The sequence below is a fragment of the Thiocapsa roseopersicina genome, from assembly GCF_900106925.1.
Lineage (GTDB): Bacteria > Pseudomonadota > Gammaproteobacteria > Chromatiales > Chromatiaceae > Thiocapsa > Thiocapsa roseopersicina.
In genome coordinates, this window is sequence record NZ_FNNZ01000018.1 from 1 (window position 1) to 54,282 (window position 54,282).

The 54,282-nt window shown below is 64.2% G+C and carries 62 protein-coding genes and 2 tRNA genes (1 of these 64 only partly in view); 39 read left to right on the forward strand and 25 right to left on the reverse strand.

The features are described 5' to 3' along the window. Positions 1–221: hypothetical protein (locus BLV04_RS25300; RefSeq protein WP_217633719.1), on the reverse strand; the 221-nt coding region annotated here is incomplete at its 3' end. Between the two features lie 159 nt (positions 222–380). Here BLV04_RS25300 and BLV04_RS17075 point away from each other — a divergent pair. Together BLV04_RS17075 and BLV04_RS17080 are read left to right on the forward strand one after the other, a co-directional pair. Beyond that, positions 381–980 carry a hypothetical protein gene (locus tag BLV04_RS17075; protein WP_093034957.1) on the forward strand — a complete coding sequence of 200 codons (600 nt, stop codon included), beginning with the start codon at positions 381–383 and terminating at the stop codon, positions 978–980. Positions 981–1,188: 208 nt separating this feature from the next. After that, positions 1,189–1,605: a hypothetical protein gene (locus BLV04_RS17080; protein ID WP_093034960.1), complete on the forward strand. Its 417-nt coding sequence runs from the start codon at positions 1,189–1,191 to the stop codon at positions 1,603–1,605. Positions 1,606–1,796: 191 nt separating this feature from the next. Here BLV04_RS17080 and BLV04_RS17085 read toward each other — a convergent pair. The 5 genes from BLV04_RS17085 to rpsU all read right to left on the reverse strand — a co-directional run bounded on the left by BLV04_RS17085 (position 1,797) and on the right by rpsU (position 6,390). Next, positions 1,797–1,872: transfer RNA gene (locus BLV04_RS17085), tRNA-Ile, on the reverse strand. A 66-nt stretch (positions 1,873–1,938) separates the two neighbouring features. Continuing rightward, positions 1,939–3,777: an RNA polymerase sigma factor RpoD gene (gene rpoD, locus BLV04_RS17090; protein ID WP_093034963.1), complete on the reverse strand. Its 1,839-nt coding sequence runs from the start codon at positions 3,775–3,777 to the stop codon at positions 1,939–1,941. A gap of 79 nt (positions 3,778–3,856) precedes the next feature. Next, positions 3,857–5,590 carry a DNA primase gene (dnaG, locus tag BLV04_RS17095; protein WP_093034966.1) on the reverse strand — a complete coding sequence of 578 codons (1,734 nt, stop codon included), beginning with the start codon at positions 5,588–5,590 and terminating at the stop codon, positions 3,857–3,859. A 35-nt stretch (positions 5,591–5,625) separates the two neighbouring features. Continuing rightward, positions 5,626–6,069, reverse strand: a complete 444-nt coding sequence (locus BLV04_RS17100) for a GatB/YqeY domain-containing protein (protein WP_093035209.1) — start codon at positions 6,067–6,069, stop codon at positions 5,626–5,628. Positions 6,070–6,174: 105 nt separating this feature from the next. After that, complete coding sequence (rpsU, locus tag BLV04_RS17105) at positions 6,175–6,390, reverse strand: 30S ribosomal protein S21 (RefSeq protein ID WP_007041206.1); 216 nt, start codon at positions 6,388–6,390, stop codon at positions 6,175–6,177. Between the two features lie 166 nt (positions 6,391–6,556). On the opposite strand from rpsU, the gene BLV04_RS17110 reads away from it, so the two are divergent. The 6 genes from BLV04_RS17110 (at position 6,557) to BLV04_RS17135 (ending at position 11,389) form a co-directional block, all read left to right on the forward strand. Beyond that, positions 6,557–6,632 (forward strand) — tRNA-Thr (locus BLV04_RS17110). A 255-nt stretch (positions 6,633–6,887) separates the two neighbouring features. Next, positions 6,888–8,003: a hypothetical protein gene (locus BLV04_RS17115; RefSeq protein ID WP_093034969.1), complete on the forward strand. Its 1,116-nt coding sequence runs from the start codon at positions 6,888–6,890 to the stop codon at positions 8,001–8,003. A 147-nt stretch (positions 8,004–8,150) separates the two neighbouring features. Then, a complete protein-coding gene (locus BLV04_RS17120; RefSeq protein WP_093034972.1) occupies positions 8,151–8,834 on the forward strand; it encodes a hypothetical protein in 684 nt (227 codons plus the stop codon). 317 nt (positions 8,835–9,151) lie between these two features. Further along, positions 9,152–10,603: a TrkH family potassium uptake protein gene (locus tag BLV04_RS17125; RefSeq protein WP_093034975.1), complete on the forward strand. Its 1,452-nt coding sequence runs from the start codon at positions 9,152–9,154 to the stop codon at positions 10,601–10,603. Positions 10,604–10,706: 103 nt separating this feature from the next. Beyond that, complete coding sequence (locus tag BLV04_RS17130) at positions 10,707–11,036, forward strand: tetratricopeptide repeat protein (protein ID WP_093034978.1); 330 nt, start codon at positions 10,707–10,709, stop codon at positions 11,034–11,036. A 95-nt stretch (positions 11,037–11,131) separates the two neighbouring features. Next, complete coding sequence (locus BLV04_RS17135; protein WP_093034980.1) at positions 11,132–11,389, forward strand: FmdB family zinc ribbon protein; 258 nt, start codon at positions 11,132–11,134, stop codon at positions 11,387–11,389. A gap of 170 nt (positions 11,390–11,559) precedes the next feature. On the opposite strand, the gene BLV04_RS17140 is transcribed toward BLV04_RS17135, so the two are convergent. The 4 genes from BLV04_RS17140 to BLV04_RS17155 all read right to left on the reverse strand — a co-directional run bounded on the left by BLV04_RS17140 (position 11,560) and on the right by BLV04_RS17155 (position 15,212). After that, positions 11,560–12,666, reverse strand: a complete 1,107-nt coding sequence (locus BLV04_RS17140; RefSeq protein WP_093034983.1) for a S1C family serine protease — start codon at positions 12,664–12,666, stop codon at positions 11,560–11,562. A gap of 72 nt (positions 12,667–12,738) precedes the next feature. Then, positions 12,739–13,809, reverse strand: a complete 1,071-nt coding sequence (locus tag BLV04_RS17145; protein ID WP_093034986.1) for an AI-2E family transporter — start codon at positions 13,807–13,809, stop codon at positions 12,739–12,741. Between the two features lie 10 nt (positions 13,810–13,819). Continuing rightward, the gene (locus BLV04_RS17150) at positions 13,820–14,200 is read right to left on the reverse strand and encodes a hypothetical protein (RefSeq protein ID WP_093034989.1); all 381 of its coding nucleotides are present in this window, start codon (positions 14,198–14,200) and stop codon (positions 13,820–13,822) included. Between the two features lie 109 nt (positions 14,201–14,309). Continuing rightward, positions 14,310–15,212 carry a LysR family transcriptional regulator gene (locus BLV04_RS17155; protein WP_093034992.1) on the reverse strand — a complete coding sequence of 301 codons (903 nt, stop codon included), beginning with the start codon at positions 15,210–15,212 and terminating at the stop codon, positions 14,310–14,312. Between the two features lie 240 nt (positions 15,213–15,452). Here BLV04_RS17155 and BLV04_RS17160 point away from each other — a divergent pair, with 240 nt between their 5' ends. Next, on the forward strand, positions 15,453–16,742 hold the full coding sequence (locus BLV04_RS17160; protein WP_093034995.1) for an OmpP1/FadL family transporter: 1,290 nt from the start codon (positions 15,453–15,455) through the stop codon (positions 16,740–16,742). A gap of 371 nt (positions 16,743–17,113) precedes the next feature. On the opposite strand, the gene dsrE2 is transcribed toward BLV04_RS17160, so the two are convergent. From dsrE2 to BLV04_RS17175, 3 genes are all read right to left on the reverse strand, one after another. Beyond that, complete coding sequence (dsrE2, locus tag BLV04_RS17165) at positions 17,114–17,593, reverse strand: sulfur carrier protein DsrE2 (protein ID WP_093034998.1); 480 nt, start codon at positions 17,591–17,593, stop codon at positions 17,114–17,116. A 63-nt stretch (positions 17,594–17,656) separates the two neighbouring features. Continuing rightward, positions 17,657–17,887 carry a sulfurtransferase TusA family protein gene (locus BLV04_RS17170; protein ID WP_007192878.1) on the reverse strand — a complete coding sequence of 77 codons (231 nt, stop codon included), beginning with the start codon at positions 17,885–17,887 and terminating at the stop codon, positions 17,657–17,659. A 164-nt stretch (positions 17,888–18,051) separates the two neighbouring features. After that, on the reverse strand, positions 18,052–18,363 hold the full coding sequence (locus BLV04_RS17175) for a rhd_2599 family sulfurtransferase (protein WP_093035001.1): 312 nt from the start codon (positions 18,361–18,363) through the stop codon (positions 18,052–18,054). A 96-nt stretch (positions 18,364–18,459) separates the two neighbouring features. On the opposite strand from BLV04_RS17175, the gene cysG reads away from it, so the two are divergent. Beyond that, entirely contained in the window at positions 18,460–19,884 is a 1,425-nt protein-coding gene (gene cysG, locus BLV04_RS17180; RefSeq protein WP_093035004.1) for a siroheme synthase CysG, read from the forward strand. A 198-nt stretch (positions 19,885–20,082) separates the two neighbouring features. On the opposite strand, the gene plsY is transcribed toward cysG, so the two are convergent. Continuing rightward, the gene (plsY, locus tag BLV04_RS17185) at positions 20,083–20,670 is read right to left on the reverse strand and encodes a glycerol-3-phosphate 1-O-acyltransferase PlsY (RefSeq protein WP_093035007.1); all 588 of its coding nucleotides are present in this window, start codon (positions 20,668–20,670) and stop codon (positions 20,083–20,085) included. A gap of 265 nt (positions 20,671–20,935) precedes the next feature. Between plsY and folB the strand changes: the two genes are divergently transcribed. After that, positions 20,936–21,292, forward strand: a complete 357-nt coding sequence (folB, locus tag BLV04_RS17190) for a dihydroneopterin aldolase (RefSeq protein ID WP_093035010.1) — start codon at positions 20,936–20,938, stop codon at positions 21,290–21,292. A 242-nt stretch (positions 21,293–21,534) separates the two neighbouring features. Here folB and BLV04_RS17195 read toward each other — a convergent pair whose 3' ends face one another. Both BLV04_RS17195 and BLV04_RS17200 read right to left on the reverse strand, forming a co-directional pair. Beyond that, on the reverse strand, positions 21,535–22,185 hold the full coding sequence (locus tag BLV04_RS17195; RefSeq protein ID WP_093035013.1) for an SOUL family heme-binding protein: 651 nt from the start codon (positions 22,183–22,185) through the stop codon (positions 21,535–21,537). Then, on the reverse strand, positions 22,182–22,679 hold the full coding sequence (locus BLV04_RS17200; RefSeq protein WP_093035016.1) for a DUF2452 domain-containing protein: 498 nt from the start codon (positions 22,677–22,679) through the stop codon (positions 22,182–22,184). The genes BLV04_RS17195 and BLV04_RS17200 overlap by 4 nt, the downstream gene beginning before the upstream one ends. Before the next feature lie 96 nt (positions 22,680–22,775). On the opposite strand from BLV04_RS17200, the gene BLV04_RS17205 reads away from it, so the two are divergent. The 7 genes from BLV04_RS17205 to tsaD all read left to right on the forward strand — a co-directional run bounded on the left by BLV04_RS17205 (position 22,776) and on the right by tsaD (position 29,014). Further along, on the forward strand, positions 22,776–23,948 hold the full coding sequence (locus tag BLV04_RS17205) for a class I SAM-dependent methyltransferase (protein WP_093035019.1): 1,173 nt from the start codon (positions 22,776–22,778) through the stop codon (positions 23,946–23,948). Positions 23,949–24,260: 312 nt separating this feature from the next. Next, a complete protein-coding gene (locus tag BLV04_RS25000; protein ID WP_175534674.1) occupies positions 24,261–24,398 on the forward strand; it encodes a hypothetical protein in 138 nt (45 codons plus the stop codon). A gap of 85 nt (positions 24,399–24,483) precedes the next feature. After that, a complete protein-coding gene (locus tag BLV04_RS17210) occupies positions 24,484–25,245 on the forward strand; it encodes a hypothetical protein (protein ID WP_093035022.1) in 762 nt (253 codons plus the stop codon). Beyond that, positions 25,242–25,805, forward strand: coding sequence for an FKBP-type peptidyl-prolyl cis-trans isomerase (locus BLV04_RS17215; RefSeq protein ID WP_093035025.1), 564 nt, complete (start codon positions 25,242–25,244; stop codon positions 25,803–25,805). Before BLV04_RS17210 ends, BLV04_RS17215 begins: the two co-directional genes overlap by 4 nt. Before the next feature lie 33 nt (positions 25,806–25,838). After that, a complete protein-coding gene (ispH, locus tag BLV04_RS17220; protein ID WP_093035029.1) occupies positions 25,839–26,783 on the forward strand; it encodes a 4-hydroxy-3-methylbut-2-enyl diphosphate reductase in 945 nt (314 codons plus the stop codon). Beyond that, positions 26,780–27,865, forward strand: coding sequence for a glycine oxidase ThiO (gene thiO / locus BLV04_RS17225; RefSeq protein WP_093035033.1), 1,086 nt, complete (start codon positions 26,780–26,782; stop codon positions 27,863–27,865). Before ispH ends, thiO begins: the two co-directional genes overlap by 4 nt. Positions 27,866–27,982: 117 nt before the next feature. Further along, positions 27,983–29,014: a tRNA (adenosine(37)-N6)-threonylcarbamoyltransferase complex transferase subunit TsaD gene (gene tsaD, locus BLV04_RS17230; protein ID WP_093035211.1), complete on the forward strand. Its 1,032-nt coding sequence runs from the start codon at positions 27,983–27,985 to the stop codon at positions 29,012–29,014. A 121-nt stretch (positions 29,015–29,135) separates the two neighbouring features. On the opposite strand, the gene BLV04_RS17235 is transcribed toward tsaD, so the two are convergent. Next, the gene (locus BLV04_RS17235; protein WP_093035036.1) at positions 29,136–30,467 is read right to left on the reverse strand and encodes an alpha/beta hydrolase; all 1,332 of its coding nucleotides are present in this window, start codon (positions 30,465–30,467) and stop codon (positions 29,136–29,138) included. Positions 30,468–30,690: 223 nt separating this feature from the next. On the opposite strand from BLV04_RS17235, the gene aqpZ reads away from it, so the two are divergent. Then, positions 30,691–31,428 carry an aquaporin Z gene (gene aqpZ / locus BLV04_RS17240; RefSeq protein ID WP_093035039.1) on the forward strand — a complete coding sequence of 246 codons (738 nt, stop codon included), beginning with the start codon at positions 30,691–30,693 and terminating at the stop codon, positions 31,426–31,428. Positions 31,429–31,606: 178 nt separating this feature from the next. Continuing rightward, positions 31,607–31,963, forward strand: coding sequence for a hypothetical protein (locus BLV04_RS17245; protein WP_093035042.1), 357 nt, complete (start codon positions 31,607–31,609; stop codon positions 31,961–31,963). Between the two features lie 264 nt (positions 31,964–32,227). Here the strand turns inward: BLV04_RS17245 and serS are convergent, their stop codons facing one another. From serS to BLV04_RS17265, 4 genes are read right to left on the reverse strand one after another with little or no spacing between them, the layout of a single operon-like run. Further along, positions 32,228–33,502, reverse strand: a complete 1,275-nt coding sequence (serS, locus tag BLV04_RS17250; protein ID WP_093035045.1) for a serine--tRNA ligase — start codon at positions 33,500–33,502, stop codon at positions 32,228–32,230. Then, the gene (locus BLV04_RS17255) at positions 33,496–33,816 is read right to left on the reverse strand and encodes a DUF190 domain-containing protein (RefSeq protein ID WP_093035048.1); all 321 of its coding nucleotides are present in this window, start codon (positions 33,814–33,816) and stop codon (positions 33,496–33,498) included. The genes serS and BLV04_RS17255 overlap by 7 nt, the downstream gene beginning before the upstream one ends. Then, complete coding sequence (crcB, locus tag BLV04_RS17260; RefSeq protein ID WP_175534675.1) at positions 33,813–34,187, reverse strand: fluoride efflux transporter CrcB; 375 nt, start codon at positions 34,185–34,187, stop codon at positions 33,813–33,815. Before crcB ends, BLV04_RS17255 begins: the two co-directional genes overlap by 4 nt. Positions 34,188–34,194: 7 nt before the next feature. Then, the gene (locus BLV04_RS17265; protein WP_093035051.1) at positions 34,195–34,773 is read right to left on the reverse strand and encodes a class I SAM-dependent methyltransferase; all 579 of its coding nucleotides are present in this window, start codon (positions 34,771–34,773) and stop codon (positions 34,195–34,197) included. Positions 34,774–34,850: 77 nt separating this feature from the next. On the opposite strand from BLV04_RS17265, the gene BLV04_RS17270 reads away from it, so the two are divergent. The 9 genes from BLV04_RS17270 to msrA all read left to right on the forward strand — a co-directional run bounded on the left by BLV04_RS17270 (position 34,851) and on the right by msrA (position 41,825). Then, positions 34,851–35,009 carry an HAD family hydrolase gene (locus tag BLV04_RS17270; protein ID WP_093035054.1) on the forward strand — a complete coding sequence of 53 codons (159 nt, stop codon included), beginning with the start codon at positions 34,851–34,853 and terminating at the stop codon, positions 35,007–35,009. A 210-nt stretch (positions 35,010–35,219) separates the two neighbouring features. Beyond that, a complete protein-coding gene (locus BLV04_RS17275) occupies positions 35,220–35,636 on the forward strand; it encodes a hypothetical protein (RefSeq protein ID WP_093035218.1) in 417 nt (138 codons plus the stop codon). Between the two features lie 232 nt (positions 35,637–35,868). Continuing rightward, positions 35,869–36,273 carry a hypothetical protein gene (locus BLV04_RS17280; RefSeq protein WP_093035057.1) on the forward strand — a complete coding sequence of 135 codons (405 nt, stop codon included), beginning with the start codon at positions 35,869–35,871 and terminating at the stop codon, positions 36,271–36,273. A 156-nt stretch (positions 36,274–36,429) separates the two neighbouring features. Continuing rightward, a complete protein-coding gene (locus BLV04_RS17285) occupies positions 36,430–37,242 on the forward strand; it encodes a TOBE domain-containing protein (RefSeq protein ID WP_093035060.1) in 813 nt (270 codons plus the stop codon). Positions 37,243–37,444: 202 nt separating this feature from the next. Continuing rightward, entirely contained in the window at positions 37,445–38,197 is a 753-nt protein-coding gene (gene modA / locus BLV04_RS17290) for a molybdate ABC transporter substrate-binding protein (RefSeq protein WP_093035063.1), read from the forward strand. Positions 38,198–38,342: 145 nt separating this feature from the next. Next, a complete protein-coding gene (modB, locus tag BLV04_RS17295; RefSeq protein WP_093035066.1) occupies positions 38,343–39,020 on the forward strand; it encodes a molybdate ABC transporter permease subunit in 678 nt (225 codons plus the stop codon). A 7-nt stretch (positions 39,021–39,027) separates the two neighbouring features. Beyond that, positions 39,028–40,113, forward strand: a complete 1,086-nt coding sequence (modC, locus tag BLV04_RS17300) for a molybdenum ABC transporter ATP-binding protein (protein ID WP_093035069.1) — start codon at positions 39,028–39,030, stop codon at positions 40,111–40,113. 71 nt (positions 40,114–40,184) lie between these two features. After that, on the forward strand, positions 40,185–40,457 hold the full coding sequence (locus BLV04_RS17305; RefSeq protein WP_342721916.1) for a hypothetical protein: 273 nt from the start codon (positions 40,185–40,187) through the stop codon (positions 40,455–40,457). Between the two features lie 105 nt (positions 40,458–40,562). Continuing rightward, positions 40,563–41,825 carry a peptide-methionine (S)-S-oxide reductase MsrA gene (gene msrA / locus BLV04_RS17310; protein WP_093035072.1) on the forward strand — a complete coding sequence of 421 codons (1,263 nt, stop codon included), beginning with the start codon at positions 40,563–40,565 and terminating at the stop codon, positions 41,823–41,825. Positions 41,826–41,831: 6 nt separating this feature from the next. Here msrA and BLV04_RS17315 read toward each other — a convergent pair whose 3' ends face one another. Then, the gene (locus tag BLV04_RS17315) at positions 41,832–42,446 is read right to left on the reverse strand and encodes a cation efflux transmembrane domain-containing protein (protein ID WP_093035075.1); all 615 of its coding nucleotides are present in this window, start codon (positions 42,444–42,446) and stop codon (positions 41,832–41,834) included. A 77-nt stretch (positions 42,447–42,523) separates the two neighbouring features. Further along, complete coding sequence (locus tag BLV04_RS17320) at positions 42,524–43,225, reverse strand: MarC family protein (protein ID WP_175534676.1); 702 nt, start codon at positions 43,223–43,225, stop codon at positions 42,524–42,526. A 227-nt stretch (positions 43,226–43,452) separates the two neighbouring features. Between BLV04_RS17320 and glpQ the strand changes: the two genes are divergently transcribed. Further along, positions 43,453–44,487, forward strand: a complete 1,035-nt coding sequence (gene glpQ, locus BLV04_RS17325) for a glycerophosphodiester phosphodiesterase (RefSeq protein WP_281241862.1) — start codon at positions 43,453–43,455, stop codon at positions 44,485–44,487. Positions 44,488–44,562: 75 nt separating this feature from the next. Here glpQ and BLV04_RS17330 read toward each other — a convergent pair whose 3' ends face one another. After that, the gene (locus BLV04_RS17330) at positions 44,563–45,123 is read right to left on the reverse strand and encodes a hypothetical protein (RefSeq protein ID WP_093035081.1); all 561 of its coding nucleotides are present in this window, start codon (positions 45,121–45,123) and stop codon (positions 44,563–44,565) included. A 183-nt stretch (positions 45,124–45,306) separates the two neighbouring features. Here BLV04_RS17330 and BLV04_RS17335 point away from each other — a divergent pair, with 183 nt between their 5' ends. Both BLV04_RS17335 and BLV04_RS17340 read left to right on the forward strand, forming a co-directional pair. Then, positions 45,307–45,498, forward strand: a complete 192-nt coding sequence (locus tag BLV04_RS17335; RefSeq protein WP_093035083.1) for a hypothetical protein — start codon at positions 45,307–45,309, stop codon at positions 45,496–45,498. A gap of 1 nt (position 45,499) precedes the next feature. Further along, complete coding sequence (locus tag BLV04_RS17340) at positions 45,500–46,474, forward strand: universal stress protein (protein ID WP_093035085.1); 975 nt, start codon at positions 45,500–45,502, stop codon at positions 46,472–46,474. 35 nt (positions 46,475–46,509) lie between these two features. Here BLV04_RS17340 and BLV04_RS17345 read toward each other — a convergent pair whose 3' ends face one another. Then, positions 46,510–46,800, reverse strand: a complete 291-nt coding sequence (locus BLV04_RS17345; RefSeq protein WP_217633720.1) for a nitrogen fixation protein NifZ — start codon at positions 46,798–46,800, stop codon at positions 46,510–46,512. A 248-nt stretch (positions 46,801–47,048) separates the two neighbouring features. On the opposite strand from BLV04_RS17345, the gene nifU reads away from it, so the two are divergent. The 7 genes from nifU to cobI form a co-directional block, all read left to right on the forward strand. Then, positions 47,049–47,933 carry a Fe-S cluster assembly protein NifU gene (nifU, locus tag BLV04_RS17350; RefSeq protein ID WP_093035088.1) on the forward strand — a complete coding sequence of 295 codons (885 nt, stop codon included), beginning with the start codon at positions 47,049–47,051 and terminating at the stop codon, positions 47,931–47,933. Between the two features lie 308 nt (positions 47,934–48,241). Next, positions 48,242–49,468, forward strand: a complete 1,227-nt coding sequence (gene nifS / locus BLV04_RS17355; RefSeq protein WP_093035091.1) for a cysteine desulfurase NifS — start codon at positions 48,242–48,244, stop codon at positions 49,466–49,468. Positions 49,469–49,579: 111 nt separating this feature from the next. Next, positions 49,580–50,422 (forward strand): sirohydrochlorin chelatase, encoded by an 843-nt coding sequence (locus BLV04_RS17360; RefSeq protein WP_093035094.1) that lies wholly within the window; start codon positions 49,580–49,582, stop codon positions 50,420–50,422. Beyond that, a complete protein-coding gene (locus tag BLV04_RS17365) occupies positions 50,406–51,089 on the forward strand; it encodes a precorrin-8X methylmutase (RefSeq protein WP_093035097.1) in 684 nt (227 codons plus the stop codon). Before BLV04_RS17360 ends, BLV04_RS17365 begins: the two co-directional genes overlap by 17 nt. Positions 51,090–51,325: 236 nt before the next feature. Continuing rightward, on the forward strand, positions 51,326–52,459 hold the full coding sequence (locus BLV04_RS17370) for a cobalt-precorrin-5B (C(1))-methyltransferase (protein ID WP_093035101.1): 1,134 nt from the start codon (positions 51,326–51,328) through the stop codon (positions 52,457–52,459). A 39-nt stretch (positions 52,460–52,498) separates the two neighbouring features. Next, a complete protein-coding gene (gene cbiE, locus BLV04_RS17375) occupies positions 52,499–53,827 on the forward strand; it encodes a precorrin-6y C5,15-methyltransferase (decarboxylating) subunit CbiE (protein ID WP_093035104.1) in 1,329 nt (442 codons plus the stop codon). After that, positions 53,812–54,282 carry the 5' portion of a precorrin-2 C(20)-methyltransferase gene (gene cobI, locus BLV04_RS17380; RefSeq protein ID WP_093035107.1) on the forward strand. The gene runs 264 nt beyond the window's last position, so only the first 471 of its 735 coding nucleotides appear in the window; the start codon lies at positions 53,812–53,814; its stop codon lies beyond the right edge, outside the window. Before cbiE ends, cobI begins: the two co-directional genes overlap by 16 nt.

Consider the following 54,282-nt stretch of genomic DNA (forward strand, 5'->3'; position numbering starts at 1 on the left):
GTGGCCGGCTTGAACCGGAACGAGTGGCCGGTTTGAACCAGAATGGGTGGCCGCTTTAAATCAGAATGGGTGGCCGGATTGGGCCGGAATACGCAGACTTGACCGACGAAGACCGCGAGGAGATCCGCGCCGTTTTCGGAGAGGCTTAGGCACGCGCGTCGGCTTCCGAGCCTTCCGGGACGGCAGCGCCCACCGGAGCCGACCGGGATGCAGAACGGCATGGACAGGAAGGAACTCCCCGAAATTGGGGAGAAACCGGCCAGGAAACGCCCAACGCAAATGTGCGTTGGCTCCCGGCACTGATTCGGCCGAGTGGTCCGGTTGACTGGTCCGCGCATTGGTCCAATGATTGGCCCAATGATTGGACCGAGGACCATTGAATGAAGACGAAGGGCAAGGACGAGATCGTCCGAAAGATCGCCAAAGAACTCGCGAGCGGACGCGATCCAGATTTGATGGACGAGCGCGTCGGCGTGCCGAAGACGACCTGGAATCGCTGGATTCGCCAGGCCCGCGAAGCCGCACCGGAGGCGGTGAAGGCCGCCATGAAAACCAAAGCGGGCCGAAAGAACGCCATCGCCGCAGAGCGAGCCGTCGTTGCCCACTTGTCCGCCGCGGCATCCGTCGACAAGAAGGGAATCGACATCTTGCTTGAGGTGGACTCCCTGCTCGCGGATTGCCTGATCCTGCGCAACGCCGCCTTCACGAAGGACAAGGACGGCAACATCGGCACCGAGCTGAAAGAGGAGTTCGGGCCGGGCATCCTGCGAGACGCGATCAAATCCAAGGTTGCCGTGCTCACGGCGGCTTCCAAGATCATCGAGACGCTGATGAGCGGGCAGCGCGTCGCAGCCACCCAGGCCGCGATTGTGGAAGCCGTCGAGGCAGCGAGCCCCGAGGCCAAGGTCAAGCTCGTCGAGGCGTTCCGCGGCATCCAGGCACGTTACGGCATGATCGGGCCGGCCGAGCGTCCCCACTGACCGTCTCGCGTCTCAAAAGCGGGTCGGCGCCGACGTGACGACATCATTGCGTCGAGGCCCAAGTACCACCAGACGACAACAGACCCCGCCAACGCAGCGGGGTTTTTCATGCCTGCGATTTGCTCGGGGTTCGACGAGGTTCGAGGGGATCCGTCTCGGCCATCGGCGCCTGGAAGGTTCGACATGATTCGAGTCCGAGGCCATCGCCATGAAAAAGATGATCGAGAGGAAGTTTAAGGCTGAGGCAAGGGCGCGTCAGTCAGCGGCGGGGGGCGACGTGTCTCAAAAAAGAAACGCTTCCGAATACGTATCCGGAACTAGCGAGACCGGAGAAACAAGAGAAAAGCTCGCAAAAGCAATCGGGATGGGCAGTCATTATTCCATGAGGCAGGCAGAGCAAGTGATCGAGAACGGCATCCCGGAGCTTGTGGAGGCGATGGATAGCGGGGAGCTGGACGGGAGCGGTCGCGATCCACGACCCCTGGAAGGAGGCCCGCCCTCAATTCAATTGAGGGTAGCGGGTCAACAACTTGCGATCCATGACCCCTGGAAAGAGTCACCCCGCCGTCGTGGGCGGAACCACGGTTCCTGCGAGAAGGGCGGGTTTAACCGCACGCATATCTGACCAGGGTCCTAGCCAGGCTTGCGCGCTGGCGTCCGGCGGGGATGTTTGAAGTGTAGCGGGTTTGGCTCGGGGAAGGGTAGACGAAAAAAAGGAGGCGACCCGCCGACATAGCACCGGCATAGAACCGCTCGAAAACCCCGCAGAAACCGCCGATTATCCCGCCTAAATTCCCTTTAACATCATTGCTTTAGTGGTGGGCCGTCTAGGATTTGAACCTAGGACCAAGGGATTATGAGTCCCCTGCTCTAACCGCTGAGCTAACGGCCCGTGGTGCGATGGGGTGATTGTTGCGAAAACGGCGCCGTCCATGGCGACTGAAACTGAAGCCCAGGCCTAATCGGCGTCGAGGAAGCTTCTAAGCTTGTCCGAACGCGTCGGATGCCGGAGCTTGCGCAGGGCCTTGGCTTCGATCTGGCGGATCCGCTCGCGCGTCACGTCGAACTGTTTGCCGACCTCCTCGAGTGTGTGGTCGGTGTTCATGTCGATGCCGAAGCGCATGCGCAGCACCTTGGCCTCGCGCGAGGTCAGGCTGGCGAGCATGTTCTGCGTCGCCTCGCGCAGGCCCTCGGCGGTTGCGGAGTCGACCGGGGAGATGACGCCGGAGTCTTCGATGAAGTCGCCGAGATGCGAGTCTTCGTCGTCGCCGATCGGTGTTTCCATCGAGATCGGCTCTTTGGCGATCTTCAGGACCTTGCGGACCTTGTCTTCCGGCATGTCCATCCGCTGCGCAAGCTCTTCCGGGGTCGCCTCGCGACCCATCTCCTGGATCATCTGCCGAGAGATCCGGTTGAGCTTATTGATGGTCTCGATCATGTGGACCGGGATGCGGATGGTGCGCGCTTGATCGGCGATGGATCGCGTGATCGCTTGACGAATCCACCAAGTCGCATAGGTCGAGAATTTGTAGCCGCGACGGTACTCGAACTTGTCCACGGCCTTCATGAGGCCGATGTTGCCCTCCTGGATCAGATCCAGGAACTGCAGGCCGCGATTCGTGTATTTCTTGGCAATCGAGATCACCAGGCGGAGGTTCGCCTCGACCATCTCCTTCTTGGCTCGGCGCGCCTTGGCCTCGCCGATGGACATCTTGCGGTTGACGTCCTTGACCTCGCTGATGGTCAGGATGTTCTCCTTTTCCATCTCCTGGAGCTTTCGCTGCGCACGGCGAATGTCCTGGGCGACCTCGGCGAGACGTGCGGCATAGGGCTTGCCGCTCGCCAGCTGCTGCTCAAGCCACTGCGGGTTGGTCTCGTTCTCCGGGAAGGTATCGATAAAGACCTTGCGTGGCATGCCGGATTGCTCGACGCACAGGCTCATGATCACCCGCTCTTGCCCGCGAATCCGCTCGATGGTGCGGCGAAGGATCTCCGCAAGCTCCTGAAAGACCGGCGCGACCAGCTTGAACTGAAGGAAGACCTCTGAGACGCTCGCCATGGCGGCGCGTGAGCGCTCGTCGTCACGACCGTAATGCTCCAGCGCTGAGCGAAGCACGGCGAAGTGCTCGCGCAAGAGTTGTGCGCGCCGTGCCGCGTCCTCTGGATCCGGCCCGGTGTCCACGACGGGGGCCGCATCGTCGTCGTCATCGACGTCCGCCTCCGCGTCGGAATCGTCCTTCGCCTTCTCGCTGCTCACCGGCTGTGGAGTTGCAACCGGCTCTTCGTCGCCGTCGTTGAAACCCGATATGACGTCGGTCAGACGGGTCTCCTCGCGCTCGACGCGATCGAAGATCTCGATCAGTTTCTCGACGGAGCGCGGATAGACCGAAAGCGCGGAGAGGACCTGGTTGAGTCCGTCCTCGATCCGTTTCGCGATCACGAGCTCGCCCTCGCGCGTGAGCAGCTCGACGGTGCCCATCTCACGCATGTACATGCGCACGGGATCCGTAGTGCGGCCGAACTCGCTGTCGACCGTCGCCAAGGCAGCCGCGGCGGCCTCGGCGGCCTCGTCGTCGGAGACGGCGGAGTCGCTCAGGGTGTGATCGACGACATCTGGGGCGGTCTCGTGGACCATGATCCCCATGTCGTTGATCATACGAACGATGTCCTCGATCTGATCGGTCTCCACGATCCCGTGAGGCAGATGATCGTTGACCTCGCTGTAGGTCAAGTAACCTTGTTCTTTGCCCTTGGCGATCAGTTGCTTCAGCTGGGACTGTTGCTGTTCTTGATCCATGGGATACCCTGATTGATACGGCGGATGGCCACTGAAAGGCGAACTACGTAGTTTAGCATGAAAATTTGGCTTCCTCCAGTCAGCGGTTGCGCGTTCGGGCTGCTGCCGCGTCCCGCTCGAGCCGGGCGCGAACCTCGTCACTCCACGCGCCCGGGCTGCGTTGATTCAACGGCCTGCTGCGCTCGTCCTTGAGAACCTCTTCGCCGATGCGGCTCAGGGCCCCGATCAGCTCCGCGGCCATACCCTCGGGCGGGATGTCCTGCAGAAAGGGGTCGACGCTGAGCTGTTGGAGGTATGCGAAGTGCTCTTGGCCGCGCCAACGCTCCACCAATGCCGCTTTGTTGATAGTTGGGTGTGCGGCAATGGTTTCAAGAAGTTGCACCAAAATCGCGGCACCGGGGCTCGGCGAGCGCCGCCAGTCGTCCGGGAGCTGCGCCGCCTCGGCGGCAAGCTCGGGATGATCGAGCAAGAGTGCGATCGCTTGGGCAATCCGAGTCGGCCGGGTTGGACGAGTCGTTTGCACTCGCCCCCGCCGTGCCACAGGCTTGGGTTTCTGCGGTATTCCGGCCAGGGTGCTCAATCGGCCGGTCAAAAGATCGCGGTAGATTCCGGGGGGCACTGCCTGGATCAGCGGCTGAGCCAACGCGGAGAGACGCGCCCGCCCGTCGATGCTGGCCATGTCAACCTGATCGCAGAGCTGCTCGAACAGAAATTCCGACAGTGGCTGAGCCTCCGTCATGCGCGCACGGAATGCATCGGCGCCCTCGGCACGGATCAGGGTGTCCGGATCCTCCCCATCTGGCAGAAACAAGAAGCGGATCGACTGACGGCCGGTCGCCGAAGGGAGCGTGCTCTCCAATGCCTTCCAGGCCGCGGCACGCCCGGCGCGATCGCCGTCGAAGCAGAACACGACCTCGGGGGTCGTGCGTGAAAGCAGCTGGAGATGCTCGGCGGTTGTCGCCGTTCCGAGGGTCGCAACGACGTTCGTCACCCCGAACTGCGACAAGGCGATAACATCCATGTAACCCTCGACGACGAGGACGGAGTCGAGCTTGCGATTGGCCTTTTGCGCCTCGAACAGCCCGTAAAGCTCGCGACCCTTGTGGAAGATCGGGGTCTCGGGCGAGTTGAGATATTTCGGCTTGCCCTCGCCGAGTAGCCGCCCGCCGAAACCGATCACGCGTCCGCGTCGATCTCGAATCGGGAACATGATCCGATCGCGGAAGCGGTCGCGTCGCCGTCCCTCCTCGTCGTAGATCAGCCCGCAGGTCAGAAGTCGCTCGCGCTCCGAAGGGCTCGCACCGAGGCGCGACAGGAGCAGGCGCCCCTCGGGCGGCGCGAAACCGAGCCCGTAATGCGCCGCCACCTCGCCGGTGAGACCGCGCGCCTTGAGATAATCGACGGCACGCCGGGCGCCCGGATGGACCCGCAACTGCTCGCGATAGAGCTCGGCGGCCTGCTCGTGAAGCGCGTACAGAGGCCCGTGATCGGGGCCGGCAGGGCCTGTTTCGGTCGCGCCGGGCACCTCCAATCCCGCACGGCGGGCCAGCTCGTCGATGGCCTCGCGGAAGTCGAGACGGTCGTACTCCATGAGGAAGCCGATCGCCGTGCCGTGCGCGCCGCAGCCGAAGCAGTGATAGAACTGCTTATCCGGGCTGACGGTGAAGGAAGGGGTCTTCTCGTCGTGGAAGGGGCAACGGGCTTGGTAGTCTTTGCCGGCCTTGCGCAGCTGAATCCGCGTGCCGACGAGGTCGACGATGTCGGTTCGCGTCAGAAGCTCGTCGATGAACTCGGGGGGAATGCGACCGGCCATGTGCCTCGGCAAACCGTTGAGGTACGACGCCGGAGTTAGCCTCCGAGGCGCTGTTTGACGCGGGCGCTGACGCTGCCCATATCGGCCCGGCCTTGAATCTGCGGCTTCAACAGACCCATGACCTTGCTCATGTCGCTCATCGCGCTCGCCTGTGTGGACGTCATCGCCGCGTCGATCAGGGTCGTGAGCTCTTCGTCGGTGAGGGCGCGCGGCAGATACGACTGGATGACCTCGACCTCGAATCGCTCGATCTCGGCGAGATCTTCGCGACCGGCGCCGCTGTATTGACTGATCGAGTCGCGACGCTGCTTGACCATCTTGTCGAGGACGGCCAGCACTTGCGCGTCGTCGAGCTCGATGCGCTCGTCGATCTCGCGTTGCTTGATCGCCGCGAGCATCAGCCGGATCACCCCGAGCCTGGTCTTGTCGCCCGCCTTCATGGCGGTCTTCATATCACTTTGGATTTGAAGCTTGAGCATGGTAAGGCGTTGAGACCGCAGCGGAACGAAAAGAATGACATGCGACTTCGTCGCAATGCGAGCAGCGGTCCCGACGAACACGGGACCGACATCGACGATCCGACCTCAGTACGGACGCTCCCAGCGACGCGACTCACGCTGCAGCTTCTTCTGATGCCGCTTCACCGCAGCCGCCTTCTTGCGCTTGCGCTCGGATGTCGGCTTTTCGTAAAACTCGCGACGACGTACCTCGGCGAGCACACCTGCTTTCTCACAGGACCGCTTGAAACGCCGCATTGCGACTTCGAAAGGCTCGTTCTCTTTGACACGCACGCTGGGCATGGATAATCCCTAAGGTTGGCTCCGGACAAGGGCGGATGGTCGAAGTTAAGCGCCGGGATTTTAGCGGAATCCATCCAGTGATTGCAAAGATTTCCGCATGGTGCTCGAAATCGCTCGAGCAGGGGTGGAAACGATCCGCCGATCCCCCTATACTTCGCGGCTCGGCGCCGATGTAGCTCAGTCGGTAGAGCAACGCATTCGTAATGCGTAGGTCCGCGGTTCGAATCCGCGCATCGGCTCCAAAAACTCTACGACAACAGCAAAAGCCGGCACGATGCCGGCTTTTGCTGTTTCTGCGGCAGCCAAGCGCCGATCCCGAAGCCTCGCACCCTTGCTGCGCCGGCATGCCGTCCCCGACACATTCCCCACGCGCCGAGGCTGGCCTCGGATTCCGGGGTGTGGCACGCTTGACCTCAAGCGTGGTGCCGACGGGCGTGGCTCGGAGTCCTAATGAGTGTCGCCCGAGGTGTCCCTGTTCTCTTCCCGAGGGGTTTGCCGTGAACCTGCGTTCCGTCACTTTGATTCTTTCCCTGGCCACCGTCGGCATGCTTCAGGTCGGTTGCGCCAGCAGCCCGCGAACCGGCACGTTCGACCCTCAAGTCGATGCCTTCCAGGTCGGGGACCGTCCGCAGATGGCGTTTCCCGGCGCAACCCGCGCGGAGGTGAAGGCGTTGGCGATGGGTTCGGCGAGGAGTCGGGCCTGGATAATTGCCGAGACGACGGACGATCGTGTCGTCGCACGTCGTCCGCTCGATCCGGGCTCACCTCTCGCACGCGAACTTGGCCAAGCAGCGGCTACGGCTGCGCCCGGCAGTCTCGTCGAGGTCACCTCCTACTTCCTCGATGACCGCGGCAGCGTCAAGGTTGCATTGGACGCGGCGCTCGTCTCGACGACACCGGACGGCCAATCGGCGCGAACCGATGTCACCGAGGCCTTTCGCCCGTCACTGGACGAATCCCTTCGCTCGCTCCACTCTACCTGGTCGCGTGATCGTGCCCGGGTTGCACGGGCAGCGCCACCCTCGGGAGGCGCACGGGCGGACGGCGAGAGTGACTCGGGCACCGCGGTCGGCGCAGACGACAGGGCGCTCGCCGACACCGGCGTGAGCACGCCGACTGCCTGGGGCGACGAGACCACGGCATTTGAAACTGCGGCTCCGGCGCTGCCAAGTCAAACGCCCGCCGCGGAGACTCCCGAGCGGACGTCTCCGCCGGCCCCGATGCCTGTCGCCGTTACAGCCGCAACGCCGACCCCCGAGCCACGCAGGCAAGCAGGCAGCCCTGCCCCCATCGTCGATACTAGGCCGGCCCTCACTCGGACCCAGCCCGGCCCCGCCACGCAACCGATGTCGCTCCCCGAGCCGCTCCCGCAACCCGCCGTCGAGACAATTCCGGCCAGCGAGAACATGATGGCGCTCGCGCCGTCGCCCGGAAGCGTCAGCTGGGCCTACTACGCGGAGCAATATGCGCGACTTCGGGGCTGCAATGTCGAGCCTAGCGGATCGATCCTCATCGACTCGCGCAGCGACGGCGAGATCCACAAGGTGCCGTGCACGGGTGCCGACAGCGTTCTGGTGCAATGTCAAAACGGCGAGTGCCGCGGTCTTCTGTAGCCGGCGCGATGCGCATCGCTCGTCCGCAGGTTACCGACTGACGACGTTACGATGGATTGCCCCCGATCATCGTCTGGGCGACCCATCGGACTCGGCACCCGAAGGCGAATCCCGCGTTGCGGGACGCTGCGATCGCTTCCCGCACTGATGGTCCGAATCGTTCCGGTCGCGCTCGGGGTCCTCGCCTTCGAGCTCGTCGCCGCAGCGCCTGCACCCGGCATTCTCTTGTACGCGGCAACGCCGGACGAGGCCAAAGACTTCGCGATCGCCTCGGCATACGGGCGCGGATGGAGCGTCCCCGTGGTCGGCGAGACGACGGTCGAGATCGAGCAGATCCTCGAGGAGAGCGACCCCGACGACCCCCTCGCCTCGCGGCGACTGATCCGCATCTCGGCGGTCTTCGTCGCCGAAGACTCCGGCACACGTGTCCTGTTGCGCGCGCGCGAGGTCCAGACATCGACGAACGGCGAGGAATGGTCGACGGATGTGACCGAACGCTATGCCGAGAATCTCGGAAACGCCTTGAGCTCGCTCAGGAGCAAGTGGGACGGGCACCGCGACACCGGCCAGTCGAAGACTCGGGAGCCCGCCCGACCACCGGCCACAGGCGGCGAATCGGCCGACAGGGCTGCGGAGACGGGCGCCGGACCGGTCGGCACCTGGGCCTACTATGCGGAGCGCTACGCCGAGAGCCGCGGTTGCGTGCTGACGGACGCAGAAACTACCCTCGAAGCCTCGGGACCCGATTGGGAGCGGCATCGAATCAGGTGCCGAGACGGCCGTTCGCTGCATGTGCATTGCCACCTGGGCGACTGCACGACCCGACGATGACGATGGACCTCGAATCCTTGCGTTTGCCGGACCGAATCGAACCGGACCGGCTCCAAACCGCGCGCCGGCCGCTGCGACCCCGGGCGCCGATCGTCAGCTCGGCGGCGGAGGATCGTCTTCGTTGGATGAGCGACTGTCCCTTCCGGCCAAGAAAAGCGCCGCGACGCCGATTGCGATCAGCAGCAGAAGGGAGATTGCGATGAGGCTGCCCGCGAGATCCATCGTAGGTGTCTTTCCTCCGGTGTCGGAGCGCTCCTCTCGGCAGGGATTCGCGCCGTGATTGTCGACCGAGGCCGAGCGATGCGTCCGAGAGTGCGATGAAATTCTTCGCCGTTCAGAAGGTCGTCGGTCTGCTCTTGACGCTGTTCAGCTTCACGATGCTTCCGCCTGTCGTGGTCGGGCTGATCTACCGCGACGGGGAGATTTGGCCCTTCCTGGCCGCCTTTCTGCTGATCCTCGGCGTCGGCTTGACGACCTTTCTCCCGGTCATGCGACTCCATCAAGAGCTGCGTATCCGTGATGGATTCCTTGTCGTGGTGCTGTTTTGGACCGGGCTCGGCTTGGCCGGTTCATTGCCTTTCGTGCTGGCCGAGGTGCCGCGACTCTCGGTGACGGACGCGATTTTCGAGTCCATGTCCGGTCTCACCACGACCGGCGCGACCGTCATCGTCGGGCTCGACGACATGCCCAAGGCCATCCTCTTCTACCGCCAACAACTCCAATGGCTGGGCGGCATGGGGATCATCGTGCTCGCGGTGGCGGTGTTGCCGATGCTCGGTGTCGGCGGCATGCAGCTCTTTCGGGCCGAGATGCCCGGCCCGGTGAAGGACGCCAAGCTCACACCCAGGATCACCGAAACCGCCAAGGCACTTTGGTACATCTACGTCGCGATGACCATTGCCTGCACGCTGGCCTATTGGGCTGCGGGCATGACCTTCTTCGATGCCATCGGCCATGCCTTCTCCACCGTTGCCATCGGCGGCTTCTCGACCCACGACGCCAGTATGGGCTACTTCAACAGCACGCTGATCGAGATGATCGCCGTGCTCTTCATGCTCATGGCGGCCATGAGCTTCGCATTGCACTTCGTCGCCTTTCATCGGCTTGATCTCGGCGTCTATCGGCGCGACAGCGAGCTGCGGTTTTTTCTCTTCATCATGGCGACCGTAACCGCCATCACGACGCTCGCGCTCTTCTACACCGACACCTATATCACCTGGGACGACGCCTTCACCCACGGCCTGTTCCAAGCGGTCTCGATCGGGACCACCGCCGGGTTCACCACCGCGGAGTTCTTTTACTGGCCGCCGTTCATCGAAATCCTGCTGCTGTTCGCGAGCTTCGTCGGCGGCTGTGCCGGCTCGACCGCCGGCGGCATCAAGGTGATCCGATTCCTCCTGCTCATCAAGCAGGGGATCCGCGAGATCGAACGCCTCATCCACCCCAACGCCCAGATCCCCGTGCGGGTCGGTGGCAAGAGCGTCAATCACCGCGTCGTCGATGCCGTTTGGGGATTCTTCTCGCTCTATGTCGCGAGCTTCGTCATCATGTACCTTCTGCTCGCCGCAACCGGCCTGGATCTGCTTACGTCTTTCTCCGCGGTCGCGGCCTGCATCAACAACCTCGGACCCGGGCTGGCCCAGGTGGGACCACATTACGCGGACCTGCACGACCCGGCGAAGTGGATCCTCTGCGTCGCCATGTTGCTGGGGCGTTTGGAGATTTTTACGCTTCTGGTCCTCTTGACGCCCGCCTTCTGGCAGCGCTGAGCGTACGCGGCAGGACCTCTGCGAGCGAGGCGGTGGCGTGCCGAGCACGACTCAACCTCAGGCACAAATCGTCCGGTACACACCGACACGGCGGAACGACACCATGAGCATCGTCGACAACCTCGAAGCCATGCTGAATCGCGGCCAGGATTCGGCCCTGTTGCGCTACAGCCTGGGTGCCGAATATCTCAAAGCGGACCAGACCGAGCGCGCACTCGGCCATCTCGGCGAGGCCGTACGCCTCGACCCCGGCTATTCCGCCGCCTGGAAGCTCTACGGCAAAGCGCTCTCGGCGCTCGGGCGCCATGCGGAGGCCATCGATGCGCTCGATCGCGGCATCGAGGTCGCCGAGGCCAAAGGCGACATCCAGGCCGCAAAGGAGATGAGGGTCTTTCGAAAGCGCGCCGAGCGTGCGCTCGCGGACGCCGACTGAATGGCGTGCGGCAGGGCGCTTGCCTGCTCCGGGTGCCCGGATATAATGCAGCGCAAGGTCCATAAGCATTCATCGATATACTTCGGAGAAGCACGATGCCTACCTATGATTACCGCTGCGAGGCCAACGACCGCGTCCTCGAGGTCAACCACCGAATGAGCGAGAGCCTCACGAGCTGGGGCGAGCTGTGCGCCCGTACGGGTACCGCCCTCGGCGATACCCCGGCCGATGCGCCCGTGCATCGTCTCGCGACCGGCGGGAACGTCATCTCGAGCAGGAGTCTCGGCAGCGGCAACGCCCCCGCTTGCTCAACCGGGGCCTGCTGCCCTGGCGGCATGTGCGGTCTCAACTAAAAGGTGATTTGCAGGAAAGCATCGACCAACCTTTAGGGACTGTATGGGCTGTAGGGGCGACTTAAGTCGCCCCTTGGAGTCTCCATAGACCTGAACCGCGTCCGCTGCGAGCTGCGCGGACGCGCAAACGCCGAGCCAATCCGAACCGCGAAAATCGCACCGGACGCGGTTCAGCCGAGCACCACATCGACCTCGATCAGTTGTCCGTCGCGATAGACCCGAAGGACGACCTTATCCCCGACCCGATAGGCATCGAGCAGCTCGATCAGCCTCTCGACCGAGTCGACATCCTGCCCGTCCACCGCGACGATTAGATCGGCGGCAACCAGATCCCCGTTCTTGCTCATGGTTGCCGCGCGCAACCCGGCCCGCGCAGCGGGCGAGCCCTCCTGAACCTGCAGGATGACCACCCCCTCGACGCCGACGCTCTCGGCGAGCCGACGGCTCAGATCCCCATCCGTGATGACCCCAAGCGCAGGCCGCACATAGCGACCGTAGGCGATGAGGCGCGGCACGACGCGATTGATGGTGTCGACCGGCACGGCGAAGCCGATACCCGCAAAATTTCCGGACGGGCTGAAGATCGCCGTATTCATGCCGATGACGCGCCCGGCGCTGTCGATGAGGGGACCACCCGAATTTCCGGGATTGATCGCCGCGTCCGTCTGAATCAAATGCTCGATCGTGCGCCCCTCATCCGACGGAATCGTCCGATCGAGTGCCGAGATCACCCCGCCGGTCAGTGAATAATCCAACCCGAAGGGGTTGCCGATCGCGAAGACCTTCTGCCCGACCTTCAGGTCGTGACTCGAGCCGATCGCCACCGGCGGAGGCCCGCCGGCGCCGCTGTCGATCCGCAACACCGCGATGTCATGCTCCGGGCTGACGCCGACCAATGCCGCCTCGTAGACGCGCTGATTGGAAAGCCTGACATAGGCCGCCTGCACGTCGGCAACCACATGATAATTCGTCACGACATGACCATGTCTGTCCCACATGAACCCGGAGCCCGTGCCGCGAGGGACTTCCAGGAGATTGCGCGACAACAGATCCATCACGCGCCCGGAGGTGGTGATGTAAACGACCGACGGACTGATCGTCTCGAAGATCGCGATGGTTGTCTGCTCGTCGGCAGCCAGCTCACCGCGCGCCATGATCGCGCGCGGTTCGGCTTGGTACCGGATGAAGAGATCCTCGATCCATGGCCGGCTCGCCAATGCGATCAGGAAGAAGATGACGAACCAGAAGAGGAAGCGACTGAGGGCGAAGGCGTGCATGGATGCGCTGTAGCGTAAAACCGCTTGGATTGTACCCGTTGACCCGAGGCTGCCGCGTTCGACGCGCCGGTCTCAAGCGGCTGCTTCGCCCTGCTCGTCGGGCGGAATCGGCCAGGCCGTGAGAATGGCTTGAACCAGGGTCGCGAGCGGAATCGCAAAAAACACACCCCAGAAACCCCAAATCCCGCCGAACACCAGAATAGCGACGATGATCGCAACCGGATGCAGATTCACCACCTCGGAGAACAGCAGGGGCACCAGGACATTGCCGTCGAGAGCCTGGATGATGAAGTAGGCAACCGAAAGCCAGATGAAGGTCGGAGTCCAGCCCCATTGGAACCAGGCCACCAACAACACGGGCACCGTGACCACGGCGGCCCCGATGTAGGGAATGATGACCGAAAAACCGACCAGCAACGACAAAAGCATCGCATATTTGAGCCCGAAGCCGAGGAAGGTGGCGTAGCTGACCAGCCAGACGATCAGGATCTCCCATGACTTGCCCCTGACGTAATTGGAGATTTGCCGATCGACGTCCTTCCAAATGTCGTTCACGATCGTGCGATGGGTCGGCAGGAAGCGATGAAACCACTTTAAGATCAACTCCTTGTCCTTCATGAAGAAGAACACGAGCAGCGGCATAAGAATCAGATAAACCAGGATGGTGATGACCCCGACGACGCTTGCGAGCGACCATGAGAGTACGCGTTGACCGAACATCACTGTCTCGGCTCGGATCGCCCCGATCAACTCGGCGACCTGGGCCTCGGTCACCAGATCCGGGTAATGCTCGGGCAGATCCAGAAGCGCCGTGGTCGCGGCCGAGATCATCGACGGCAACTGCTGCACCAGCTCGGTGACCTGAAGCGACACCGAGGGCACGACGCCCACCAACACCAAGGCAACGAACACCAAAAAGGCGATATACACCACCAAGACGCTTGCCGAGCGCGGCAACCCGCGACGCTCGAGCTGCCCGACCAAGCCCTCGAGCAGATAGGCGATGACGATGCTGGCCAACACGGGCATGAGCATGCGGCCCATGGTGATGACCACGGCAAACAAGATCAGCAGCAGGATGGCCAGAAAGATGATCTGGGGATCGGAGAAATAACGCCGAAACCAGTTCGCGACGATTTTCATGTGGACTGAATCAGCCTTCCGAGAGGTGTTTGGCTCTGTAATCGCGGTAGTGACGGGCGAACAAGGCTTCGAGATCGTCGATAACCTCGTTTGCCGGACGACCCTGCAGGACGTGCGCGGACATCAGCGCCGAGGTTTCGTTGAGCATCGGTCCGCGATCGAGCATCTCGTAGGCCTTCGACAGACGCTTGATCGCGGCGACCACGCTTTCGGTGGTCGGACGCGGCACGGGAATGGGTTCGCGTAGCCCGCCATGCGGCTCCGGCGTCGTGGCCCCCCGCTGCGCGAGAAACTCGGCGAATGCGAGCAGCGTTTCACGCTCCGCGGGAGCGAGCGAGCGGAACAACCGCGCGAGACGCCGCTCCGGCTCGGGTCCTTGAATTCGACTCATCACGGGGAGCGGCTCAGTGGAGATTCGGGGGTCGCGGGCAGCCGCAGCGGGCCTGCGGCTTCGCAGTCGCTCGGGGTGGATTGGTTACGGGGTCCATCGCGTTTCGGCGTCAGTCGTCGTGCTCGCGGCAGTAGGCCCGCGCAAACTCCAGCAACTCTTCCATGACGCGCAGTCGAAACTTCTGTTTCTGATGGACGAAGGAGAAGGGACGATCCAGCGGCGGATCCAGGTTGAGGGCAACCAGCGTGCCCAGCTTAAGCTCTTTCTGAATCGTCGCACCCGACACCACCGACACGCCCATCCCGGCCTCCACGGCGCCTTTGACGGCCTCTGGGCTGCCGAGCTCCATCGACACCTTGAGCACGGAATGACAATCGTGTTGCAGGTTCAGGTAATCGTTGATCACCTCGCGCGTTCCCGAACCCTCTTCACGGCAGATGAAGGGGTACTCCAGGAGGCGCTCGAAGGTGACCATCCCGGCACCGGCTAGCGGATGACCCGGCGGGACGATCGCGAAGAGGTGATCGCGCTTGCAATGCTCCACGACCAGGTTCTTGTTCCCGACCGGCGCTTCGACCACACCAAGATCAATGGTGTTGTTCTCCACCATCGAGACGATCCCGTCGCTGTTGGAGACCTTGAGGTGGATGATCACATCCGGATAGCGCCCCTTGAAATCACCCAGCAGGGTCGGGAGCATGTACTCGGCAATGGTCGTACTCGCACCGATCGCCAGCGAACCGCTGATCTCGCCGGTGATCTCGCGAACTGCATTCTCCATTTCGGAATACAGCTCGAAGATGCGGTCCGCCGAGCCGAATACCGTTTTCCCCGCATCAGTGAGGCTGATCCGGTTGTGCGTCCGGTCGAACAGGCGCGTGTTGAAGTGCTCCTCCAACTGACGGACCTGGAAGGTGACGGCGGGCTGCGTCATATGCAGCACTTCGGCAGCCTTGGTGAAGCTCAGCAGCCGAGCGACCGTATGGAAAACCTGGAGTCTGCGATCTGCCATCCGTAGACCACGTCGAGATGACGACAGCGAAATAAGACCGATTTATATCACAATCACGGGATGCGGGGGTAGCTCTGCGGGATCGGCGGACGCCGATCGAACAGAGGCCGAAACCGCAGGCATGACAGGTGATTGCGGTCACGAAATTTTCCCGCAACAACCTCTGGATAAATGTGGCATCTTCGCCTAAAGTGCGCCGCAGAAAAACAACGAACACCGACAAGACGAGGAGCCTCCTGCATGAAACAACAGATCGCTCGCGCGATTGCGACCGCCATCGCTGCCGGAGCCTTCGTCGCTGCCGGTGAATCGCTCGCCGCAGGCTTTTCACTCCCGGAGATCTCGACGGCCGGCATCGGACTGGCGAACGCCTTGGTCGCGAATCCAGAAGAGTCCGGCGCCTTCGCCTACAACCCGGCCGCCATGGGATTTCATGATACGTCGAGCGTCGCCCTGGGCGCGCTCCTGATCAACCCCAACTTCAGCGTTCGGACCGCCTCGGGGCAACACGACAGCCAGGGCGCGGAGTGGACAGCGGCGCCGATGATCCAGACTGCACTGCGGGTCAACGAGGATTGGCGCATCGGACTGGGGATCACGGCCCCTTTCGGGCTCGAGACCCGCTGGGAGGACGGAACTTTCCCCGCCCTGAGCGGCACCGTGCGCATACCGGTTCCGCCGCCGCTGGATCCGAACGTGCCGCGCGGGCAACCCACCGCGAGCAAGCTCGAGATCCTCGACTTCTCCCCGACCGCGGCCTATCGCGTCAACGAAAATCTGAGCCTGTCCGGCGGCCTGGATATCTACTGGGTGAAGAACGCCCAGCTCGACTCGACCGCAGGACGACTCAGCGGAGACGGAGCCGATCTCGGCTTCAACCTGAGCGCACTTTATCGTTACGAGGCATGGAGCTTCGGCGCCGCCTTTCGCTCCAGCGCAACCGTCGGCCTCGAAGGGAATTACCAACCCTTGAGCCGAACCCTGGTCGCGATCGGCCGGCTTCCGCCCGGACAGAACGCCGAGGTGGATGTCGACCTGCCCTGGCGTCTGCAGCTCGGAGCCCGCTATGCCGTCACCGAAGCCTTGGCCGTCGAGATCGACTGGACGCGCACGGGCTGGAGCGACTTCAGCAAGCTCGAGGTTGAAGGAACGCGTACGGGGGAGACCATCTTTACCGATACGAACGACTGGAACGACAGCAACGCGTACCGACTCGGCGTCACCTATCAAGTCGGGCCGGACACCCAGCTCCGCTTCGGCTACTCCTACGACGAGACGGGGCAAGAGGACGCCCACTTCAGTGCGCGCGTCCCGGACAGCGACCGCCACCTCTTCGGCATCGGTGTCGCACATCTGCTCGGCGACGGCCTCTCTATCGAAGCGGGATACATGTACGTCAAGGCGAATGATCGAACGATCCGCAGCGACACGCCCTACCGCGGAGGAGACATCAACGGGACCGATGCGATCGACGGCGATTACGAGATGGACGCCCACCTCATCGGGCTCGAGATCGTCAAGGCATTCTAAACCGCTAAACCGCGTCTGGAGCGGCATGCGCGGTTGTTGGCTTGGATCGGCTACGGCTGAAACGACGCGCGCCGGAGCTGACGCGGTTTAGGATGGCAAGAATAAGAACCTTAAACCGCGTCGCGACCAAAGCTTCGAGTCTGCACTTACCGTTTGACTCACTCGGAGCTCGGCATCTCGGCCTGGACGCGATTTAGCCGAGTGCCGGGATATCCTTGACGGTTGCGGATTGGCGCGGGCGCCAACGCAGGATAAATCCAACGAAGAACGCCGCCCCGAGAGCGGCGTTCTTCGTTGCAAACCCGGTGCGACGCAACGTCGTCCCGGACCACGCGCAAGGCGAGACCCGCGCGCGAGGCGCGGGGCGCGCTTCAGATGTAGAGACAGATGTCGCTTTGTCCCGCAAACTCGAAAAAGGCTGCCGCGCCCGCGTATTCCACACCGTCGATGAACTCGGCCTGGTTCATGTCGAACAGGTCGACCGTCATCTGACAGGCGATCAGCTTGACCTCGGCCTCTTGGCAGAGATCGCGCAGCTCTTCCACACTGGCGACGCCCTTGTCCTTCATCTTCTTCTTCATCATCGAGGTCATCATGCCCTGCATACCGGGCAAAGTCAGACCCAGGACCGGAAACCACTTGTCCATGCCCATCGGCATGGGCATTCCGGGGTTGCCGAGCGGGGTCACCTCGAGGGCGAGCTTCTTCTTCAGGAGCTGCAGCCCGTAGAAGGTGAAGAAGATCTGTGTCTCGTATCCGAGCGCGGATGCGGTCGAGGCGAGGATAAAGGGTGGGTAGGCCCAATCGAGAGAGCCTTTAGTGGCGATAATGGCGAGTTTCTTTTCTTCCATCGTGTCCTCCTCGCGGGTCGATCGGCTCGCGGGTTGATTCGTTTGAGCGAGACGGCCCGGCCGTCAGCCCTTCTTGATCAGGAAGTGGAACTTCCCGCCATCTTCCTTCGACTCCATCAGCTCGTTGCCGGTCTGCTTGGCGAAGGCATCGAAGTCCTTGACCGAGCCCGGATCGGTGGCCACGACGTGGAGCACTTGGCCCGAACCCATCGCGTTCAGTGTCTTCTTCGCACGTAAAATCGGGAGCGGGCAATTCAGGCCGCTGGCGTCGAGCTCTTGGTCAAAATCTGCCATGGAGTACCTCCGGTCGGGTGCTGTTTTAGAATATCAGTAGACACAAGAATTCGGTTTTATAGGCGAAACAGGCCGAAAAGGCAAGGCGCCGAGGGCTGCGCTCGGAGCCGATCGCGGCCGTTTCCGGCCGATCTCGACGAGCGTCCCGCGCGAGCCCGACCGGGTCATGCGATCGGGTAGCCGTGACGGGCCCAAGCGATGATTCCGCCCCGCAGATTCAGAACACGGTCGTAACCCTGTTGCATCATGTAGGCACAGGCTTGATAAGACCGCGCACCGCTGCGGCAGTAGAGCACCACATCCCGATCTTTAGGCAACTCGCTGATCCGAATCGGAATCAGATGCATGGGCAGCTGCATGGCGTCGGGGATAGCGCCTTGGGCGATCTCCGCAGGGGTGCGGATATCCACGAGCAGCACATCCTCGCCGCCCGCGATCCTGCCGTGCAGCGATTCGGAATCGATCTCGTTGATCACATCGTCGTCCTACCACAAACCTAAGTATTTAAGTATATTAAGGACTTTTGACGGCCAACTCAACGACCCTTGTGGGCCTTACAAACCGAAATGAGCATGGAATTCCTTCCGATCTTTCAAGACATCAGGGATAAACCCTGCTTGGTCGTCGGCGGCGGCGTCACCGCGGCCCGCAAGGTGGGCAGCCTGCTCCGTGCCGGCGCTGCGGTCACGGTTGTCGCACCCGACCTCGTCGATTCGCTGAACGACCTGGCCGATACAGGCGCGATTCGTCATCTCGTGCGGCGCTTCGAATCCGGCGATATCCAAGGCAACCGGCTCGTGATCGCCGCAACGAACGACCGCGGAGTCAACCGCAAAATCGCCGAGCTCGCGCGCGAGCACGACATCCCGGTCAACGTCATCGACGACCCGGATGCCTGCACCTTTCTCCTGCCCTCGATCGTCGATCGCTCGCCCGTCGTGGTGGCGATCTCCACCGGCAAGGCTTCGCCCGTGCTGGCGCGGCTGCTGCGGACCCGACTCGAATCCATCATCCCCGCCGGCTACGGCCGGCTCGGGCAGCTCTGCGCACGCTATCGCGACCGGGTAAAGGAGCGCTTCAGCGCCCTGCCCGATCGGCGTCGATTCTGGGATCGCGTGCTGGAAGGCGCGGTTGCGGAGCGCATCTTCGCGGGCCAATTCGCCGAGGCCGAGGCGGTCATCGAGCGCGAATTGGCCCACGATGCCCTCGAATCCGATATGGGCGAGGTCTACCTCGTCGGCGCCGGCCCCGGTGATCCGGACCTTCTGACCTTCCGCGCCCTGCGCTTGATGCAACAGGCCGATGTCGTCGTCTACGACCGCCTGGTCGCCGAGCCTATCCTCGAGATGACGCGCCGCGACGCTCGCCGCATCTACGTCGGCAAACAGCGCAACCACCACGCCATGAGACAGGAGGAGATCAACCAATTGCTCGCCGATCTCGCCAAGGATGGGCATCGCGTGTTGCGCCTGAAGGGCGGCGATCCCTTCATCTTCGGACGCGGCGGGGAAGAGATCGACACCCTCGCCGTGCAGGGCGTGCCCTTCCAGGTCGTGCCCGGCATCACGGCGGCCGCAGGCTGCGCGAGCTACACCGGCATCCCCCTGACCCACCGCGACTACGCCCAATCCGTGACCTTCGTGACCGGCCATCTCAAGGACGGCACCATGAACCTCAACTGGGGCGCACTCGCGCAGCCGAGCCAAACGGTGGTCTTCTACATGGGCCTTGCGGGTCTGCCGATCATCGTGGACCAGTTGATCGCAAACGGCGTCTCGCCGCAGATGCCCATCGCGCTTATCCAGCAGGGGACGACGCACCTGCAGCGCGTTTACTCGGGCACACTCGAGACCATCGTGGAGCTGGTGGAGGCCGATCCGCCGGAGCCGCCGACCCTGATCATCGTCGGCGAGGTCGTGAAGCTACGCGAGAAGCTGAGCTGGTTCAGCCCGCCGGACGAGCCGCAGCTCGGCGCCACCGCGCGCTTAGTCAGCTAAACTGCGTCTTGCGAAAGTATGCGAGGTTCTCGGTGGATCGGAATCTCGCGCTCCCCGGAAAGGCTGGAGCCGACGCAGTTTAGGTCATTGATTGATTTTTTATCCTAAACCGCGTCGACTCCAACCTTGAGCACATCGTCCGACGTCGACACAACGCGACAACAGGCCATATGGCACGGGACACGGTTTAGCAGCGGCTTAGCGGGTGATGCGGTCTTCGGTGCCCGTGATCAGGTTTCGGATATTGCTGCGGTGCCGCCAGAAGAGCAGGCCCGTGATGATGAGCTGCATCCCGATCAAGACGTTGTCGGGCCAGAAGATCCACACGATCACGGGTGCGAGTGCCATGGAGATCAAGGCGGACAGGGAGGAGATCTTGAGCACCTTGGCGACAAACAGCCAGATGGCCGCCACCGAGAGGCCAATCGGCCAGAAGAGCCCGATCTGTACGCCCAAGGCAGTGGCTACGCCCTTGCCGCCGCGGAATCCGAAGAAGACCGGGTAGAGATGACCGATGAAGGCCGCCAAACCGATACCTGCCAGCACCGCCGGACCCGCGCCGAGGAGATGACCGACCATCATCGGGATCAGACCCTTCAGACTGTCGCCGACCAGCGTGATGGCAGCGGCCTTCTTCCCCCCGATGCGCAGCACGTTGGTCGCACCTGGATTATTGGACCCCTGCGTGCGCGGATCCGGGAGCCCCATCAAGCGGCAAACGATGATGGCGCTGGAAACCGAGCCCAGCAGGTAGGCGGCGACGATGAGGAGCGAGGCTGTAATCATGGGGCGCAATTGGACATGGGAAGCCGTTACAGGTCAAGCTGAGGCGACGCAGTAGCGGAGCGCGCAGCGTCACCCGGCACGATTCCGAGCGACAAGCTACGTTTGGTCGAAAACACACGGACTGAAGACACCAAAACCTTCGGATATGACGCGATCCAAATGAAAAAATTCAGAATTCCAGACCGCGTTCGCTCCACCGATCGCGGGCTTATTCAGCTGCCCGGCAACACGGCACCATCAGATGCTCCGCGGAACGCGGTCTAGCATGGACACCGTATTCATTCGCGGCCTGCGGATCGACACCACCATCGGCATCCACGACTGGGAGAAGCGCATCCGCCGCCCCGTCGTTCTGGATCTGGAGATGGCGAGCGACATCGCGCGCGGCGCGGCTACGGATCGCATCGAAGACGCGCTGGACTACGAGGCCGTCACGCGGCGCTTGGAGCAATTCGTCTCGGAAAGCCGCTTCGAGCTGGTGGAGACGCTCGCCGAGCGCTGCGCGTCTATCCTGCGGGATGAGTTTGGCGTTGCTTGGGTGCGGCTCACGCTGAGCAAGCCAGGCGCCGTCGGCAAATGCGTGGACGTGGGCGTGACGATCGAGCGCGGCGAACGGTGTTGAGCGGCCCCGGGAGTGCGTCCAGCGCGGTGTCCGGCAGGGCGCTGCGAGGCAGCGTAGCCGGAGGGACAAACGCAGCGCAGTCCCCAGGCACCGTCGCAGGACCAGGTGGACTTCGCTGTGACTACCGTCCGAGATCGTTGTCGTTGTCGTTGTCGTAATCGACCATCGATACGACAACGACAACGAACAGTCTCGACACATCTGCCGTGCTGCACGAACGAGCAACGTCCCCTTCGCGTACTTCAGGGTGCCGCGACGTCGATGAGGACCTCGTTGCGCCGCAGAAAACCGGGCGTGAAGGGATCGTTGTAGTAGGCATAGACGGCAGGACCCGCGGGCGTCAGGCCCCGCGCGGTCATCCAGGTCCGCAGTGCCGCCTCTTGCTCCGCAAGCGCGGCGTCTGTGGTCGAGCCGCTGAAGCGAACCGCCGCGCGCCGCTGCGCCGGGATCTCGCGCAGGCGCACCTCGGAGGTCGCCGGCGCCGGAAGCGCCTCCAGGCTGTAGCCGGAGGGCATGATGAAGCGCACCGACCAGGCGTCCTCCCCTGTCGGCGACTGGATCACCGGGGCGGTCATCGCGATTCGCTCTGCAGGCGCCTCGGGACGCTGCTGGATGACGGGTGCGGTCATCGCGATCTTCTCCCCGCCCCGCTCCTTGGCAAAGATGTAGCGTGCGAGCGGCCCGAACCCGGCTCCGAGCGCTTCGCGTCGCGCACCGGCGCGCGTCGTCTCGGCGACCACGAGGGCCGGGTAGTCCCGGAGCTCGAACGCGCCGTCGCTCTCGACCGCGACATACTCGGGCGTCTCTACGTTGTGAACCACGAAGACGAACACAGCCATGGCGACGATGCCGAGCACAGCCACCACGCCGACGATCAACAGAAATGTCTTCATCCCTCGCCTCGCGATGCCAAGCCGCCGATGCGCAGCAGTTGAGTCACCAGCTCGCCGGTGTCGTCCGGCTGATCGGCTCGGTCGGCCGGTGTCCAGGAATAATCCGTTTCGAGCCGGTAGGATCCCAGAAACGTGTAAGGGACCTCGCCGCCCCACTCGGCCGGCGCAAGCATCGAGAAGAATGGCTCGCCGACCGCCTTGCGATAGAGGTGATAGGTCCGCCCCGGGATACGTTTGAAGGCACACCGCGCACGGGTCAGCGTCTGCTCCTCCTTGGCGTCCGCGAGGACCTTGCGCGCCTCCTGCTGAAGCAGCTTGATCTGGTCGGCGATGACCCGAAGCTTCGCACCCGTGCGGGCGCTCAACATCGACTCCGCCCGGGCGACCTCGCTCGCGAGCTCGCCGGAATCGAAGGCCGGGGCCAAACGGCTGACCGGATAGGGTGAACTGTGTGCGCCACCACGGTGAAGCACGCCTTTATCGTCGTTGCTCATCTGCCTGTCTCTCTTGTTTCGTCGTCCGTCCGAGGATCGACGGCCTCCCGGCGATATAGTGTCGCCGTGCGAAAAAGCACGAACGAGGATTTCGCGATGGATGATACGACCGACAGGACACGCAGACCCGATGGAACCGGCGCGACCGATATCTCGGCCCGACTCACCGAGCTCATCCGAACGGAGATCGCGGCCGCCGACGGCCTGCTGCCATTCGACCGCTTCATGGATCTAGCCCTCTACGCACCGGGTCTCGGCTACTACGTTGCAGGCGCCGTGAAGCTCGGACGGGACGGCGATTTCGTGACCGCGCCCGAGATCTCTCCGCTCTTCGGGCGTTGTCTTGCCGCACAGTGTGCCGAGGTGCTGGAGCGACTCGGCGGCGGCGATCTACTCGAGCTCGGCGCCGGCACCGGAACGCTCGCCGTCGAGGTGCTCAAAACCCTGGAGCACCGGGACTCCCTGCCCGGCCGTTACCTGATCCTGGAGCCGAGCCCGGATCTTCGGGAACGCCAACGCACGCTGATCCGGGAGCGGATACCGCATCTGGCGGAACGCTGCGCATGGCTCCCCCGACTGCCCGAGACGCTGCGCGGGGTCGTCCTCGCCAACGAGGTGCTGGACGCCATGCCCGTGCATCGCTTCAGCATCCGCGAGGACGGCGGAATCGACGAGGTCTTCGTCACCGAGCGCGCCGGCGCCTTCCTCGAGGTCACCGCGCCGGCACGTTCGCCCGGACTCGCCGACGCCGTCGGCGCGTTGCAGGCCGAAGGGTTTACGCAAGCGCCGGGCTACGGCTCGGAGATCAACCTGCGCCTGCCGCCCTGGATGAAAGCATTGAGCGGCGCGCTGGAGGCTGGCCTCGTCCTCTTGGTCGATTACGGCTATCCGCGCCCGGCCTACTACCAGCCCGACCGCACCATGGGGACACTCATGTGCCACCGCCGCCACCAGGCCCACGGCGACCCTTACAGCCATGTCGGGCTGCAGGACATCACTGCCCATGTGGATTTCACCGCAGCCGCCGAGGCCGGTGTCGCCGCGGGCTTCGAGCTGGCCGGCTTCACCACGCAGGCGAGCTTCCTGATCGGCTGCGGGATCGACCGGATCCTCTCCGAGGCACCCGATGCCTTCGACCTGACACCCGGCGCGAAGCAATTGCTCCTGCCGACGATCATGGGGGAGCGTTTCAAAGTCATGGGCTTGACGAAGGAGATCGATGGGGCGCTGTGCGGATTCTCGATCCGAGACCTCAGCGGAAGGCTTTGAACCGCGTCGCTGCAAAGGTGATTTCCGGAAAAGGATCTACCTGCAGAGCCGCAACCAGGAAGAGTGGTCGAAGGCTCTGTTCGTTGTCGTTGTCGGATTCCGGACGAACACAACAACGACAACGAAAAATTCTGCGAGGGCTTGCTCAAGATTGACGGCAACGCAGCGCCGACCCATTACATCGCTGCTCGACACGCCTTGATCGTGCCTCCGATCTGGGTGAGGATACTCAGGATTGAGAAACCCGATAATTCACCAGCCCCGCCCCGCACCCGCGAGGCCATCCCGCCGAAACAAGGCAGCAGGAGCAGGATGAGAGGATGTAAACTCTGTCGATACAGCAAGGTCTGCAATGATCTCCCAGGGGTTTGCATCCTGCTCATCTATGCCACCATCTTTGTGGTGGTCACCGCACTCGGCTATCTCTTCGTGACGCAAGAGCTGCTGTAATGGCGGACAAGACCCCGGATCCGCACAACCTGTCGACGATCGAGGCCGGCGGCCGGAAGCCGGCGGCTGGAGGCTCTCCGAAAAGATGAAACATCCTGTCGTGCTCGTCGGTGTCGGCGAGATGGGCGGCGTTTTCGCGCGCGGCCTGCTCAAGCTCGGACATCCCCTGTACCCCGTGCTCCGCGGGGCCTCTTTGGTCACGGCCGCAACCCAGCTGCCCGAGCCGCAGTTGGTGTTGATCGCGGTCGGAGAGGCCGACCTGGCCGCGACCCTCGCCGCCCTTCCCCCTCAATGGCGCGGGCGTCTGGGTCTGCTCCAGAACGAGCTGCTGCCGAGCGACTGGTCCGACTGCCCCGACCCGACGGTGATCTCGGTCTGGTTCGAGAAGAAGCCGGGGCGCGACCACAAGGTCATCATCCCGTCCCCGGTGTATGGCCCGCAGGCGGATCTGCTGGCCGATGCGCTGGCGACCCTGGCGATCCCCACACACCGCTTGAGCAGCGCCGAAGAGCTCGTCTTCGAGCTGGTGCTCAAGAACCTCTTCATCCTGACAACCAATATCGCCGGGCTGCGCACGGGCGGAACGGTCGAGACCCTATGGTCGCGGCATCGCGCCTTTGCCGAGCAGGTCGGCCACGAGGTGATCGATCTTCAGGAGGCCATGACCGGGCGCCGGTTCGATCGCGATGCGCTCTTCAATGCGCTCGGCATCGCCTTCGCCGGCGATCCCGAGCACGCCTGCATGGGTCGGAGCGCACCGGCCCGCCTCGCCCGCGCCATTCGCAACGGCGAGGCGCATGGCCTGGACCTGCCCCTCATGCACGCGATCGCCGCCGAGCAGGCATGAGCCGCGCCGTGACCGACACCGACCCGCCCGAGACGCGGACTGCGAACGAGGCAGCAAACACGGCTGCGAACCAGACCGTGACCGAGACGGCCTCACTGCTCGCCCGCGGTCGTGCCGTCGAGCTGCATCTGGAGGTCCGCTTCCAAGATGGCTTCGTCGCACTCTCGACCTTCGACGCCGAGCCGATCGCCTGCACCATCGGCGACGGCACCCTGACCGCGGAGTTCGAGTCCACGCTCCTCGGTCTTGCTCCGGGCAGCGAGACCTATGTCGTCGCGCATGGCTCGGAGCTCTTCTCGCCCTATGACGAGGCCAACATCCACTGGATGGAGCGCGGCGATTTCCCGCCCGAGATCGCGCCCATACCCGGCCTGGTCGTCGCCTTCCAGACACCCGGCGGTCACGAGACCAGCGGGGTCGTCCTGGAGGTGGAGGCGGATCGCGTGCGGGTCGACTTCAACCATCCCTTCGCCGGACGCTCCCTGACGATCCGCGTGCGCGTCTTGTCCGTGGCCGAGCCTGAACCCGAGCCCCGGCCCAAGCATGGCCCCGAGGCGTGAATTTTCCCGACCGATCCCCTATTCTTTGACACTATGAACATCCTCCTCGCCAATCCCCGTGGTTTCTGTGCCGGTGTCGACCGCGCGATCGAGATCGTCGAGCGTGTGCTCGAGCTCTACGGCTCGCCCGTCTATGTCCGGCATGAGGTGGTGCACAACCGCTTCGTCGTCGACGGTTTGAAACGGCGCGGCGCCGTCTTCGTCGAGGAGGTCGACGATGTCCCGGACGGGGCCACGCTGATCTTCAGCGCCCACGGCGTCGCCCAAGAAGTGCGCCGCGCGGCGGAAGGGCGAAACCTGCGTGTCTTCGACGCAACCTGCCCGCTGGTGACAAAGGTTCATCTGGAGGTCGCACGGCACTGCAAGAACGGGGTCGAGGTGATCCTGATCGGGCACGCCGGCCACCCCGAGGTCGAGGGCACCATGGGTCAGTGTCTGAGCGACGGCGGGTCGATGCATCTCGTCGAATCGGTCGCGGACGTCGCCGGGCTTGAGATCAAGGACCCGTCGCGGGTCGCTTATGTCACCCAGACCACACTCTCGGTAGACGATACGAGCGGGATTATCGACGCACTGCGTGAACGCTTCCCCGAGATCCAGGGGCCGAAGAAGAGCGACATCTGCTACGCGACCCAGAACCGACAGGACGCGGTCCGTGATCTCGCCGCGCGCTGCGATCTGCTGCTGGTGGTCGGCTCGGCCAACAGCTCCAACTCCAACCGGCTGCGCGAGCTGGCCGAGAAGCAGGGCTGCGCCGCCTATCTGATCGACGGACCCGAGGACATCCGCCGAGAGTGGCTGAGCACCTCGCCGCGGGTCGGGCTCACCGCCGGGGCCTCGGCGCCCGAGGTGCTGGTCGAGCAGGTCATCGCGCAGCTTCAAGCTTGGGGTGCCGCCGGGGTCGAAGAACAGGACGGCATCCGCGAGCAGGTCGTCTTCCCCTTGCCGCGCGAGCTCGGCGAGAGGGCGGCAACATGAGCGACGTCCTCGTCGTTGGCGGCGGCATCATCGGTCTCCTGACCGCCCGCGAGCTGGTCGAGTCCGGTGCCGAGGTCACATTGATCGAGATGGGCGAGACCGGCCGCGAGTCATCTTGGGCCGGCGGCGGCATCATCTCTCCGATCTACCCTTGGCGTTATCCGGACGCGGTGACGGCACTCGCGACCTGGAGCCAGCACGCCTATCCGGAGCTGGCCGAGGCGCTCCTGCAGGAGACCGGGATCGATCCCGAGCTGACCCTGAGCGGGATGCTCGTCCTGGACATGGAGGAGCATAGGGTCGCTGTCTCCTGGGCGAAGCGCCATGACCAACCCATCGAGATGGTCGAAGGGTCGCACCTGCACGAGATCGAGCCCCAGCTCGGACCCGGTCTCACGCGCGGACTCCTGCTGCCCCGCATCGCACAGGTGCGCACGCCGCGCCTGACCAAGGCGGTTCGCCGCTCGGTCGAAGAACGGATCGAGCTGCGCGAAAACGAGGAGGTCTTGGAGCTTCTGGTCGACGGCGGCCAGGTGACCGGGGTACGGACCCCCGACGGGACCATCCAGGCGCGCCGGGTCGTCATCTGCACCGGCGCCTGGACCGCCAAGCTGCTCGAGCAGCTCGGACAGGCACCGGACATCGCGCCGGTGCGCGGCCAGATGATCCTCTTCTACGGCAAGCCCGGCCAGATCAACCACATCACCCTGCACCGCGAGCAATACCTCATTCCGCGTCGCGACGGGCGCATGTTGTTCGGGAGCACACTCGAACACACCGGATTCGTCAAAACGACGACCGCCGAGGCCAAGGAGGCGCTTTACCGTGCGGCCTTCGAGATGTTCCCCGTCCTCAAACGCACGCCGATCGAAGACCATTGGGCGGGGCTGCGACCCAGCTCACCGAGCGGCATCCCCTTTATCGGGGCCTATCCGGGTGTGGATGGCCTCGTGATCAATGCCGGACATTTCCGCAACGGCCTCGTCACCGGCCCTGCTTCTGCAAGGCTCGCGACCGACCTGGTCCTGGGGCGCACCCCGATCCTGGATCCGGCCCCTTATGCGGTGGATGCAGCGCGCTGACCCGCTTTCTCTGTGGTTGTGCCGGCGCAGGAAGCACAACGGGTATCCCACTTTCGTTGTGCCTCGCTCCCGCCCGGCACAACGCACCAATTAACCGGTGATCATGTGCCCAAAAGGATCGTAAGACGCGTCCTCGGGATCGAAACCTCCTGCGACGAGACCGGTGTGGCCGTCTATGACGGCGAGCGCGGTCTGGTCGCCCAAGCCGTCTACAGTCAGATCGAGATCCATGCCGAGTACGGCGGTGTCGTCCCGGAGCTGGCCTCGCGCGATCACGTGCGCAAAACACTGCCGCTGATCCGACAGGTGCTTGAAGAATCCGGGCTCGATCCTGCATCGATCGACGGCGTCGCCTACACCGCCGGTCCTGGCCTTGTCGGCGCACTCCTGGTCGGCGCCGCCTTGGGACGCAGCCTCGGTTGGGCCTGGGGCGTGCCGGCGGTCGGCGTGCATCACATGGAGGGGCATCTGCTCGCACCGCTGCTCGAAGACCCGGCGCCCGCCTTCCCCTTCGTGGCGCTGCTGGTCTCGGGCGGACACACCCAACTGGTCGACGTCACCGGTGTGGGCCGCTACCGCATCTTGGGCGAGTCGCTCGACGACGCCGCAGGCGAGGCCTTCGACAAGACCGCGAAGATCCTCGATCTCCCCTACCCCGGCGGCCCGGAGCTTGCCAAGCTCGCCGAGCGCGGCAACCCCGAGCGTTTCCGCTTCCCGCGCCCCATGACCGACCGACCGGGCCTCGACTTCAGCTTCAGCGGACTGAAGACCTTCGCACTCAATACCGTTCGCGAGACCGTTCCCGAGGCGCTCGACCCGGACCAGACCCGAGCCGACATCGCCCGCGCCTTCGAGGAGGCGGTGGTCGACACCCTGGTGATCAAATGTCGTCGCGCCTTGCAGGAGACCGGCCATCGACGCCTGATCCTCGCCGGCGGCGTCAGCGCCAACCGCCGACTGCGCGAGCGCATGAACGCCGCCATCGCTGCCGCGGGCGGCGAAACCTTCTATCCCAGACCCTCGCTCTGCACCGACAACGGCGCCATGATCGCCTACGCGGGCTGGCAGCGCCTGCGCGCCGGGCATCTCGAGCCGCTCGCCTTCAAGCCCAGGGCGCGTTGGCCGATGGAAGAGCTGACACCCGCTTAAACCGCGTCCCCGCCAAGGGTTGTGGATGTAGCAAACGTCGAGCTAACCGAAAATAAACCTCTCTCTGGACGCGGTTTAGACATGCCGAGCGCAGGTGGGCTTTTCGGTACGCGTTGACCATTCACCGCGAATCGGCTTCGGCCCTGAACTCCCACGTTGCCGGTCCCGTGCGCAAGAGATCACGACCGGGATCTCCGGGGCCTTGCCCGAATCGAACCAACTGCACGAGATCCGAGCTGACCTTTGGGTTGGTCGTGAAGTACGAATGACCGAAGAGATCGGTACGCTCACCCGTGAAGGTAATCAGATCGACCCGGCCGAGGTTCCCGAAATAGGTCTGCATCGCGGGGGAGATGTCCTCCGGGCGCAGCTGGCCGACGCGGTTACGACTGCGAAAGAGGATCCGCGAGACCAACAGCGCTCGATCGTCCGGCGAGGCATAGATGCTCAGCCGACCATTCAGGAGGCGCGGCAACGAATTGTCCGGCCACGCGCGGGTCAGGTCCGGATCCGATACGAAACCGGTGATCTTCTGACCCGCGATGTCGACGTCGATGTCGGGCGAGAGAAGGACAAGGTTGTCGATTCGATAGGCATCGGCCGGGGCCGCTCCTGAGGCAATCGCTTCGATCATCAACTCTCGCAAGGCATTGAGCAGCACAGCCGTCCCGCGACTGTGCGCGAGCAGTTGAAGACGCTCGACCCCGGGTGTCGCCGCGATCATGCGCAGCGTCTTTTTGAGATGGTCGACCGCGTACTCGGCGGATTCGGTGGTGGTGGTATAGGAGATCAGGAAGTTGCCGGTCGAGGATGCCGGCCAGGTAAAGAAACTACAAACCTGCTCGCGACCGAAGAAGTGACACAGCTCAGCGGCCGTAAAGGCCGCCGTGGCGAAGGTCTCGTTGAAGCCATGGACGTAGAGCATGACCTCCTTCTTCGGCGACATGGCCAAGCGACGCTGGATCTCATCCTGAAAGGCCGCCTTGGTCTCGTCGAACTCTCGCATCTCGATCGGGTCCCGACCCAACGTGTTATCCCCCGCCCGAACAATCCGGTAAGGCTCGGGCGGAAAAGCCCCCGACTCATCGACCGCCCCGAGCTCCAGGGCCACTTCGCGCGTCCGCTCGGCAAGCCGACTCTGGACCTTCAAGGTCTCCCAATCGATCGCGGGGACCATGCGCACCTCGGCCGAACCGAACACCATCCCTTTACGGCGCGTCTGTCCATAGGGGAGGCGGCTTTCGGGATCGTCCTCCGCCGCCCGATTGGTGATGAAGAGCAGATCGACTTCGGGGCGCTGTTGCGCGGTTGCGATTTGCTCGAAGAGCACCTGCCCGTTCGGCGCTTGATAGACCAGGGGCGTCGGCATCAGCTGCCTGGGCTTGGTCGCACAGCCGGACAAAACCGCAACCGTCAGCATGAGGGCCGACATCCACGCGAAGGTCCGATTCATTCGGCTTATACCTATTCAAAAAAAGTTAATCTCGGCCAGCGCCGACGCGGCATCAAACCGATGTCGGCCAGCGGAAATCCCATTAAAAACGAAAGTATTTAACGCAGGGCATCGAGTCACCGTTAGAGCGGACGTCGAGACAAAGAAACAGATAGTGTGTAAGCCGGAACAGGCACTATGATACGCCGCCTTTTCATGTTTAATCTTACCGGAGAACATTTCGATGCCACTGATGACACGAGCGCTCGCCGAGCTGATCGGGACCTTCTGGCTGGTACTTGGCGGCTGCGGCGCCGCCGTCTTTGCGGCAGGCGTTCCCGATGTCGGAATCGGCTATCTGGGCGTCTCTTTCGCATTTGGTTTGACCGTATTGACGATGGCCTATGCCATCGGTCATATCTCCGGATGCCATCTGAATCCAGCCGTCTCGCTTGGCTTGGCGGTCGGTGGGCGCTTTCCCTTCGCGGATCTGCCGGTCTATGTGATCGCTCAGGTGCTGGGTGCGATCGCTGCGGCTTTCCTGATTATGTTCATCGCCTCGGACATGGGACTTCACAAAGAGGGTCAGGCGACCTTTACCCTGGCCGCCAATAGCCTGGCCGTCAACGGCTACGACAGCCTCTCGCCGCAAGGCTACGGCATGCTCGCCGGGCTGGTGACCGAGATCGTCATGACCGCCATGTTCCTCTTCATCATCCTGGGTGCGACCGACAAGCGCGGCATCGGCACCCATGCGGGTCTCGCCATCGGCCTGGCGCTCACGCTGATCCATCTGATCTCGATCCCGATCACCAACACCTCGGTCAACCCGGCGCGCAGCACCGGACCCGCGTTGGCGCTGCTCACCGGCGGACAAGGTCAGGCCGCGAGCCAGCTCTGGCTGTTCTGGGTCGGTCCGCTGATCGGCGCGGCGATTGCCGGCGTGGTGTATCGTCTGTTCGAGCAAAAGCATACGGCTTGACGAGCGCGAGCCTCTCGGGGCCGACGACGCCTTGGCTTCGGCCCCGAATGACGCATTACCGGAAAACGAACGTCGTCGATCCACCCCGATCCGGCATCCCTGCCCTGCCTCGACCACTCCTTTGCGGTTTCAACAACCGACTGTAGGATGACTCGACCGTCGATGGCCGAGATTCAAAATGCCGCAAGATCCGCTTCCGATCCCCCTGACCGATCTTCGCCGGCGCGTGAATATCGCCCGCAATCTGATTCGGACCGTCATGACGGAGCTCGTCGGCCCGGTCGAGCTGGCGTTCGACTTCCATCGCGAGTGGAACGGCTGCTGGCGGGTGCGCGTGGAGATCAAGGACCCGATCAACGGGCGCCTGGAGTTCACCCTGATGGACACCCCGGGCGGCGGCATGCTCGCGCTGCCCCGCCCTCTGCCCGAGCGTTGGCGGCTGGAGACCGGAATTCCTGCAACCGACGGGACACGCTGGACCCTGGATACGGAAGGGCACCTCATGCCCTTCTTACCGCCGAGCGAAAACCGGTAGGGACATGCGCAGCGCAGTCTCCCGGCACCGGCGTCGGGATCGGTGGACGTCGCTCTGTCTCGTCCCTACCGGCCGGTCTTATGGTCGACCGCCTGACGACCGATGCACAGCGCAGCCGACATAGGCGGACATTGCACCATTGGGGTGACTTTCGGGAAAGAATCCGGCGACATGGTCGGGGCGACTAACGTCGCCCCTCCAGCCCCCACCGGTCTTGAAGGCATGCGCGGTCGAGTTGCTCACTCCCGGAAATCCGCTCGGCATTCACCCCAACACATCCTGCCCGCCCATATAAGGCCTCAGCACCTCCGGGATGACAATGCGCCCGTCCGCCTTCTGATAGTTCTCCAGGATAGCGACCAACGTGCGACCGACCGCCAAGCCGGAGCCGTTGAGCGTGTGAAGCAGCTCGGGCTTGCCGGTCTCGGGATTTCGCCAGCGGGCCTGGAGTCGGCGAGCCTGAAAGTCGCCGAAGTTGCTGCAGGAGGAGATCTCGCGATAGGTCTCCTGGCCCGGTAGCCAGACCTCCAGATCGTAGGTCTTGCGCGAGGAGAAACCGAGATCGCCGCAGCAGAGCGAGACCACGCGATAGGCGAGCCCGAGTCGCTGAAGGATGGACTCGGCATGCCGGGTGAGATCCTCCATGGCCTGGAGCGACTCTTCAGGTCGCACGGCCTGGACCAGCTCGACCTTCTCGAACTGATGTTGGCGGATCATCCCGCGGGTATCCTTGCCGTAGGAGCCGGCCTCGCTGCGGAAGCAGGGTGTGTGGGCGACCCATTTGCGCGGCAGCTCGCCCGCCTCAAGGATAAGGTTGCGCACCAGGTTGGTGACCGGCACCTCGGCGGTCGGGATCAGATAGAGATCGCGCTCGCCCGGGACCTTGAAGAGATCCTGCTCGAATTTGGGAAGCTGGCCGGTCCCGTAGAGGCTCTCGGCGTTGACCAGATAGGGGACATAGACCTCGGTGTAGCCATGCTCCCCGGTGTGCGTGTCGAGCATGAACTGGATCAGCGCCCGATGCAGGCGCGCCAGCGGACCGGACAGCACGACGAAGCGCGAGCCGGTGAGCTTGGCGGCGAGGTCGAAGTCCATCCAGCCGTTGAAGGCGCCGAGGTCGACGTGATCGCGCGGCTGGAAGCCGAAGCTCGGCGGCTCGCCCCAGCGACGCTCCTCGCGATTCTCGCGCTCGTCGCGCCCGTCCGGGACGCTCGCATCCGGCAGGTTGGGCAGCCCCAGGGCGATCTCCTCGACCGCCGCCTGGATCTCCTCGAGCCTCACCTCCGACGCCTTGAGACGCTCGCCCAGGTCCGAGACCTCGGCCAGCAAGGGCGCAATGTCCGCACCGGACGCCTTGGCCTTCCCGATCGCCTTCGAGCGGATGTTGCGCTCGTTCTGCAACGACTGGACCTCGACCTGCAGTGCCTTGCGCTCGGACTCCAACGACTCGATGCGCGCGGTATCCAGGACCAGACCGCGACGTGACAGGTGCGCGGCAACCTCGTCCAACTGGGTCCGCAGCAGGCGTGGATCTAACATTCGGATTCCTCGAATTCGACAGTAATCGGCCAGGATACGATATGACCCGGCCTAACGAAGTGCTCGATGCGCGTGATGGCGGACGCGGCCTTCTCGGGCCGATCGAAAAACTCCACCACCAAGGGCAGATCAAGCGAGAGATCGATCAGTGATGCCCCGTGCCGTTTCCCAGACACCCCGTACCCTTCGATCCCGCGCATGACGGTCACCCCTCGAACGCCGAGATCGTCGTGCAGACAGGCAAGCAATGCCTTGAGGGCATGATCGGATTCGGACAGATAGATCCGAACCATGAGCGCCTCGACCCGACTCATAGCGACCTCCCGAGGATAATCCCCGCCCAACAGAGCAGAACACAGAGCCAGACACTGAGCACCATGTTGAGAAAGGCGGCCAGCATGGCCCCTTCTTCCAATAGATTCAGCGTCTCGATCGAGAAGGTGGAGAAGGTGGTGAAGGCACCGAGAAAGCCGATCAGGATCGCGCCGCGCCATTCCGGCGCCCAACTCAAGCGCTCGATCAAGACAACAAACAAGAGCCCCATCAGGAAGGAGCCGAACAGGTTAACCGCCAATGTCCCCCAGGGAAATCCCCGGCCGAGCCACGCGTAGACGGCGCTCGACATCCCGTAGCGGGCCAAGGAGCCGAGCGCGCCGCCGGCCGCGATCGCGATGAGATGCAGCATCCGATGCCTACTTCAGAAAGGCCATGGTGAAATCACCGGACAGATAGCCTTCTTCCAAACGCGGCTCCGCGCCCAGCTCTCGAGCCAATGCAAGAAGATCGCGCGGCTGCTGATAGTTGTAGCTGCCCGGGCCGTCGGTTCCCTTCAGCAGATTGAAGATAAACCCGTGCCCGGACGCCGCGAAGCAACGCCGGATAAACTCCCAGGTCTCCTCGCGGGTGAGATTGTTCATGGCACCGCTGCAGAGATAGTAGTCGGCGCTCGGGAGCCGATCCTCCAGCACATTGCAGATGCGGATCTCGCATCCGGTGCGACGACGCGCGACCTCCACCATCGGCTCCATCACGTCCAACCCAATGTAGCGTCCGGGCAGGCTGTTGCATCGGTCGAGATAGCGATGGAAATCGCCGAACCCGCAGCCCGCGTCGACCAAGGTCCGCTCGGACAGATCCTCGGGCAGGAGCTTGCGCAGCACCTTGAAGCGCAGCTCTTGGGACTGAGTCGACTGCCACTGCACGCCCTTGGCGGTCTCGCCGTGCGAGAGCAGCGAGTCCAAATAGAAACTGGTGTTGTCGAGTCTCGGCATCGTTTGAATCGATCAGCGTAGAATTCGGCGGCAACGGTTCGCGTCGGGCCATCGCCCGCAATCTTACATCACAGGCCATGTACAAACTGATTGTCTGCGACCTTGACGGCACCCTCCTCACGCCGAAGCACCGACTCGGGGATTACTCCAGAGCGGTGCTGACCCGGCTGCGGGAACAGGGGGTCGAGGTCATACTGGCCTCGGGCCGGCAATGTCCAACGCCGACCCGCGACTGAAGGACGCCCTGCCGCACCTCGATCGGTCGCTGAGCCGAGCCGGCGGTTCTCCATCCTCCGCGCCCCGATACCGATCGCGGCGGCCGCCACGTCCATTCGACGTCCGTCGGTATGACGACGATTCGGCGCAGTGTTTGCTTCGGCGTCGAAACCCGTTGCACGATCTCACGCCGGCATCTCGCCGGACTCAACGCCGAAGGGGATCCACCGATGGCTCCGCGCCTGATCATGTACCACAAGCAATCGACCAGTGCCCGCACCCGATTTCTGAGGCTGCCTTATGGTGGCGTCTGCGGCTTCTCAGCCCTGCCGGACGAGTCCGCCATCGAGGAGAGCCGCGGGGGCTCGCCGAAGGTCGTGACCCACCCCGCGTTGGTCCTGCGCGACGCCGAGAACCGCCTCGGCCTGCCGAGCGGCAGTCTGGAGATGGAGCCGGGTTTTCGTTGCGAGATCGCCGCAGGCGAGGAGCGCACCGAGGTCTTCCTCGCTCGCTTCACGAGTATCGATCCGCCCTTCGAGACGGCACATGCACATGGCAGCAGCTTCATCGACCTGACCCAGGCAAGAGGTCTCCCGCCGGTCGAGCTCGATCTGCTGCGGCGCAGCTATGAAAGGATCCTGGGCTGACCAAGGATGCCCGACGCGGCGCGAGCGAACCCCTGTGCTGCGATGCGTGTCGGAGCAACCGTCCCGCCTCGCGTCGGGGTCGGCCGGGCAGCAAGACCATTTTCTTTGTCGGGTTTGCGCGCAAGACGGGCCGATTGTCGCAACGACGACACCGCCACAGGCCCGAGGACGCCTGCGAGGATCCTGGCGAGGATCCGGAGCGCCAACCCACCGAACGGCAGGAGCCATCACCATGACGAACGCGCAATGCCTCTATGGACACCGACCCACACCCGGCTGGCCCGGTTTCGCGCGCGCCTGTCGACCATCGTGGCGTGATGATCTATGCCCGACCTGGATAGATCTCGTCGTACCTCCCTGCTCGTTCAGGGTCTTCCGCGATCATGAGGTCGCCGCTCGGAGGGTCGTCGGTCATGACGGGAACGACATCCCCTGCTTCCAAGCCTATGACTACCGGCGACTTGATCTCCGATCCGACGACGACGAGGAGTATTACCTCGCCGTGTCCTACAGCGAGTCCGTCAGCGCATGGCGCCTGCGCGACGGTCGCTGGCTGGTTCACCGCCGGGTCGAGCTGCTCGGCGATGAAGACGCCGCGACCAGCGCGCTGAGCATCGACGAGCGGATGCCGCGCTGAAATTCACCTGACGCCAAGGCATGCTCGGATTCGAGGTGACGGAACGGGCGGCGGCACACACCGACGCCATGAAAACTAGGCACACTTTCTGCTTATCTCGTTCAGCGTTATATCTCTGTGAAAATAACGACTCCACCGGACACTGCGACACCGCCCATGACCGACACGCCCGACGACCGTATCGACACTGCCGCTTCACTCTGGCTCGACCGCAAGGACCAGGGTTTCGTGGGCCGCGGACGCATCGAGCTGCTGCGCCGAATCGGTTCAACCGGGTCGATCTCCCAAGCGGCCAAGGGTATGGGCATGTCCTACAAGCACGCCTGGGACGCGGTGGATGCGATGAACAACCTGTCTCCGCAGCCATTGGTGGAGCGGCGCACCGGCGGGCGCCATGGCGGGGGTACGGCACTCACGGACGAGGGCCGGCGCTTGATCGCCGTCTACGAGGCGGCGGAGCAGGAGCACAGAAAATTCCTCGCGCGATTGCGCGAGGGCATCCGCGATTTCGATCGCTTTCACACCTTGATCGGAGCTTTGAATATGAAAGTCAGTGCCAGAAACAACCTGCGCGGGATCGTTTCCGACGTGAAGCCGGGCGCCGTGAACGCCGAGGTGACGCTCAACGTCGGCGGCACCCCGCTGGTCGCCATCATCACCAACGAAAGCGTTCAGTCGCTCGGGCTCGCGCCCGGCGTCGAGGCCTATGCCTTGATCAAGGCGTCGTTCGTCATCCTGGCGACCGAGGACGGCGGGCTGAAGACCTCGGCGCGCAACCGGCTGTGCGGAACCATCGAGCGGGTAACCGATGGGGCAGTGAACACCGAGGTGGTCTTGGCGCTCGACGGCGGTGCTCGGCTGGCCGCGATCATCACGATGGAGAGCGCGCGGGAGCTCGGGATCACCGAGGGCGGGCGGGCCTGTGCGCTCGTGAAGGCGCCGCATGTGATCTTGGCGGTGAGCGACTAAACCGCGTCCCGAGTGACTTTACGATGTTGTCCTTGTGATGTCCGTTCGGTGGGGCCAAGAAGCCTTATCCCGGACGCGGTTTAGGAATTTGGAAACAATGATGTAAACGACGTTTTGTTTTGCTACTCGTTATATCTCTGTTGATATAACGGGTAGGGGCTCTTCGATATCGCTCGATCGTATCCAACGAGGTTTTCACACGATGAACGCTTTCAAACCGACGGTTCTGGCGCTGACGTTGCTTGCAGCCAATGCAGCCGTGCTCGCGGACGACATCCAGGTGGCGGTTGCCGCCAATTTCACGGCTCCGATGAAGGAGATCGCCGCCGCCTTCGAGAAGGAAACCGGCCATGTGGTCAAGGCCGCCTATGGGGCAACCGGCAAGTTCTACGCCCAGATCAACAACGGAGCGCCCTTCGAGGTCTTGCTGTCGGCCGACGAGTCGACCCCGGCCAAGCTGATCGACGAGGGCGCCGCGGTCGCGGGGACCAAGTTCACCTATGCCGTCGGCACGCTGGTGTTGTGGTCCTCCAAGCCCGACCTTGTCGACGACGAGGGCAAGGTGCTTGCGTCGGGCGCGTTCAACAAGGTCGCCATCGCGAACCCCAAGACGGCACCTTACGGTGCGGCGGCAATCGAGGTCCTGACCGGGCTCGGATTGCTCGAGCAGGTGCAACCGAAGTTCGTAACCGGGGAGAACATCGCCCAAACCTTCCAGTTCGTCAGCACCGGCAATGCCGACTTGGGCTTCATCGCCCTGTCCCAGATCATGACGGACGGCAAGATCACGGGTGGATCGGCCTGGATCGTGCCGGGGGAGCTTCACCAGCCGATCCGTCAGGACGCGGTCGTCCTGGAAAAGGGCAAGGACAAGCCCGCTGTCGCAGCCTTGATGGAGTACCTCAAGGGCGACGCGGCGCAGGCCGTCATCAAAGCCTTCGGGTACGAGATCTGAGGACAGGCGGGCCGGTCCAGGGGGTTGGTTGCCGGCTCGCCGATCGGCACACCGAGCGGCCTGAACGGTGTGGCGCTGAATCACTCCCCCGAGATCGGCGTCGGCGCTCGAAACCTTCCAACAACTTCACTCGGCGGATCGCGCGATGTTCCTATCCGAAACCGACCTGCAATCGATCTGGCTCACCCTGCGCCTCGCGGGAGTGGTCACCTTGATCCTGTTCGTTGTAGGCACACCCATTGCCTGGTGGCTGGCACGCACCCGCTCGCCTCTGAAGGGGCCGGTCGGGGCTGTGGTCGCCCTACCCTTGGTACTGCCCCCTTCGGTGCTGGGATTTTATCTGTTGGTGGCGATGGGGCCGAACGGGCCGGTCGGCCAGTTGACCCAGGCGTTGGGCATCGGCGTGCTGCCCTTCACCTTTTGGGGTCTGGTGGTCGCCTCGGTGTTCTATTCCCTGCCCTTCATGGTGCAGCCGGTGCAGAACGCCTTCGAGGCGATCGGCGACCGACCGCTGGAGGTGGCGGCCACCTTGCGCGCCTCGCCGCTGGATACCTTCTTCACCGTTGCCCTGCCGCTGGCGGCACCCGGTTTCATCACGGCCGGCATCCTGACCTTTGCCCACACCGTCGGCGAGTTCGGCGTGGTACTGATGATCGGCGGCAACATCCCGGGCGTGACCCGGGTGGCCTCGGTGCAGATCTACGACCATGTCGAGGCGATGGAATACGGCGACGCCCACCGCCTCGCCGCCGTGATGCTGGTCTTCTCCTTCCTGGTCCTGCTCGCGCTCTATCTGTGGCGCCCGAACCCCAAGAACACCTGAGAGCGCCATGGAACCGATCAACGCACGCTTCGACATCGATTGGCCGGGCTTCAACCTGACGGTGGACCTGGAGCTCCCCGGCCGTGGGGTCACGGGTCTCTTCGGCCACTCGGGCTCCGGCAAGACCACCCTGCTGCGCTGCATCGCCGGCCTGGTTCGGGCACCCAAGGGTCGGCTCGTCTTCCGGGGCGAGGTCTGGCAGGATGAGACCACCTGGGTGCCGACACACCGGCGCTCGCTCGGCTATGTCTTCCAGGAGGCCAGCCTCTTCGCGCATCTCACGGTGATGGGCAACCTGCGCTACGGGCAGAAACGTGCGCCGGCGCCGGTCGCGCCCGAAGATCGGGTGAGTCTCGACCAGGCGATCGCGCTCTTGGGCATCGATCATCTCTTGACCCGCAAGCCGGATCGTCTCTCCGGCGGGGAGCGCCAGCGGGTCGCCATCGCCCGCGCCCTGGCGGTCAGCCCACGGGTGCTGTTGATGGATGAGCCGCTTGCCGCCCTGGACATCGCACGCAAGCAGGAGATCCTGCCCTACCTGGAGCGTCTGCATGACGAGCTTGCCATCCCGGTGCTCTACGTCAGCCACGCCCCGGACGAGGTCGCGCGCCTGGCCGATCATCTGGTGGTGATGGACGGCGGACGCGTGCTTGCGAGTGGCCCGCTCAAAGAGACCCTGGCCCGGCTGGATCTGCCGACCGCCTTTTCCGAGGATGCCGGCGTCGTCATCGAGGCCGTGGTCGCATCCCACGACGACAACTATCACCTGTCGCGTCTGGACTTCCCGGGCGGCAACGTCGTCGTCGCTCAACGCAGGGAGGCGATCGGCCACCGCCTGCGCCTGAGGGTTCATGCCCGCGACGTGAGCCTGACACTGGAGCGCGCCACCGGCACCAGCATCGCCAACCTGCTGCCTGCCACCGTCGTCGAGATCGCCGACGCCGATACCCCCGCGCATTGTCTGGTGCGCCTGGATGCCGGAGGCACGCCGCTGATCGCCCGCATCACGCGCCGCTCGCTGGATCAGCTCGGTGTGGCCCGCGGCAAGGCGATGTGGGCGCAGATCAAGGCGGTCGCCCTCTTGGGCGATTGAGTTGGTCGTTACGCCGGTGGCCGCCCGGCGCGACCGCCGGCAGTCACGACCTAACCCGAAGGAATACCGAGATGACGAACACCGTGCCTTCCGCGCTCGACGATCACGCCCTGCAGCAACTGCTCGACGAGGATGTGCGCTTCGGCGACCTCACCACCGAATCACTCGGGATCCAGGCTCGACCGGGGAGGATCCGGTTCTTCGCCCGTGATGCGATGACCGTCTGCTGCAGCGAGGAGGCGGCTCGTCTCTTGCCGCCTGAGTGCCGACCGGACGAAACGCTCAGTCCGAGCCGTCAATCCCTGTGCGACCTCGCGTCGGCCGAGCGTTGTCGTAAGCCCTGACAACCCGGAGAGTCGCACCTTGAGCCAGATGACTCGTTCCTGAAAGATTTCCGTGTCGATAGCGGTCTAACCGCCAAACCCGACAATCCATCGAGAGTAAGCGTAATGAGGTCAGTCAAACGAATCCTGTTGGCCAGCATCCTGATGACCCTGCCCTTGACCGCGCTTGCGGGCACGCAGTCGATCGTGCTCGGCATGGGCTGCTTCTGGGGTGCGGAGAAGCGGATGTCCGAGATCCCCGGCGTCATCGATGTCGAAGCGGGCTATGCCGGCGGCGATGCCGAGACCGTCGGCTACGAGGATGTACTGGGGACGGAGCAAAGACGCCTGCGCGGCAAGAGCGATCTGCGCAACCATGCCGAGGTCATCAAGGTGAGCTTCGACCCCGACCGGGTGAGCCTCGAGACCATCCTGAAGAGGTTCTGGGAGAATCACGACCCCACGCAGGGCGATCGTCAGGGCAACGACGTGGGCAGCAACTATCGCAGCGCCGTCTATACGGTCAGCGACGCCCAGGACGCGGTGGCAAAGAGTACTCGCGAAAGCTATCAGCAGGCGCTGACCGAGGCCGGCTACGGCCCCATCACCACGGAGATCGCGCCGCTGCGCCACTACAATCGCGGCGAGGCGTATCACCAGGACTATCTGGAGAAAAACCCGAACGGCTATTGCGGACTCGGCGGCACGGGCGTGGCCTTTCCCGGCGAACCCGCCAAGGCGATGCCTGATCCGCTGGCCGCGGATCAGCTCGATTTCGATCTGCAGTTGATCATGTTCGAGGCGCAGGACTGTCCCTTCTGCGAGCGCTTCCGCGCCGAGGTGCTGGACGGCTGGCAAGCCGAGGTGCCTATCGCAGCGACACTCAACCCCAGACCGCCCGAGGGCTGGACGCTGGAAAAAACCCTGTTCGCCACGCCGACCATCGTGCTCTTCGAGAAGGGAAAGGAGGTCTCGCGATACACCGGCTACAAGGGCGATGCAGACCGTTTCTGGAAATGGCTCGGCTTTCAGGTTTTGACGCCCGAGCAACAGCGAATCGCCTTCGCGCAGGGCACGGAACCGGCGTTCACGGGCTCGCATCTCGACGAGAAACGCCCGGGGGTGTTCGTCGATCCCATCACCGGCACACCCCTCTTCCGCAGCGACGCCAAGTTCGAGAGCGGTACCGGCTGGCCGAGCTTCTTCAGCCCGGTCGAGGGCGCGATCACCTTGCATGAGGACAATACGCACGGCATGCGTCGGGTCGAAGTCCGCAGTGCAAGCTCGGGCATTCACTTGGGCCACGTCTTCGACGACGGTCCGCCGCCGTCGGGAAAGCGCTACTGCATCAACGGCAATGTCCTGAGCTTTGTCGCGAATGGCGAATAGATCGCCCTAGACCGCACCGCGCAGCTCTGCCATGGCCGATGAGATGACTCGAATCGCAGAGCGCATCAGGAGCCAGACGAGACCGAGTGCGACCAGGATATCGGCCCAGCCCGAACCGGTGAGCCAGACCACTCCGGCAGCGACAAACACCGACAGATTCGATGCGATGTCGTTACGCGAGCACTCCCACACCGAGCTCATATTCACGTCGTCGTGACGATGCCGCCAAAGCAGGAAAAGACACAGCGAGTTCGCGGCGAGACCAAGAAGACTGAACAACCCCATGACCTCGAAGAGGGGAACGCTCGGCACCACAAGTTTGTAGACAATCTGGCCCGCTACGACGCACGCGGCCAGGAAGATCAGACCGCCCTTGAAGAGCGCGACCTTCGCCTTGACGGCCGCGCCTCTGGAAACGGCGTAGAGACTGAGACCATACGTCAACGCGTCGCCGAGATTATCGAGGCTGTCGGCCAACAGCGCCGTCGAGCTGCCGTAAAGCGCGCCTGCCGCGATCACGAAGAACATGACCGCATTGATGCCGAGCACGCCGAGCAGCGTTCCGCGTTGCCGTTCACGCAGGGCATCGATGGAACAATTGTTGTCGCAACAACCACTCATTCCGAAAGCCTCTTGGCACAGCCGTCGGGAGATGCCGACGGATTCATCGGGCCGCCCGGATCGGCGGCCCTCCCGGGTTATCCGTGCAGATTGACCGCGAGCCCGAGATCCCGCAACCCGATCAACAGGATGCGCAGCGCCAAGGCCACCTGCAGGACACCGAGAACGGCCCCGAGAAGTTGCAGCATGGCCGCCGACAAGGGGCTCAGGACGGTCCGCACGTAGAGCATCGTGATCAGGTTGATCGCCATCACGACCAGCAGGGCAGCCACGACCTGAAGCATCCGATCGAGGTCGTCCTGAAACAGCGAGACCAAGGCCACCACACCGGCGATCCCGTAGGGTGTAACGACCATCGGAAAGGCGATCATGAAGGGCGACGGGACGGCGTCGTCCGGGGGAGCTCCGGGCATCGCCGGCTCGTATTGAGCCAGGACCGCGCGGAGCGCAATCAGAAAGAAGATCAGGCCGGTGCAGATCGTCAGGATCGGCGTGGAGACACCCCAGTTGGAGGCGAGGAGACTGCCCAGACCGCCTCCCAAAACGACCGCGCAGGTTCCGATCAGCACACTCTCGAACGCGAGCCGACGCAGCGCGTCCTGCGTCAGCCTTGACGTGACGCGTCCGAACGGCGCGATCATCTTCAGCGGCCCGAGCGTCACCACAAAGAGGCCGAGGATCTGCAGGAAGCCCAGCCGATAGCCGCCCTCGTCCGCTGCGAGCGCAATGGACGGCAAAAGGAGCAGAATGGCCAGCAGAGAGATCCTTGGGGGAGTCATACTTGAGATATCCATCATTTGGCCCTGAACCGGCCGGCATGCCCGGCTCCCGCATCGATCCCGGATTGCAGGACCGTCGGGGCGGGAACACGGGCGAGGCCGGGATCGACTGCGACGAGGTTAGCCGCGACCTTCCTCGACGGTCAAGGCGCTGCGCCGAGGGCCGGCACGCCCCGCCGCAGGAGACTTGCCCGATCCTGCACCGAATCCTCCTTTTCCTCTTGTCGATGGCCATCGCGATGACGCCGACCACAGCCGCCCCGCCCGATACCGCTCCCGACGCGATCCCGGCCCCCATCGTCATCGCCCACCGCGGCGCCTCCGGATACCTGCCCGAGCATTCCCTGGAGGCCAAGGCCATGGCGCACGCCATGGGCACGGACTTTCTGGAGCAGGATGTCGTTCTCACCCGCGACGCCCGGGCGATCGTCCTTCACGATCTTTACCTGGAGGACATCACCGACGTCGCTCGGCGCTTTCCTGACCGCGCGCGTGCCGACGGGCGCTGGTATGCGATCGATTTCAGCCTGGCCGAGATCCGCAGTCTGCGCGTGCACGAACGGATTGACCTCGCCACCGGCCAGCCGGTCTTTCCCGAACGGTTTCCGCCCGAGGCCGATCTGTTCCGGATCCATACCCTCGAGGAAGAGCTGAGCCTGATCCGCGGTCTGAACCGTTCGACCGGACGGACCGCGGGGATCTATGTGGAGTTGAAGCATCCCGCCTGGCATCTCGCCGAGGGCCTGGATCCCGTGCCGATCCTGATGCGCGAGTTGGATCGCGCCGGCTACCGTGGCCCCGAGGATCGCGTCTACATCCAATGCTTCGAGCCCGACACCCTCAAGCGTCTGCGCGAGGACATCGGCACGCGCATCCCCTTGATCCAACTGATCGGCGAGAACGACTGGAGGTCGCCCGCAGATCTGCCGGTCGACTTCGAGCGGATGCGCACCCCCGAGGGCCTGGCAGCCGTCGCCGCGTACGCCCGCGGCATCGGCCCCTGGATCGGCCAGATCCACCAAGGCACGGACGAAACCGGTGCCCATCGGACCACGCGCTTGGCCGCAGACGCCCATGCCGCGGGGCTCCTCGTCCACCCCTACACCTTTCGCCGCGACGCACTCCCCGAAGGTTTCGGCGACTTCGAGGCGCTCCTGCGCTTCTTCCTTGTCGATCAGGGTGTCGACGGGATCTTCACCGACCATCCAGACGTTGCCGTTCACTTGAGAGGTCGGTTCACCGGCAGGGAGCAGGCGGAGTAGACATCGGCCGTGCTCGCGCTCGGGCTTCTGCAACAACGTCCACTGCCCCCGGCGGGGACAGCGGGTCGGTTTTTCTCAGGACGTGCGCGGAGGAGCCGGATCCGTCTCCGTGACCTTGAGGGTCACCGAGGCCGACGCAAGCGAGCGGGCCAGATCACGCGCCCGCCTCACGGGAAAATGGGAGAACAACAGGGTCTCGGCCGGCCCCCATAGGGTCACCCAAGCCACGATGATGAGGCTCTCGCTCAGCACCGTGATGAAACGCCCCTCGAACAACGACACAATGGCCTCGTTGGCGAGGATCACGAGCCCGACGACCAAGAACGCGACCAGAAAGGTCCAGCGCCCTTTATAGGCCAGCGCGCGGATCTCGCCCTCCGCATCCGCACACTCCTCCTGGAAATGGCTTCCGATCGCTGCGCGGACCTCATTCAGACGACCCAGGTCAGCGCTCGGAACACCGACCCTGATCCGGAATCGCGAGCCCTTCGGATGTTCGGCCGCCTCCGCTCGAATCGTACGGGCGACCTCGGGATGGATCCGAGGGCCGATCAAGGGTGATCCGTCGCGATCGAGCAGCCGGTCGACGGAGTGGACGTCAAGGCTCAGGACGATCTCTTCTCGTATGGGCTTCATGGGCGTGGAGACCAAAGGTGTTGGAGCGATGTTGCTCGGCGGTTTCGTGACGAGAGCCCGACGGGTCGAGCGCCGACGCGGCATGCGCTCGGTATATCATCCAAGGCCAAGGATCCGCCGCGGCGTCAATGCAGCCTGCAGGATCGCTATCAAAGTAAGCGAGTTGGACCGGTACCACCAAGCATGACCGACATCGACCAGTTTGTCCTGATCGCCGGAGCCCTTTTGCTGGTGGCGATCCTCGCCAGCGCGCTCTCGTATCGGATCGGCATGCCCTTGCTCCTGGTCTTCCTGGCGGTCGGCATGCTGGCCGGTGAAGACGGACCCGGCGGCGTCCGGAATGCATGCCGTACCATGAGCCGAACAGGAGTCTGAAATGAAACGCTTCAGGAACATCCTCTTCGTCGCGGATCCCGAGAAGGTCTGCAGGTCCGCCTTGGAACGCGCGGTCATGCTAGCCGAGAACAATCAGGCCGAGCTCACCGTGGTCGACGTGATTCCGCGCATAAGCGCCGGGTTCCGCCTGCGCGACGGCGGCGCAACGGTGGAAGACCTACAGGCTGCAGCGGCGGAGCAGCACCTGTGCCGACTGGATGCGTTGATCAAACCCTACGCGCCGCGATTGCACATCCGGGTGAAGGTGCTGACGGGCACGCCGTACCTCGAGATTATTCGGGAAGTCCTGCGCAGCAAGCATGATCTGGTGATCCGCCCGCCGGAGGATGCGGGCTGGTTCGGCCGCTTGTTCGGCAGCGACGACATGAACCTGCTGCGACAGTGCCCCTGTCCGGTCTGGGCCATCAAGTGCAAGGGATCCAGGTCTTTTCATCGGATCCTGGCGGCAGTGGATGTGGACGACAGCCTCCGACCGGAGGAGACGCGGCATGCGATGAACCTCCGGATCCTAGAGATCGCGGGGACTCTGGCACTGTCGGAATTCGCCGATCTGCATGTCGTCCACGTCTGGGATGCGATCGGCGAGATCCTCCTTCGCGGGACCGTCGTCAGTACCCCGGAAACCGAGGTTGCCGTCTATGTCGACCAGGTCCGAGAGCGCCATGCATCCTATCTGGCCGCACTGCTGCAAGAGGTCACAGGTATCCTGGGAGCCGATGCGCTGGACTATCTGAAACCAAAAACGCACCTGGTGCGCGGAGAGGCCCGAAAGAAGATCCCGGCGCTCGCGCGCAAGCTCGGCGCCGATCTTGTCGTCATGGGCACGGTCGGTCGCGGCGGTATCCCCGGATTGCTCATGGGCAACACCGCCGAGACCATCCTGCAGCAGGTGGATTGTTCGGTGCTCGCGATCAAGCCACCGGGATTCGTCACATCGGTTGTGCCGGAGGGCTGAGCGCGGGCCAGCCGCGCCCGCCACACGGCGGGTGCTTAATTCTCCTCCGCAGGCGTCCGCTTCGACACCGTGCTGAGCTCCTCCGGCCAGCAGCCCGCTGGTGGGCCGAGCTCGGCGCCCTCCCCTTCGAACCGCACCAGATACAGCTCCCGTTCGGGATCCTCTTCGAGGTGTCCGATGTTGAGGATGACGCCGCGGGTTCCGGCTGCCGCGATCAGAGCATCCTCGGCGAGATCCGGGATACCGCCGTCGTTGTAGATATCCGCGGCGGCGTAGACCAGATCGCCCGGGCCCAACTGACCAAGCTGCAGTTCACTGAGATCCATCAAGGACTCCTGTTGTTGAGATGTGTTGTGGGGTTTACGACCCGACGCACTCGGGCTGTCGTTCGAGAGCCGACATCCGCGACCAAAAGAGGGCTCTCGACCATTTATAAATCAATGCGATAGATGCAACATTCGGCGTGGCACACGGTTTGCTGAATGAGTCGCCAACACAGACGCAAGACTCAAGCCACGGCTTGATCATCCGTCCCGACTCACTCGCTCATTGCTACAGCAACCGGAGACACGCCATGTGGGATTACTCGGAAAAGGTCCAGGAGCACTTCTTCAATCCCCGCAATGCGGGAGCGGTCCCGGATGCCAATGCGACGGGTGACGTGGGCTCCCTGTCCTGCGGCGATGCACTGCGCCTGACCCTCAAGGTCGACCCCGAGAACGAGGTGATCCTCGAGGCCGGCTTCCAGACCTTCGGCTGCGGCTCGGCCATCGCCTCCAGCTCCGCGCTGACCGAGATCATCAAGGGCATGACCCTGAACGAGGCACTCGAGGTCACCAACCAGGACATCGCCGACTATCTCGACGGACTGCCGGCCGAGAAGATGCACTGCTCGGTGATGGGGCGCGAGGCGCTGCAGGCGGCGATCGCCAACTATCGCGGCGAGGAATGGAAGGACGACCATGAGGAAGGCGCACTGGTCTGCAAGTGCTTTGCCGTGGATGCGGTCCTGATCGAGAACACCATCCGCTCCAACGGTCTCTCCACGGTCGAAGAGGTCGCAAATTACACCAAGGCGGGCGGCGGCTGCTCGGCCTGTCACGAAGGTGTGGAGGCCATCCTGAGCCGCGTCCTCGCCGAACAGGGCAAGACATTCGACCCCTATACCAGGGCACCCGAAGCGGCACCCTCGGCGGGCGGACGCAAGCTCGGCAACCTGGAGCGCATCCGCCGCATCGAGCGCTCCATCGAGGCCATCCGCCCGAACCTGCAGCGTGACCACGGCGACGTGGAGCTGATCGATATCGACGGCAAGAACGTCTACGTGAACATGACCGGCGCCTGCGTGGGCTGCCAGATGGCCTCGACGACGCTCGACGGGATCCAGCAGCGCATCGTCGAGGATCTCGGCGAGTTCGTGCGGGTGCTGCCGGCGAAGGCGATGCGCAAGAGCGCCTAAAGCCGCCAGCCGTAGGTTGGGCAAAGCGCAGCGTGCCCAACCCGCGCCGGCATCACAGGGAGCCGCCGTCGGCGCAAAGATCGGCGACGACTGTTGTCGTTGTCGTAATCGGATTTCGGACGAACACGACAACGACAACGACAACGGAAAAATTCTGCGACGGTTTTCTCACGACGTGCGGCGTCAGGGACTCGATGCCTTCCAGTCATGCGCAGTCTAGATGCCTATTCAAGGACCCTGCGGCGCAAAACGCAGCCAATCGCAGGAGGCAGGAGGCTCAAACCCCCCATCTCACGAGGCCATCACCCATGACCACCCCACCCGACACCCAAGGCATCTATCTCGACAACAACGCCACCACCATGGTCGCGCCCGAGGTGGTCGAGGCCATGCTGCCCTTCTTCACCGAGCAGTTCGGCAACGCCTCCTCGATCCATGCCTACGGCAACCGCGTCGGCCACGCCATCAAGCAGGCTCGGCAGCAGGTCCAGGCATTGCTCGGGGCCGCGCAGGACTCGGAAATCGTCTTCACCTCCTGCGGGACCGAGTCGGACTCCACCGCGATCCTCTCGGCCATCAAGGCCCAGCCGGAGCGTAAGGAGATCATCACCACGGTCGTGGAGCATCCGGCGATCCTCTCCCTCTGTCAGCACTTGGAAACCGAGGGCTACAAGGTCCACTACCTTACCGTCGACGGCAAAGGCCGGCTCGATATCCAGCAGTACATGGATCTGCTCTCGGACCGCGTCGCGATCGTCTCGGTGATGTGGGCCAACAACGAATCCGGCACCCTCTTCCCGGTTCAGGAGATGGCGGAGCTGGCGAAATCGGCCGGTGTGCTCTTCCACACCGATGCGGTCCAAGCGGTCGGCAAGCTCCCCATCGATCTGAAGGACACCGCGATCGACATGCTCTCGGTGTCCGGACACAAGCTGCACGCACCCAAGGGCATCGGTGTGCTCTATCTTAAGCGGAACACGCGCTTTCGCCCCCTGCTGCGCGGCGGGCATCAGGAGCGCGGCCGGCGTGCCGGTACCGAGAACAGCGCCTCCATCGTCGGGCTCGGCAAGGCGTGCGAGATGGCGATGGAGCACATGGACTACGAAAAGACCGCGGTGCGGGCCATGCGCGATCGGCTCGAAAAAGGCATCCTCGCGGCCGTCCCCAACTGCTTCGTGACGGGCGATCCGACGAACCGCCTGCCCAACACCAGCAACATCGCCTTCGAATACATCGAGGGCGAGGCCATCCTGCTGCTGCTCAACAAGCTCGGGATTGCGGCCTCGAGCGGCTCCGCCTGCACCTCCGGCTCGCTCGAACCCTCCCACGTGATGCGCGCGATGGGGATCCCTTTCACCGCCGCCCACGGCACCACGCGCTTCTCGCTCTCTCGCTACAACCGCATGGAGGAGATCGATCGGGTCATCGAGGCCGTGCCGCCGATCGTCGCCAAGCTGCGCAAGCTCTCGCCCTATTGGTCTGATTCAGGCCCCGTCTCCGATCCAGCCGCCGCCTTCGCACCGGCCTATGCCTGATCCGAATCAAGTCATTCAGCGCGCGAGGATCAGGCGCGTGAATTAGGCTGCGCTCCTGCGCAAGCTCTGGCACCATGCGCGATCCATCACCTTCATAGGATCCGCGCAACGATGACAAACGAGGTCGTGCTGCTCGTCGGCCATGGTGCCCGTGACCCGGGAAACGAGGGCAACGCCGAGGTGGATGCCTTCACCGAGGCTTGGCGGATGCGTCATCCCGAGGTCGAGATTCAGGTCTGCTGGATCGAGCATGCACCCGTCCTGCTCGACGCAGGCTTGGATCGCGCCGCCACCGCGGCCGGCTCCGGATCAGGCGACGGGCGGGTGCTGGTCCTGCCCTTGATCCTCAACGCGGCGGGTCACGTCAAGGGCGATATCCCGCAGGCCATCGCCGCGGCACGTCGGCGCCATCCGGAGGTGGAGTTCCGCTGCGGGCATGCCCTCGGCACCTCGGATCAACTGCTGAAGGCTCTGCGTCATCGTCTTCATCAGGCGATGACCGAGCTCGACATGCCGGATCCGCGCACCACCGGCGTGGTCTTGCTCGCTCGCGGGGCCTCGGATATCGAGTCCACCGGCGAGGTGGCCAAGATGGCCCACTGGCTCTACGAGACGACCGAGCACGAACGCATCGAGATCGCCTTCACCGGCATCAGCTTCCCGCGGCTCGAGCAGGCCGTGCAGCGGCTCGATCTGCTGGGCGCCAGCCAGATCATCGTCCTGCCCTACTATCTCTTCACCGGGCGGCTCATCCAGCGCATCCGCCGCCAAGTCGGACGGTTGCGCCAACAGTACCCCACGCGCGTGTTCGCACAGGCCGGCTATATCGGCCAACACGAGCAGCTGATGGATCTGCTGGATCTGCGCCTGACGCAGTGCCGCGACGGCACGGCACTCCTCCCCTGCGACGGTTGCGCTTACGCGCTGGCGGCAGACCATGACCATCAGCACTGACCCAAGCACTCCGGCGCCCGGCCCCGCCGAGACCGGCGGCGACCTCTTGACCGCGGCAGGTGCCCGGATCGAGGAAGGATCCTTCGCCATCATCGATGCGGAAGCCGGGAGCCACGACTACGATCCGGCACAGTGGACACTGGTCAGACGCCTTATCCACGCGAGCGGGGATTTCGACTTCAACGGGCTGACGCGTTTCCATCCCGACGCGATCGCCGCCGGCTGCGCGGCCTTGAAACGCGGCGCACCCATCGTCTGCGACGTCGAGATGATCCGCGCCGGGGTTTCGAAGACCCGCATGTCGCCACTCGGGGTGCAGGCGCATCAGTTCATCGATGACCCCGAAGTGATCGCACGTGCCCGTGCCGAAGATACGACCCGCGCCACGCAGGCGATGCGCCGGGCCGCACGCGAGGGTCTGTTGGAGGGTGCCGTCGTCGGCATCGGCAATGCCCCGACCGCCCTCTTGGAGGTCATTCGACTGATCGCGTCCGAGGGTGTCCGCCCGGCGCTCGTCATCGGGATGCCGGTCGGATTCGTCGCCGCGGCCGAGTCGAAGGATCTCCTGATGCGGGTCGAGACGGTGCCTTGGATCGCCGTGCGGGGCCGCAAGGGCGGGTCGACGCTGGTGGTTGCGGCGCTCAATGCACTCATGATCCTGAGCTAAACCGCGTGTGCAGCAACAGGCTTGGGTTGAACGTGGAATCGACCTCGCGTGAACAAACAATCTCGGTGGGACGCGGTTTAGGATAATGAAAACGATTCGATGCCAACTTTCAGGGTGCGTGGTCCGTCTGAGCGGCCACCCTGGCGGTGTCATGCATCTCTTGGCGCTCCGCGCCATGTGCCCTTTCGGCCCGTTGATGGACGAGGCCATCCGGATCAGATGATGGAGGCCCGCTGATGTCCGGGGCCGTGCTTGATTCCGGTGGCAGGGCTCGACGTAAGCGGGGCAGTCGAACCGGCTGGTCGACCGGGGCCTGTGCCGCGGCGGCTGCGGCGGCTGCGGCGCGCGGTCTCGAGACCGGCGCGGTGCCCGAAACGATCGAGATCCTGTTGCCCGAAGACCGGCGCCCGAGTTTTGCGATCGTCGAAGGTCGCCTGATCGGAGCGAGCGCCCGGGCGGTCGTCATCAAAGACGCCGGGGACGACCCCGACGCGACGCATGCCGCGCGCATCGTCGCGACGGTCGTCCCTCTGGAGGATGCGCCGGGCGAGATCCGTCTGCTCGGCGGCGAGGGGGTCGGCTGCGTCACCCGCGCCGGACTCGGGCTCACCGTCGGGGAGGCGGCCATCAATCCTGGACCACGCGCCTATATCACGGCCAACGTGCGCGCGGCGGCGCCGACACGACTGAGCCGCGAAGGGCTTGCGGTGACCATCTCGGTCCCCGACGGGGAGCGGATCGCCAAGCGCACGCTCAATGCGCGGCTCGGAATCCTGGGCGGCATCTCGATCCTGGGCACGACCGGGGTCGTCTATCCCTACTCCACCGCCTCGTTCAAGGCGACGATCCGGCAGGGGGTTCAGGTCGCGCTTGCACAAGATCAGGAGACGGTTGTCTTCACGACCGGGCGACGCACCGAACGCCATTGCATGACCCGCTACCCCGAGCTTCCCGAGGTCTGCTTCGTGCAGATGGGCGACTTCGTCGGGGCTGCGCTCGACGCTGCGCGGGAGGCCGGCCTGAAGCGCGTCGTCATCGGGGCCATGGTCGGCAAGCTGACCAAGATCGCCCAAGGGCTCAAGATCACTCATGCACGCAAGGCCGAGGTCGATATGCAGCTGCTTGCGCGGCTGGTTGCCGACGCCGGGGGCGATCCCGCACTCTGCGCCCGCGTGCTCGAAGGCGACACCGCCCGCTGGGCCGCGGAGCTGGTCGCCGACGCGGGACTCACCGGCGCCTTCCATCAGGCACTGACAGATGCAGTAGCCGCAGTGGTCGCACAAGGACTCGCCGAGGAAACCCTGGTCGAGGTTCTGGCCTGGAGCCCGGAGGGCGAGTTGCTGGCGGAACACAGGCCCGAGGAGCGATGACTCACATGGGCGTTCTTTCTTCCGATCGGTGTCGCTCCCGTGGCTGAGTGCTGGGTCATCGGGGTCTTGGACGACGGTCCGGCCGGGCTGACCGCCGAGGCCGTCGCGCGCATCGGCGCAGCGAAACACGTCATCGGCGCACGGCGCATGCTCGATGCCTGCGCGGATCTGATGGCAGCGGGCGCGGAGCCTATGGATCTGACCGGACGCATCGCCGACGTTCCCGGTTGGATCGAGGCGTCGATTGCCGCAGGCGATCCAGTCGTCGTGCTCGCTACCGGGGATCCGCTCTGTTTCGGGATCGGCGGTCTGCTCGCGCGCCGGCTCGACCCGGCCAAACTGCACATCCTGCCGAATCGATCGACCCTGCAGCTCGCCTGCGCGCGCTTCCATATGCCTTGGGAGGGCGCGCGCTGGCTCTCGGTACATCATCGCGACACCGGCGACTGGACACCCGGCGCGATGCCGGATCATGGCCTCTATGCACTGGCGCAGGCGCTGCGCCGAGAGACCCTGCTCGCCGTCTTGACCAGCCCGGCCAACGGCCCGGCGCGGATCGCCCGGCTGCTGCTCGCCGAAGGGCTCGGCGAGGACTTCGATCTGCATGTGGCCGAGCGTCTGCTGATGCCCGAGGAGCGCTTGATCGGCGCAGAGACGGCGAGCGCGATCGCCGCTATGGACTTCGCCGACCCCAACCTGGTCCTGCTCCGACGCCGCCGAGCGCCGAGCGCCCTGCCCCGCTTCGGCCTGCCGGACGACGCCTACAGCCAGCGCCGGCCGGAGCGCGGACTCATCACCAAACGCGAGGTCCGGGCGGTGGCGCTGGCTCTGCTGGAGCTGCGCCCGACCGACCGGGTCTGGGATCTCGGCGCCGGCTCCGGCAGCGTCGGTCTGGAAGCCGCCCGGCTCTGCGAGCGCGGCCATGTCTACGCAATCGAGAAGAACGCGGAAGACCTCGCGCTGATCGAGGCGAACCGGCGCGGGCTCGGCGTCACCAACTACAGCGTGCGCGCCGGTCTGGCACCCGAGGATTGTGCCGACTGGCCCGACCCGGATGCCGTCTTCATCGGCGGGAGCAGCGGGCGACTCGCCGAGATGCTGGATCTCGTCATCGGGCGTCTACGCCCCGACGGCCGTCTGGTGCTCGCCCTGGTCGCGGTGGAGAACCTGACCCTGGCGCTCGCCGCGCTCGACCGGCTCGGCGCGCACTGGGAGCTGACCCAGATCCAGGCCGCGCGCAGCCGCCCGATCCTGAGCCTGCATCGCCTGCAGGCCGAAAATCCGGTCTGGCTGGTGCAGGCGCGCGCGCCGAGCCTGCCGCCGGCCGACCAGACCCCTTCGGAGACAAACCCATGCCTGGAACCTTGATCGCCGCCTCTCTGGGTCCGGGTGACCCCGGCCTCGTCACCCGAGCGGCCTGGTCCGCGTTGGAGCGCGCGCGCTGCTGGGCTTGGCCCATCACGGGCGACGGGGCCAGCTATGCCTTGTCCATCGTCGCGCGCGGCGGCTTGGAACCCCCGCCCGACGGACTGGCATTGCACTTTCCGATGACGCGCGATCCCGAGACCTTGGCCCTGCATTGGGCCGCAGCGGCGGAGCAGGTCCTCGCACGGCTGCACGACGGCGAGGACGTGGTCTTCCTGGTCGAAGGCGATGCCTCGACCTTCTCGACCTTCGGCCATCTCGCGCGAGCCGTGCAGGCACTCGACCCGGCGATCGCCGTGCGGGTCATCCCGGGCGTACCCTCCTACCATTCCGCGGCCGCCGCGGCGGGCGCGGTCCTGGTAGATGGCGAGGAGCCGCTCGCGGTCTATTCGGCGCCG

Excerpts from the sequence above, each read along its gene's own strand:
- BLV04_RS17075 (WP_093034957.1), top strand. The coding sequence starts at position 381 with ATGAAGACGAAGGGCAAGGACGAGATCGTCCGAAAGATCGCCAAAGAA.
- BLV04_RS17080 (WP_093034960.1), top strand. The coding sequence starts at position 1,189 with ATGAAAAAGATGATCGAGAGGAAGTTTAAGGCTGAGGCAAGGGCGCGT.
- rpoD (WP_093034963.1), bottom strand. The coding sequence starts at position 3,777 with ATGGATCAAGAACAGCAACAGTCCCAGCTGAAGCAACTGATCGCCAAG.
- dnaG (WP_093034966.1), bottom strand. The coding sequence starts at position 5,590 with ATGGCCGGTCGCATTCCCCCCGAGTTCATCGACGAGCTTCTGACGCGA.
- BLV04_RS17100 (WP_093035209.1), bottom strand. The coding sequence starts at position 6,069 with ATGCTCAAGCTTCAAATCCAAAGTGATATGAAGACCGCCATGAAGGCG.
- rpsU (WP_007041206.1), bottom strand. The coding sequence starts at position 6,390 with ATGCCCAGCGTGCGTGTCAAAGAGAACGAGCCTTTCGAAGTCGCAATG.
- BLV04_RS17120 (WP_093034972.1), top strand. The coding sequence starts at position 8,151 with ATGGTCCGAATCGTTCCGGTCGCGCTCGGGGTCCTCGCCTTCGAGCTC.
- BLV04_RS17125 (WP_093034975.1), top strand. The coding sequence starts at position 9,152 with ATGAAATTCTTCGCCGTTCAGAAGGTCGTCGGTCTGCTCTTGACGCTG.
- BLV04_RS17130 (WP_093034978.1), top strand. The coding sequence starts at position 10,707 with ATGAGCATCGTCGACAACCTCGAAGCCATGCTGAATCGCGGCCAGGAT.
- BLV04_RS17135 (WP_093034980.1), top strand. The coding sequence starts at position 11,132 with ATGCCTACCTATGATTACCGCTGCGAGGCCAACGACCGCGTCCTCGAG.
- BLV04_RS17140 (WP_093034983.1), bottom strand. The coding sequence starts at position 12,666 with ATGCACGCCTTCGCCCTCAGTCGCTTCCTCTTCTGGTTCGTCATCTTC.
- BLV04_RS17145 (WP_093034986.1), bottom strand. The coding sequence starts at position 13,809 with ATGAAAATCGTCGCGAACTGGTTTCGGCGTTATTTCTCCGATCCCCAG.
- BLV04_RS17150 (WP_093034989.1), bottom strand. The coding sequence starts at position 14,200 with ATGAGTCGAATTCAAGGACCCGAGCCGGAGCGGCGTCTCGCGCGGTTG.
- BLV04_RS17155 (WP_093034992.1), bottom strand. The coding sequence starts at position 15,212 with ATGGCAGATCGCAGACTCCAGGTTTTCCATACGGTCGCTCGGCTGCTG.
- BLV04_RS17160 (WP_093034995.1), top strand. The coding sequence starts at position 15,453 with ATGAAACAACAGATCGCTCGCGCGATTGCGACCGCCATCGCTGCCGGA.
- dsrE2 (WP_093034998.1), bottom strand. The coding sequence starts at position 17,593 with ATGGAAGAAAAGAAACTCGCCATTATCGCCACTAAAGGCTCTCTCGAT.
- BLV04_RS17170 (WP_007192878.1), bottom strand. The coding sequence starts at position 17,887 with ATGGCAGATTTTGACCAAGAGCTCGACGCCAGCGGCCTGAATTGCCCG.
- cysG (WP_093035004.1), top strand. The coding sequence starts at position 18,460 with ATGGAATTCCTTCCGATCTTTCAAGACATCAGGGATAAACCCTGCTTG.
- plsY (WP_093035007.1), bottom strand. The coding sequence starts at position 20,670 with ATGATTACAGCCTCGCTCCTCATCGTCGCCGCCTACCTGCTGGGCTCG.
- folB (WP_093035010.1), top strand. The coding sequence starts at position 20,936 with ATGGACACCGTATTCATTCGCGGCCTGCGGATCGACACCACCATCGGC.
- BLV04_RS17195 (WP_093035013.1), bottom strand. The coding sequence starts at position 22,185 with ATGAAGACATTTCTGTTGATCGTCGGCGTGGTGGCTGTGCTCGGCATC.
- BLV04_RS17200 (WP_093035016.1), bottom strand. The coding sequence starts at position 22,679 with ATGAGCAACGACGATAAAGGCGTGCTTCACCGTGGTGGCGCACACAGT.
- BLV04_RS17205 (WP_093035019.1), top strand. The coding sequence starts at position 22,776 with ATGGATGATACGACCGACAGGACACGCAGACCCGATGGAACCGGCGCG.
- BLV04_RS25000 (WP_175534674.1), top strand. The coding sequence starts at position 24,261 with ATGAGAGGATGTAAACTCTGTCGATACAGCAAGGTCTGCAATGATCTC.
- BLV04_RS17210 (WP_093035022.1), top strand. The coding sequence starts at position 24,484 with ATGAAACATCCTGTCGTGCTCGTCGGTGTCGGCGAGATGGGCGGCGTT.
- BLV04_RS17215 (WP_093035025.1), top strand. The coding sequence starts at position 25,242 with ATGAGCCGCGCCGTGACCGACACCGACCCGCCCGAGACGCGGACTGCG.
- ispH (WP_093035029.1), top strand. The coding sequence starts at position 25,839 with ATGAACATCCTCCTCGCCAATCCCCGTGGTTTCTGTGCCGGTGTCGAC.
- thiO (WP_093035033.1), top strand. The coding sequence starts at position 26,780 with ATGAGCGACGTCCTCGTCGTTGGCGGCGGCATCATCGGTCTCCTGACC.
- BLV04_RS17235 (WP_093035036.1), bottom strand. The coding sequence starts at position 30,467 with ATGAATCGGACCTTCGCGTGGATGTCGGCCCTCATGCTGACGGTTGCG.
- aqpZ (WP_093035039.1), top strand. The coding sequence starts at position 30,691 with ATGCCACTGATGACACGAGCGCTCGCCGAGCTGATCGGGACCTTCTGG.
- BLV04_RS17245 (WP_093035042.1), top strand. The coding sequence starts at position 31,607 with ATGCCGCAAGATCCGCTTCCGATCCCCCTGACCGATCTTCGCCGGCGC.
- serS (WP_093035045.1), bottom strand. The coding sequence starts at position 33,502 with ATGTTAGATCCACGCCTGCTGCGGACCCAGTTGGACGAGGTTGCCGCG.
- BLV04_RS17255 (WP_093035048.1), bottom strand. The coding sequence starts at position 33,816 with ATGAGTCGGGTCGAGGCGCTCATGGTTCGGATCTATCTGTCCGAATCC.
- crcB (WP_175534675.1), bottom strand. The coding sequence starts at position 34,187 with ATGCTGCATCTCATCGCGATCGCGGCCGGCGGCGCGCTCGGCTCCTTG.
- BLV04_RS17265 (WP_093035051.1), bottom strand. The coding sequence starts at position 34,773 with ATGCCGAGACTCGACAACACCAGTTTCTATTTGGACTCGCTGCTCTCG.
- BLV04_RS17270 (WP_093035054.1), top strand. The coding sequence starts at position 34,851 with ATGTACAAACTGATTGTCTGCGACCTTGACGGCACCCTCCTCACGCCG.
- BLV04_RS17275 (WP_093035218.1), top strand. The coding sequence starts at position 35,220 with ATGGCTCCGCGCCTGATCATGTACCACAAGCAATCGACCAGTGCCCGC.
- BLV04_RS17280 (WP_093035057.1), top strand. The coding sequence starts at position 35,869 with ATGACGAACGCGCAATGCCTCTATGGACACCGACCCACACCCGGCTGG.
- BLV04_RS17285 (WP_093035060.1), top strand. The coding sequence starts at position 36,430 with ATGACCGACACGCCCGACGACCGTATCGACACTGCCGCTTCACTCTGG.
- modA (WP_093035063.1), top strand. The coding sequence starts at position 37,445 with ATGAACGCTTTCAAACCGACGGTTCTGGCGCTGACGTTGCTTGCAGCC.
- modB (WP_093035066.1), top strand. The coding sequence starts at position 38,343 with ATGTTCCTATCCGAAACCGACCTGCAATCGATCTGGCTCACCCTGCGC.
- modC (WP_093035069.1), top strand. The coding sequence starts at position 39,028 with ATGGAACCGATCAACGCACGCTTCGACATCGATTGGCCGGGCTTCAAC.
- BLV04_RS17305 (WP_342721916.1), top strand. The coding sequence starts at position 40,185 with ATGACGAACACCGTGCCTTCCGCGCTCGACGATCACGCCCTGCAGCAA.
- msrA (WP_093035072.1), top strand. The coding sequence starts at position 40,563 with ATGAGGTCAGTCAAACGAATCCTGTTGGCCAGCATCCTGATGACCCTG.
- BLV04_RS17315 (WP_093035075.1), bottom strand. The coding sequence starts at position 42,446 with ATGAGTGGTTGTTGCGACAACAATTGTTCCATCGATGCCCTGCGTGAA.
- BLV04_RS17320 (WP_175534676.1), bottom strand. The coding sequence starts at position 43,225 with ATGACTCCCCCAAGGATCTCTCTGCTGGCCATTCTGCTCCTTTTGCCG.
- glpQ (WP_281241862.1), top strand. The coding sequence starts at position 43,453 with ATGGCCATCGCGATGACGCCGACCACAGCCGCCCCGCCCGATACCGCT.
- BLV04_RS17330 (WP_093035081.1), bottom strand. The coding sequence starts at position 45,123 with ATGAAGCCCATACGAGAAGAGATCGTCCTGAGCCTTGACGTCCACTCC.
- BLV04_RS17335 (WP_093035083.1), top strand. The coding sequence starts at position 45,307 with ATGACCGACATCGACCAGTTTGTCCTGATCGCCGGAGCCCTTTTGCTG.
- BLV04_RS17340 (WP_093035085.1), top strand. The coding sequence starts at position 45,500 with ATGAAACGCTTCAGGAACATCCTCTTCGTCGCGGATCCCGAGAAGGTC.
- BLV04_RS17345 (WP_217633720.1), bottom strand. The coding sequence starts at position 46,800 with ATGGATCTCAGTGAACTGCAGCTTGGTCAGTTGGGCCCGGGCGATCTG.
- nifU (WP_093035088.1), top strand. The coding sequence starts at position 47,049 with ATGTGGGATTACTCGGAAAAGGTCCAGGAGCACTTCTTCAATCCCCGC.
- nifS (WP_093035091.1), top strand. The coding sequence starts at position 48,242 with ATGACCACCCCACCCGACACCCAAGGCATCTATCTCGACAACAACGCC.
- BLV04_RS17360 (WP_093035094.1), top strand. The coding sequence starts at position 49,580 with ATGACAAACGAGGTCGTGCTGCTCGTCGGCCATGGTGCCCGTGACCCG.
- BLV04_RS17365 (WP_093035097.1), top strand. The coding sequence starts at position 50,406 with ATGACCATCAGCACTGACCCAAGCACTCCGGCGCCCGGCCCCGCCGAG.
- BLV04_RS17370 (WP_093035101.1), top strand. The coding sequence starts at position 51,326 with ATGTCCGGGGCCGTGCTTGATTCCGGTGGCAGGGCTCGACGTAAGCGG.